Raw genomic sequence first — 57,025 nt, forward strand, 5'->3', positions numbered from 1 at the left:
GACCGTTACGAGTATCCCATACGGTGCACGGCCCTCGGGCCAATCGTCCACTTGGGCGACGCAAGCAGGAAATCGGTCACGCAGCGCATCCGGCCCGCGCGGTGCGGGCCACCACCCCGGCTCCAGGAGGTGACTACGTGGGCGAGAACTCACGACCGGGACGCACCGGGCTGTGGCTGCTCGGCGCGCGCGGTTCGGTGGCGACCACGGCGATCGTCGGACTGGCCGCGCTGCGGTCCGGTCTGGTGCGTCCGACCGGCTGCGTGACCGAGCTGCCCGCGTTCGGCTCGGCACCGCTGCCGGGCTGGGACGAGATCGTCGTCGGCGGCCACGACATCTCCGGCACCGACCTGCACAAGACCGCCGACGCCCTGGTGTCGGCGGGGGTGCTGCCCGCCGGCGTGGTCTCCGCGGTCGCGGCGCAGCTGACGGCGGTGGAGTCGGAACTGCGCCACGGCTACGACCCGGCCACCGGCGGCGGTGATCAGGCGGGCGAGGTCGCGCGGCTGGCCGGGGACATGGGCGCGTTCGCGCGGCGCCACGACCTGGAACGGGTCGTGGTCGTCAACGTCGCCTCCACCGAGTCGCCGTGGCCGCGCGGCGCCGACCTCGACGACGTCGCCGCGCTCGACGCCGCGCTGGCGGCGGGCGAGGTCCCGGCCAGCGTCGTCGCGGCCTGCGCCGCCGTCCGGGCGGGCTGCCCGTACGTGGAGTTCACCCCTTCGACCGGGATCGCGATCCCGGCGCTGCTGCGGATGGCCGAGCAGCGCGGCCTGCCCTACGCGGGAAGCGACGGCAAGACCGGTGAAACACTGCTGCGCACGGTGCTCGCACCGATGTTCACCGAACGCGCGCTCGTCGTGCGGTCGTGGGCGGGCACGAACCTGCTCGGCGGCGGGGACGGCGCGACGCTCGCCGATCCGCGCGCCGTCGCCAGCAAGCTCGACTCCAAGTCCCGCGGGCTGCACGCGCTGCTCGGCGGCGAGGTCGCCGCGCCGCTGCACATCGACAACGTGCCGGACCTCGGCCAGACCAAGGTCGCGTGGGACCACGTCCACGCCGAGGGCTTCCTCGGTGCGCCGGTGACCTTGCAGCTGACGTGGTCGGCCTACGACTCGGCGCTGGCCGCGCCGCTGGTGCTCGACCTGACCCGGCTCGTCGCGATGGCGCACCACGCCGGGCAGCGCGGGCCGCTGACCGCGCTGGCGTGCTTCTTCAAGGACCCGTTCGGCTCCGCGCAGCACCGTTTCGACCACCAGGTGCGCGGTTTGCACGAGTGGGTGCGCGTCACCACCGAGGCCGCAGGGGGTGGGGCATGATCCGGCTGGCAACGTTGATCTCGTTGACCCGCGCTCCGGCCGCGCTGACGGTGCTCGGGGACACCGCCGTCGGCGCTGCGGCCGCCGGGCGCCGCCTGGGCGGGCGCCGCGCGCTGCTGCCGGCGGCCTCGGTGGCGCTGTACTGGGCGGGCATGGCGCTCAACGACTGGGCGGACCGCGAGCTCGACGCCGTGGAGCGCCCGGAACGGCCCATCCCGTCCGGGCAGGTCGGAGCCGGGGCAGCGGCCGGGGTGGCGGCGCTGCTCGCGGGGTGCGGCGTGGCTGCCGGAGCCGCCGCAGGAACGGCGGAGGCAGGGCTGGTCGCGGGACTCGCCGCCGCGGTCGTCGGCTACGACGTGGTGTTCAAGGACGGCGCGGCCGGACCCGCCGCCATGGCCGCGTGCCGCGGCCTCGACGTGCTGCTCGGCGCGGGCGGTGCTCGCGCGGCCTGGCCCGCGGCGGCCGTGCTGGCGGCGCACACCTGCTCGGTCACCGCGCTCTCGCGCGGTGAGGTCCGCGGCGCCGACCCCCGCACGGCAGCGGCCGCGCTCGCCACCACGGCGCTGGCCGCGGTCGCCGCCGCGAGCGGCCGCTGCGCGTCGCACCGGCACCGCGTCGCGGCCGTCACCGCGGCCGGGCTGTACGCCGCGCAGGTCGGCGCGGCGCAGCTGCGGGCCTACCGCAGCCCGGACGCGCGCACCGTCCGCGCGGCGACCCGCGACGGCATCCACGGCATGGTGGCGCTGCAGCTCGCCCTGACCGCCCGCCACGACCTCGGTGCCGCGACGGTGCTCGCCGCGATCCCGCCGGCGGTCCGGAGCCTGGGGAGGACGGTGTCGGCGACGTGACCGCACTGCGATTCGGCTACGGCACCAACGGATTCACCAACCACCGGCTCGACGACGCCCTGCGGCTGATCGCCGACCTCGGCTACGACGGGGTCGCGCTCACGCTCGACCACCACCACCTGGACCCGTTCGCCGACGACCTCACCGAGCAGGTGCGCCGGGTGCGCGGCGTGCTGCAGCGGCTGGAGCTGTCGGTCGTGGTCGAGACCGGGGCGCGCTACCTGCTGGACCCGCACGTCAAGCACCATCCGACGCTGGTGTCCGACGACAGCGAGCGCCGGGTGGACTTCCTGCGGCGAGCGGTGCGCATCGCCGCCGACCTCGGATCGGACGTCGTGTCGTTCTGGTCCGGCATTCGACCGTCCGATGTGGACGAATCGACCGCGTTCCAGCGGGTCGTCGAGGGCACCTCCCAGGTCGTCGAGGAGGCCGCGCGGTGCGGCGTGCTGCTGGGGCTCGAACCGGAGCCCGGCATGGCCGTCGACACCGTCGACGCGGCGCTGGCCGTGCGCGCGCGGCTCGGCGACCCGGAACCGCTCGGCATCACCCTCGACGTCGGTCACTGCGTCGCGGTGGAGCGGGACACCGCCGCGGACTGCGTGCGGCGGCTGCGGAACCGGCTGGTGCACGTCCAACTCGACGACATGCGCCGGGGCGTGCACGAGCACCTGGAGTTCGGGGACGGCGAGCTCGACCTGGCCGGGACGCTGGACGCGCTGGCCGAGGTCGGGTTCACCGGCCTCGCCGCCGTCGAACTGCCCCGGCACGGCCACGCCGCCCCGCAAGTCGCCCGGCGCGCGATCGACACCCTGCGGTGCCCCTGGGTGGCCGAGGCGCTCGCCGCGGTGCGCCGGGAACCGGCGAGCATCGCGACGTCGTTCCCCGCGGTGGGCCGCCACGTCGGACGCGGTCCCGTCGAGGTGGACGACCCGGACGGGCTCGTGCACGGCACCGTCGACGACCAGGTGCGCGGCCGGCTGCTGCGCGCCCTGGCCGACGGCGTCGCTCCGGCGGGCCTCACCGAGGAGATGACGGCGCTGTACCGCTACGGCGACGACGCCGAACGCCGCGGCGTCCTGCGCGCCCTGCCCGGCCTCGACCGCCCCAGCCTGATCGCGGCCGGTCTGGAACTGGTGCGGGATGCCTTGCGCACCAACGACATCCGGCTGGTGGCCGCCGCGATGGGGCCGTTCGCCCGGCACCTCGACGACCACACCTGGCGCCACGGCGTGCTCAAGTGCCTGTTCACCGGGGTGCCGCTGACCGCCGTCGCCGGCCTGCGGCGCCGCGCCGACGACGAGCTCCGGCGCATGGTCGCCGACTTCGCCGCCGAACGCCGCGCCGCCGGGCGCGCCGTTCCCGACGACGCCCTCGCGCTCCTGGAGGCTTGATGCGCATCTTCGACCCGCACATCCACATGACCTCGCGCACCACCGACGACTACGAGGCGATGCACGCCGCAGGGGTCCGCGCGCTCGTCGAACCCGCGTTCTGGCTCGGCCAGCCGCGCACCGGTGTCGGCTCGTTCACCGACTACTTCGACTCGCTGATCGGCTGGGAGCGCTTCCGAGCCGCGCGGTTCGGCATCCGCCACCACGCGACGATCGCGCTCAACCCCAAGGAGGCCAACGATCCCCGCTGCCGCGCGGTGCTCGACGTGCTGCCGCGCTACCTCGCCAAGGACGGCGTCGTCGCGGTCGGCGAGGTCGGCTACGACTCGATGACGCCGGAGGAGGACGACGCGTTCGCCCACCAGCTCCAGCTGGCCGTCGACGCCGACCTGCCGGTGCTGGTGCACACCCCGCACCGCGACAAGCCCGCCGGCACCCGCCGCACCCTCGACGTGGTGCGGGAATCCGGGCTGCCGCCGCAACGGGTGCTCGTCGACCACCTCAACGAGGTCACCGTCGGCGCGGTCGCCGACAGCGGCTGCTGGATGGGCTTCTCCATCTACCCGGACACCAAGATGGACGAGGAGCGGATGGTCGCGCTGCTGCGCGAGCACGGCACGGAGCGGGTGCTGGTCAACTCCGCCGCCGACTGGGGCCGGTCCGACCCGTTGAAGACGCGCGCCACCGGCGAAGCGATGCTGCGCGCCGGGTTCACCGACGCCGACGTCGACCAGGTGCTGTGGCACAACCCGATCGCGTTCTACGGGCAGAGCGGGCGGCTCAACCTCGACCCGCTGCCCGGGTTCACCGCCGACGCGGCCACCTTCGCCGACAACTCCGTGCTGCGCGGCTCCCGGAATTAGGAGGTTTTTCACCACGACCTGCGTAGCGGGTCGGGTAGCGGAACCTCAGCGGCTTCCTCGCTGCGGGATCGATTTCTGATGTACGTCCGATACACGGCGAAATCGCTGTCCTCGCGAGGAAGCCGCTGAGAACCCGCCGGTGGTCGTCTTGCTCGAGGTGGTCACTGCTCAGCGGCTCCGCCGCTGACAGGACAACGACCAAAAGATCATTCTGAAAGGACCCGTTAGGAGCGAGGCCGATGTTGTCCTACTGCACCAACGTTCATCCTGCCGAAGACCTCGACGGGGTCCGCGCCCAGCTCGCCGAGCACGCGGCGCCCATCCGCAAGAAGCTCGACGTGGACGTGCTCGGCGTGGGCCTGTGGCTGGCGGCGGACGTCGCCGAGCAGCTGTCCGCGGACCCGGGCGCGGTGCGCGGGCTGAAGTCCGAACTGGACGGACTCGGGCTCGCCGCGGTCACGTTCAACGCCTTCCCGCACCGCGGATTCCACGACCCGGTGGTCAAGCACCGGGTGTACGAACCGCGCTGGACCGAGCCGCAACGCCTGCACCACACCCTGCGCTGCGCCGAGATCCTCGCCGCACTGCTGCCCGAAGGCGGCCGGGGCAGCATCTCCACGCTCCCGCTGGGATGGCGCACGCCGTGGACGACCCGCGACGAGGACGCGGCCCGGCGCAACCTCGACCGGGCCGCCGCCGGACTGCGGGAGCTGGAGGACCGGACCGGCCGCCGGGTGCGCCTCGCGGTCGAACCGGAACCCGGTTGCCGGCTGGACACCGTCGCGGACGCGCTGGCGTGGCTGCCCGGCTGCGACACCGACTACATCGGGCTGTGCCTGGACACCTGCCACTTGGCGGTGTCCTTCGCCGACCCGGCCGCGACGGTGCGGGCGATCACCGGCAGCGGCGTCGACGTCGTCAAAGTCCAGGCCTCCGCCGCGCTGCACGTCGACGATCCGGCCGCGGCGCGCGGCGAACTCGCCCGCTACGCCGAACCCCGCTACCTGCACCAGGTTCGCGAGCGCACCGCTGAAGGCGTCCGCTGCTGCGACGACCTGCCCCAGGCGTTCGACGAACTCCCCGGAACCGGGCCGTGGCGCGTGCACTTCCACGTCCCGGTGCACTGGGCGGCCGAAGGCCCGGTGCGCCCGACGACCGACGTGCTGCGCGACGCCCTCGCCGCGCTGGCGGATCCGCTGCCGGACGTCGAAGTGGAGACCTACACCTGGAACGTGCTGCCCGAACCACCGGAGGACCTCGCCGACGGCATCGCGGCGGAGCTGAGGTTCACCCGGCGACTCCTCGACGAACGGAGCACCCGGTGAAACCCGTCCTGCTGCTCGACGTCGTGGGCCTGACCCCGGCGCTGCTCGCGCACATGCCGAACCTGCGGTCCGTCGCCGACGAGGGGTGGCAGGCCGAACTGGGCACCGTGCTCCCGGCGGTCACCTGCAGCGCCCAGTCCACCTTCCTGACCGGGACGATGCCCGCCGAGCACGGCATCGTCGGCAACGGCTGGTACTTCCGCGAGCTCGGCGAGGTCTTCCTGTGGCGCCAGCACAACCGGCTCGTGCACGGCGACAAGGTCTGGGACACCGCGCGCCGCGATCACCCCGGCTACACCGCGGCGAACGTGTGCTGGTGGTACGCGATGGGAGCGAGCACGGACTGGACCGTGACGCCGCGGCCGATCTACCACGCCGACGGCCGCAAATCCCCCGACTGCTACACCCGCCCGCCGCAGCTGCACGACGATCTCACCGCCGAGCTCGGACCGTTCCCGCTGTTCCAGTACTGGGGCCCGACCGCGAGCATCGCCTCCAGCCGGTGGATCGCCGCCGCGGCGGGCCGCGTCCTGCGCGAGCACCGGCCCGACCTGCTGCTGTGCTACGTCCCGCACCTCGACTACGACCTGCAGCGCCACGGCCCGCGCGGCCCGCAGGCGCGCACGGCCGCGGCGGAGGTCGACGCGGCCCTGGCCGGGCTGCTCGCGCAGGCCCGCGATGCGTCGGTGACCGTCGTCGTGCTCAGCGAGTACGGCATCACCCCGGTGCACCGCCAGGTCCACGTCAACCGGGAACTGCGCCGGGAGGGCCTGCTCGAAGTCCACACCCAGGCGGGCATGGAGTACCTCGACCCGTGGGCCTCGCGGGCGTTCGCCGTCGCCGACCACCAGACCGCGCACGTCTACGTCCGCGACCCCTCGGACGTGCCGCGCGTCCGCGACCTGGTCGCGGGGCTGCCCGGCGTCGACGAGGTGCTCGACCGGACCCGGCAGGCCCGCTACGGCCTGGACCACCCGCGAGCGGGCGACCTCGTCGCGGTCGCCGAACCGGACTCCTGGTTCACCTACTACTACTGGCTCGACCAGGACCGAGCCCCCGATTTCGCCAGGGGAGTGGAGATCCACCGCAAACCCGGCTACGACCCGGCGGAGCTGTTCCTCGACCCCGACGACCGCTGGGTGAAGGCCAAGGCCGCGCTGAACCTCGCGAAGAAGAAGACGGGCCTGCGCTACGCCATGAACGTGGTGCCGCTGGACGGACGCGCCGTCCAGGGCTCCCACGGTCGCCTGCCGGACGATCCGGCCGACGGACCGGTCCTGCTGTGCTCCGACCCGCGCGTGCCTGCCGCTCTGGAACGCACCGGCCGCCTCGCGGCGACCGACGTCCACGACCTGGTGCTCCAGCTGCACGGAATCCGCTGACAACGATGCCGTTGAAAGGACCACTCATGCCGCTGCCCCGCAGAACCCTGCTGCACACCGCCGCGTTGCTCGCCGCCGCCGGAGCGACCGGCGCCGCGACGACCACCGCCGCCGCCACCGGCGCCGCCCACCGCGGCCGCATCCCGCACCACGCCATCAGCATCCAGCTCTACACGCTGCGCGCGCAGCTGGACGAGGACGTGGCGGCGACGCTGCGCCAGGTCGCCGACATCGGCTATCGCAGCGTGGAAACGGCGGGCACCCACGGGCTCACCACCGCCGAGTTCCGCACGATCCTCGACGACCTCGGACTGCGCGCCACCTCCGGGCACTCCGACCTCGAAGGTGACGTGGACGCGCTGATCGAGGACGCGCACACCCTGGGCCACCGCCACCTGGTCGTCCCGCACGCGGAGTTCGACACCGCCGACGGCTGGCGCGCCTTCGCCGACCGGCTCAACGAAGCGGGCCGCAAGTGCCGCGACGCCGGTCTGCGGTTCGGCTACCACAACCACGACCACGAGTTCGCCCCCATCGACGGCGTGCTCCCGTACGACATCCTGCGCCGGCGAACGGATCGGCGGCTCGTCCACTTCGAACTCGACCTGTACTGGGCGGTGCACGCGGGCCAGGACGTGCTCGCGCTGATCGACGCCGAACGCGACCGCATCCGCCAGCTCCACGTCAAGGACCGCACCCCGAGCGGCGACATGGCCGATCCCGGCACCGGGACGATGGACTTCCCGGAGATCTTCGACCACGCGAGGGCCCACGAGTTCATCGTCGAGCACGACAACCCCACCGACGCCTTCAACACCGCCCGAGTCGGCTACGACTACCTCCGCCATCTCCGCTGGTGACCCGCCCCGGCGCCCGCTGAGGGCGCCGCTCACTCACCCGAAGCCCACCGCCGGGCCACCTCGCCCTGACCGGTTCTCCTGCACTCGCAGGTAAGGGCCGGGGTGCCCGTCGTTCCCTGGTGGACCTCCCCGTGCGGGTGGGGGCGGTGGCGATGACATGATCGTCCTTCGTGGACTTGGACCGGTTGCTCGGACGGATCGTCGATGAGGTCGCCCCGCTGCGGGGAGCGGGGTCGGCCGCGGATTACATCCCGGCGCTCGCGCGGGTCGATCCGGGGCGCTTCGGCATCGCGATCGCCGATCTCGACGGCCGGGTGCGCGGGGCGGGGGAGTGGGAGGCGCCGTTCTCGGTGCAGAGCATCTCGAAGGTCTTCACCCTCGCGCTCGTGCTGGCCGGTGGCGACGACGAGTCGCTGTGGCGCCGCGTCGGGCGGGAGCCGTCGGGCAACGCGTTCAACTCGCTGGTCCAGCTGGAGCACGAGCGGGGCATCCCGCGGAACCCGTTCATCAACGCGGGCGCGTTGACGGTCACCGACGAGCTGGTCTCGCTGGCGGGGGACGCCACCGGCGAGCTGCTGGCGTTCCTGCGCGCCGAGAGCGGCAACCCGGACCTGCGGGTCGACGAGGAGGTGGCCGCTTCCGAGGCGGCTCACGGGGACCGCAACCTGGCGCTGACCCACTTCATGGCGTCCTACGGCAACATGCGCAACCCGGTGGCGACGGTGCTCGACCAGTACGTCCGGCAGTGCTCGATCGAGATGAGCTGCCGCGACCTGGTCCGGGCGGGGCTGTTCCTCGCCGCGCGCGGCGTGCGGCGGGACGGTTCGGAGCTGGTCACGCGCAGGCAGGCGAAGCGCATCAACGCGATCATGCTGACCTGCGGGACCTACGACGCCGCGGGGGATTTCGCCTACCGCGTCGGCATTCCCGGCAAGAGCGGGGTCGGTGGCGGCATCCTCGCGATCGTGCCGGGCCGGTGCGCGGTCGCGGTGTGGAGTCCGGGGCTCGACGAGCGCGGCAACTCGGTGGCCGGTGTCGCGGCGCTCGACCACTTCACCACCTTGACCGGGTGGTCGGTCTTCTGACCGGGGGCGACGGCGGTGCCGTGAGGCGGGTGGGGTGGCGGTCGCCTGCGGTGCGCGGTTGAAGCCCACCTGCGGCAGTCCCGCCGCGAACAGCACGGCCGGCAGCAGCTCGTTGTCGGTGAAAGCGCTGATGGCGCTCTCGGGAATCATGTGCAGCACGAGACCGGTGGCGCCGGGCATCTGCTCGCCCTCGGTCCGAGCGTCGACGCCCGAGATGCCGAGGGTGTTCGGGTCGACTTCTCAGCGTCGCCCGCGCCAGGAGTACACGATGGACTGATCGTTTCGCCGCGTCGAACGCGGAGTGCTTCCCGCACGGACTGTGTGCCGCTGGGATCGAAGGGGGAACGTCATTGGCCCGTGGGCGCCTTCGCACTGCCGACCGTGTCGAGGTGGCGGCGCAGGGCTTCGGCCGCATCGCGCGAACGAGCAAGGATACTGACCCCTAGAAGCCCCTGAATCCCGCTGCTGCCCGTCTTGGCGCTCATCGGGCTCCGCGCGACGGCTCACCGCCCGGCGGCACCACGGCGACCGGGCACGTGGCGTGGTGCAGCACCCCGCGCGACACCGAACCCAGCAGCATCTCGGTGAACCCGCCGTATCCGCGCCGCCCCACGACCAGCAGGCGCGCACCGGTGGCGGCTTCCGCCAAGGTGGTGATCGGATCCATCGAGCTGGTGAGCCGCCGGAGCGTGACGTCCGGGTGCCTCGGGGCGAATCCCGCGACCGATTCGGCGAGCACCAGTTCCGCGCGGTCGACCAGTTCCGCGCGGTCGGGCTGGCCGTAGGGCCCCGGGATGAAAGCGGCATCCGGCGACGCCTGCACCGCGAGCACGTCGCAGCGCAGCGCTTCCGCCGCTTCGCAGGCGAACTCCAGGGCGCGGTTCCCGCCGGCCGACCCGTCGACCCCGGCCACGACGGTCTCGTGCCGCACCTGCTCGGCCGCCCCGCGCACCACCAGCGTGGGGTTCGAGGAGCGCGTCGCCACCCCGAGCGCCACCGAACCGAGCACGGCGTCGTGGAACGCGCGGTGACCACGTGAACCGAGCACCAGCAGCGGCGCGCGGCCCGCCACTTCCAGGAGCCGCGGAACCGGTCGGCCGATCAGGACCTCGTCGCGCACCGGCACGCCGAGGCGCTGCCGGGTGCGGGCGGCGAGATCGACGAGCCAATCCGGGTGGGCGTCCGCCGGGAGCGGGTCGGCGACGACCGTGCTCAGCACCAGTTCATCGCCGCAGAGCTCCGCGTTCGCGCAGACCCACTCGACGGCCCGTTCCGATTCGGGCGTGCCGTCCACGGCGACCGCGCATCCGCGTCTCCCGATCGGCATCGCACCCACCCCCGCCTCCAGGCTGGCAAAGGCGCGCACGGGTGGCATCTCGGCGCCCCTTCGTCGGCAACGGTCGAACGGATGCCGATCCCGAAGCGGAGGCGGCGACCGTTGAGCCGGCACGCCATCGGAGGCCCTTCCCGATCTGGCGCGGAGTTCGTCGGCGAGGATCATGCGACGGGTGGGTTGAAGCGGTGGGCCGACGGCGCCACCCGTGGAGAGGAGTTACCCGGTGTTCAGCAGCGAGCTCGCCGAACTGGCCGGGGTCACCGTGCGCACCCTGCGCCATTACCACCAGATCGGCCTGCTGCCCGAGCCGCCGCGCTCGGCCGGGGGTTACCGCCACTACGACGTCGGCGATCTCGTCCGGCTGCTGCGCATCACGCGGATGACCGCGCTCGGAATCCCGCTGTCGGCGCTGCCCGGAGTGCTGGACGACGCGGTGGCCGCCGACGAGCTGCTCGGCGAGCTCGATCGCCGGGCAGCCGCCGACATCGAGCGGCTCACCGCCCGCCGGGCGGCCATCGCCGCGCTGCGCCGCGCCGGAGCACCGCCCGACCTCCCACCGGAGCTGTCGTCGTGGCGGTCCGACCCCGCCGCGGGAACTCCGGCGGACATGGCCCGCTTCGAGCACGAGCAGCTGGTGCTGGCAGGCCACCTGCTCGGTGCTGACGGTCCGGCCGGGCTAGCGGCCCTGCTGAGCGACGGGGTGGTGGTCCCCGCCGCGCTGACCGAACGCTTCTACGGCCTCGGTCCCGCCACTCCGGACGACGAGGTCACCGCGCTGGTCGACGAGCTGGTCGCGCACCTGGCCCCGGCCGTGGCGCGGCTGGCCGAGATGGCTCCGCTCGGCTCGCGGGCATCGGCGCTGCTGGCGGAGTTGAACGAACGGACCCTGCGCCCCGAGCAGAACCTCGTGCTGCGCGAGGTCGAGCGGCGACTCGCGACGGGCGAGGCGGGGAACGCCGGGCGGTCTTGAACGACGGCCTAGGACCTGCCGACCCGCCCGAACCATGGCGTGGCTCACCTCTCGCGGCCTTGAGTCCGACGCGACGTCAGGGACTGGGATCAGGAGGTCCGATACCCGATGTCCGGAGGCCCACCATGTCGTCCTCACCCGCGCTGATCCCCGTCGAGGAGTTCTTCACCGCACCGTCGCGCACCCGCGCCCGGATTTCACCGGACGGCACGAAAATCGCCTACCTGGCCCCGTGGCGGGATCGGCTCAACGTGTTCGTCCGCGCCTCGGCGGGAGGCTGGCCGGAGACCGAGTCGGCGGACGACCCGGCTTCGTGGCGCGCCACTTCCGAGGAACGCCGCAGCATCGAGTCGTTCTTCTGGACCGCCGATTCCCGGTTCTTGCTGTTCACCCAGGACCGCGACGGCGACGAGAACGCCCACCTGCACCGCGTCGACCTGGCGCACCCGGACGAGCCCGCGGTGGACCTGACTCCGATCGACGGGGCGCGGGTGCTGGGCACCCAGTTCTGCGCTGACCGGCCCGAATCGGTGTTCGTGCAGCTCAACGCCCGCCGCGCCGACCTGGGAGACCTGTACGAGCTGGAGTTGGACACCGGCCTGCTGGTCCTGATCGCGGAGAACCCGGGCGACGTCACGGGCTGGGTGCGCACTCCGACGGGACGAATCCTGACGTTCGGCTTGGCCGATGACGGCACCCATCTGCTGTCGGAGTGGAACGCCGGCGCGTCCACGCTGATCACCCGGTTCTCCGGTCTCGACCACCCCTTCGCTCCGCTCCCGTTCGCGCCGACCCCGGACGGCACGGGGTTGTGGATCGGGTCGCCCCGCGGTTCGGACCGCACCCGCCTGGTGAAGGTCGACCTGGCCGGCGGGGAGCAGATCGGCGTGGACGGCCACCCGGTGTTCGACCTGGACACGCCCCGCCCCGAAGCCGACCCGCGCTTCCCGTCCTCGCTGATCCTGCACCCGGTCACCGGGGAACTGCTCGGAGCCCGCTACCTCGGCGCACGCCAGGAGATCCACGCGCTCGAACCCCACTTCGCAGCAGTGCTGCCGAAGCTGGCGGAGCTCTCCGACGGCGACCTGGCCCACGTGTCCTGCGACGCCGAGGCCCGGCGCTGGGTAGTGGACTTCACCCACGACCGCGACCCCGGAGTCACCTGGTACTACGACCACGCCACCGGCACCGCCGAGCGCCTGTTCCGCCCCTACCCGCACCTCGATCCAGCCCACCTGGCTCCGGTCACCCCCGTCACCGTCACCTCCCGCGACGGCCTGGACCTGCCGTGCCACCTCACGCTGCCGATCGGGGTGGAACACCGCGACCTCCCGACCGTGGTGCTGCTGCACGGCGGCCCCTGGTACCGCGACAGCTGGGGCTACGACCCCGAGGTCCAGCTCCTGGCCAACCGCGGCTACGCCGTGCTGCAGGTCGACTTCCGCGGCTCCACCGGCTACGGCAAAGCCCACACCCAGGCCGCCATCGGGCAGTTCGCCGGCCGTATGCACGACGACGTCATCGACGCCCTGGACTGGGCCGTCGAGCAGGGCTGCACCGACCGCGACCGCGTCGCGATCTACGGTTGCTCCTACGGCGGCTACGCCGCACTGGTCGGAGCCGCGTTCACCCCGGACCGTTTCGCCGCCGCGATCAGCTACACCGGCATGTCCGACCTCACCGACCTGGTCCGGTCGGTCGTCCCGTTCGCCCGGCGCTCGGTCGTGAACAGCTACCTGCGCTACATCGGCGACCCCGACGATCCGGCGCAGGAAGCCGACATGCTCGCCCGGTCCCCGATCAGCCGGGTCGACGCCATCACCGCACCGGTCCTGCTCATCCACGGCGCCAACGACGTCCGCGTCCACCGCAGCAACGCCGACCGCATCGCCGCCGCCCTGCGCGCCCGCGACGCAGAGGTGGAGTACCTGCTCAACGACCGCGAAGGCCACTGGTTCGTCAACCCGGACAGCAACATCGAGCTCTACGCCACCCTGGAGCGCTTCCTAGCCCGCCACCTCGGCGCCCGCGTCCCCGACGAAGCCTGAACCGACACCGCCACCTCTTCGAACTCACCGGCGGCACGCACGTCCGAGCACTCCCGTCCGGCGGCCGCAGGCACGGCAAGGCGAGTCATTGGGTGTGGGGCCGCATTCGGTCAAGGTCTGGTGGCGAGGGCGCGGGCGTAGGTGAGTCCGGTGCCGCCCATGGCTTTCGTGCGGTTCCACATGGCCTGCGTCCGGGGCACGGGGAGCAGGACCTCGTAGTCGCGCCGGAGGATCGTGCGCAACGACTGGCGTGCGAGGCGGTGGTATCGCTGGACGAACCAGCGCGATGAAGGGTGCACCAGTCGCCACCAGTCTTCGGACTCGGTCAGCAGCCGGTCGACGCGGTCCGCCTGGCAGCGGGCGAGCAGCCGCAACGCACCCGTCGTGACCCCGCCGGACACGGCGGTCCGCAGGCTTTCGCGGGTCAAGCCGCACTGCGCCAGATCGTCTTCCGGCAGGTAGACGCGCCCGAGTTCCAGGTCCTCGCCGATGTCGTCGAGGAAGTGCAGCAGGTACAGGGCGTGGCTGAGCGAGATCGCGCGGTGCTCGGCTTCGGCCGTGGACGGTTCGAGCAGGAGGTTGATCCAAGCAGCCGGTTCCCCGCTGACCCACCGCATGTAGTGCTCGAGGTCGCGGTAGGCCTGGTAGGACGTCACGTGCAGGTCGCTGCGGAGCACTTCCAGGAAGTGCCCGAGGGAATCGGTCGTGATGCCCCAGGTCGACGCGAAGTGGGTGAACGCGGCCGCGATGCGACCGTCCGTGACGTTGAACATCTCGGCCGAAGCCAGGAAGAACGGGAGTTCGCCGATCAGGTACCGCATGGCCCGGTTGATCTGGTCCTCGGTCAGCGGCCCGTCGAATCCCCGTGCGGTGAGCACCTTCCTGCTCGCCAGCGCGCACGTTTCCCGAAGGTTCTCGTCGGCCGCCAGTGCTTCCTCACACTCCGCGAGCGTTCGCCGGTAGGTCCCGTGGGAAGCCAGCTCGGACATCCGGTGCAGGCCGTCGCCCTCTCTCGGCCCGCCGCAGTTCTCCCAGGCCCTGCGAACTCTGTTGCGCAGCACATTGGTCTCGCCCCGCGCCTTCGTCGCCGCGCGCTGCGGGGAGTAGCCGAGGGCGCGGTAGGTGTGTTCCAGCGCGGAGTCCGGAACGACGACATCGCCCCGGGCGAACTCCTCGCAGAGCCAGCCCAGCAGGTCGGTCAGCAGTGCGACCTGGAAGTAGCTGTTCCCGGGGCTGACCCCGAACAGCGCGTGCTGCCGCTGCTCCCAGATCGCACGGCATGCGTCCGTGAACGGTTCGACGATGAAGGGCGCCCGTCGAGAAGGCGGAATGTCGTTGTGGTCCCCCGGGACGATCATGTGCCGCGCTCCTGCTCCGTGCGTTCTCGGTTCTGCGGATCGTCAATGGGATTCGCAGCGCGGCAAGCGTGCGGCGGCCCCCAGTGCCGGTTCCGCCGCCCCCACGACTCCGATTCTCAAGCAGAGATTACCGATGGCCGTTTTTGCGGGCATCCGGGAATTGTGGCCCGTCGTCCTGGCGGGTGACTTTCTGCGCGGTCCAGGTTCGGAAAGCCGGAATTAGTTCTGCAATGGGGTCGGTTGTCACCTTTGCGGGCGCACCGCGGCACACCGTCATCGTTGAACTGCCGCGTCATACGTGGGAGGGATCGCCCCCACTGGTGTCCGGGAGGGGACTGAAGTCCCGCTGCGTAGCGGGTCCGTGCAGAGCGCCTTCCGATGCTGCGATCGCAACGTCCTCCCGTGCGGTGCTGGCGGACCCGTTTCGGCTACGTCACTTGGACGACCGCTGCACTGCCGGAGCGGATGAGCGGGCCGGGGGCCGGAATGCGCGGTCACATTCGTGGGCGCGGCGGCAGGTGGGTGCCGGCGCGGGGCACTTCGAGACGCGGTTCGTCAAGCCGCTGTTCCAGGACCCGGTTCGTGGTTCCGCCGGTTCCACCCGCTCCCGGAGGCCGACGTCATCGCCGGGCAGTGCCTCACTCGACACGAGCCCCGTTTCGCGCGGAAGGGCGATCATGGTGGAAAAGTCCGTCGAGTTCGTCCGATCAGCTGGATTCCGGGACCGCCGAGCGTGACACGGGGTCGACGATCAGGCGGCCGGGGCCTCCGCCATCGGGCCGGATTCGAATGCCAGGCGTCCAGCGATCGCCGCGTACCGCATGGCCCTGGCCATCTTGAGCGGCTCACCTGCTCGCACCAACGCGGTGTTGATCAGCGTCGCCGCGGCTCCGAGCTCCATCGCGAGTGCGACGTGCTTAGCGCTCCCCAGTCCGCCCTCGACGATCACCGGGATGTCCGAGTGCTCGATGACCTCCCGGATTCGCGTCGGGTCGACGATGCCTCGGCCGGAGGCCACCGGCGAGGCCATCACGCGCAGCGCGGCACACCCGAGATCCTGAAGTTCCCGCGCCGCTTCGAGCTCCGGCAGGATGAACGGCAAGAGTTCCACTCCCTGGGGGCGGAGTTCGTGAGCCGCTTAGATCGTCATCCGGTTGTCGGGCATGTTGTCCTCGCCCCGGACGTCCGGCTTCAGCACATCGATTCCTAGTGAATCCCGCAGAATTCCCGCGGTCTTGACCGCGCTGTCCTTCGAGCGGGAGAACGAGGTGGTGCCGATCCAGCTGAAGTTCTCCAGGGGGAGCGCGTCGTCGAGATCCGACAGGAGCAGGCTGGAACGGCGATTGTCCGGGTCCACGGTGGTGATGAAGACATCGGCACCGGTCGCGGTCAGCACGTCCCTGACGACGGGAACGGAGTCGTACTGCTCGATGCCGACGATGAGCCGGGATCTGAACTGGTGTTCTCCGATCTCGAGCCACGGCTCATCGAGGACGGGATTCGGATCGTACGTCGTCGTCAAGTGGATCAACCCTGTCGGTGAGGGCGGCGGACAGCCGCATCCGAATCGGAGCCGGAGCGGGACGATCGTGTCCAGGGGTGCATGCGGTGTCAACTGTTGCCGACCGGGATTATCCGACACCGCGATATGGAGTAACTTCGGCGGAAATGCGTCTGCGCAAGGGATTGTCCGGTCGGCGGGTCGAATTGTCCGAAGTCGACGGTCCATTCGGTGCGGGAGGTCGTGACCGAGGTGGACTGCGTGGCGGTCCTGGCGTTCCACCAGGAGGCCGTCGGCCTGGTCGCGATGTGCGCGGCGCCGGGCCTAGAGCTTCAAGGCGGACGCGAGTGCGCGCAGCGCCGGGCGTGGATCGGTCGTCGGGGTGTCGAGCAGGAGTTGGACGGCGACGTGGTCGGCGCCGGCGTTGAGGTGTGCGGTGGCCGACTCCGCCGCTTGCTCTGCGGAACCCATGCCGACCAGTGCGCGGGCCAATCGGTCCGACCCGCCGGGAACGAGGTCGGATTCGTCGAATCCTTGTCGCAGCCAGGAGTTGCGGTAGTTGGGCAACGACGAGGCGAGCCGGAGGTGCTCGTGCGCGCGTCGGAGTTGGTCTGCTTCGTCTCCGCCGATGGCCACCGCTTGCTCGCTCACGATCCAGCGGTCGGGTCCGAGGAGGGAACGGGTGTTGCGGGTCTGTTCGGGCGTGACTCGGTAGGGGTGTGCGCCGTCGGCGAGTTCACCGGACAGCTCGATCATCTTCGGTCCCAGAGCCGCCAGCAGGCGGAGGGCCCGACCGTCGGACTCTAGTTCAGCGGGCACCTCGTCCATGCGTTCCAGGTAGGTTCGCATCGTGGTCAGCGGCTTGCTGTAGGGGTTGCCGACCAGTTGCTCGACGAACGGGGCGTGGCTGACGCCCAGGCCGAGGACGAAGCGTCCGGGGTGCAGGGCGCTGAGCGTGCGGCCCGCGGTTTCAGCGGCCATGGGGAGCCGGACGTGGATGTTGGCGATTCCGGTGCCGACCACGAGCCGATCCGTGGCGGCGAGGAGGGCCGCGGATTCGACGAGGACGTCCTTCCCGCCGCCTTCGGGCATGAACAGCGAGCCGAATCCGAGTGCTTCGATGTCACGGGCGACGTTCTGCGCCTCGCGGATCGGCCAGGCCTCGCTGTTCCACCAGATGCCGGCTTTGGAAGGAAACTCGACGCCAACACGCTTCTCGGTCATCGTGCGACTCCTCCGCGGGTGAGTCGGATGGTCGTCCCCGGTGCGCTCGCGAGATCCGCCCTCGGCGGTTCTGGTTGCGCGGCGCAGGGCTACAGGATCGGTGCCACGGACCTTACGTGCGAGCGACGTTGCGTAGCGACCGGGAGTTCGGGTGCTGCCGTGCACGAGTTCGTACCGAGGCGTGGTCTTCCGGTGATGCCGATGGAACCGTTCGAGTTGGCCGATCCCACCTGCAGCGCCTCCTGCTGATTTGAACTCGGTTCGATTACTATGGCCGAGCCGCGCCCGCTGATGCCGCTGGCTGGGAGCGCGATATCGGAAGCACGACGCGTGCGTGAGGATGGGTGGGGGAGGTGGATCCGCTCGGCTAGGGCACAACTTCCTCGCTCGCGCGGTGATGAACCACGTCGGCCTCGGCGCGAACGTCGCGGAGGAGAACACGTCGTTCAACACGCACGTGGACTCCACCGGGCAGCTGCTGGCCGGGCGCAACGGGCCTTACACCCTCGAATTCGCCGAGCGGCCACCGCAGACCGCGTTCTGGAGCGCGACCCTCTACCGCGCCGAAACGGGACGGCTGCACGCGAACTCCGCGCATCGCCACGCCCTGGGCAGCGCGGCGCTCGGTGACGAGGGATCGGCGCGGCTGGTGATCAGCCACGCCGATCCCGGCACCGCGAACTGGCTTCCGTGTCCGGAAGGCGAGTTCTACCTGATCCTGCGCATCTATTCGCCGGGTCAGGAGGTCGTCGCGGGTCCTGGCTGCCCGCTCCGGTGCGTCGAGGAGCGGGCGCGTCGGACCACCTATGACCGGACCGGCCGGGGTTCCGGCTCGTCGGCGGCCGGTTCCCCCGTCATGTCCTCGCGCGAGGTCTCGTGCATCGTCGCGACGACGACCAGGCCCACCAGCGCGGCGAACACCGCGTAGAACGCCGGGGAGATCGTGAGTCCGGTGACCTTGACCAGTCCGGTCGCGATCAGCGATACGAGCCCCGTGCCGATGACACCGCCGATGTTGAACCCGAGCGAGATCCCGGTGTAGCGCACCCTGGTCGGGAAGAGTTCGCTGTACTGCGTGTAGACCACGCCCTGCTGGATGCTGAACGGGATGTTCAAGACCAGGGCGGCGACGATGGCCAGCAGGAGCGAACCTTGCTGCATCACCCAGAAGCAGGGGATCGAGAGCAGGACGAACCCGATCATCGCGCCCGCCAGGACACGACGTCGACCGAGGCGATCGCTCAGGGCGCCCGCCCACGGGATGGCCGCCAACGGCATGAGCACGATCAGGACGATCAGCCACAGCGACCCGGTCAGCGGGTAGTTCAGGACCGCCGAGAGGTGGACGAGCAAGTAGACCGATGCGATCCCACCGGTGGTCATGGTCGAGTACGCGATGCCGATGACCCGGAGGACGGAGGCCTTGTGCGTGCGAAGGACTTCGAGCACGGGCGCTTTGGGAGGAGCGGACTTCTTGGCCAGCTGCACGAACATCGGGGAGTCCTCGACCCGCATCCGGTAGACCACGGCGGCCGCCAGGAGCGGCGCGGCTATGAGGAACGGTACGCGCCAGCCCCAGGCGGCCATCTGTTGCGTGGACGTGAGGGCGCTCAGGATCGCGACGGTCCCCGCGGCACTCGCGATGCCGAGTGACACTCCGATCGAGGTCGCGGAACCGAACAGGCCGCGTCGCCGGGAGGGGGCCGATTCGGTGGACAGCGAGGCGGCCCCGCCGATCTCGCCTCCGGCCGCGAGCCCTTGGACGATGCGCAGGAGCGTCAGGAGGATGGGGGCCCAGATGCCGATCGAGGCGTAGGTCGGCAGGAGTCCGGTCAGCATCGTGGCCGCCCCCATCACCGCGACGGTGGCCATGAGCACGGCCTTGCGGCCGCGCCGGTCACCGATGCGGCCGAAGATCAACCCACCGATGGGCCGGGCCAGTGCCCCGGTGGCGACCACCCCCAGTGTCCCGAGCAGTCCGACGAGGCTGTCACCGGCGGGGAAGAAGAGCGGTGCCAGGACGACCGCGAGGTAGCCGTAGATGGCGAAGTCGTAGTACTCGATGGCCGTTCCGGCTGACGCTGCCACGCTGGCGCGGCGGGCCAGGCGCTCGCGATCGCGCATTGCTTGTGTCGACATCGGCGCTCCTTTGCGCTGTGCAACGACCGTCGCAGTCGTTCGGCCGCAGTGCCGATAAGGTAGACATGAATTGACGTCAGTTCAACTAGCTCCAGGAGCGTGGAGCGCGCGATGTCGAACGGACACCCGCGCCCGGTCGCTCGTGCGCTGCTCAGATCCGGACGAGGGTCTTGCCGATCGTGCGTCCGGCCAGCATGTCGACCATGGCGGTGGGCGCCGCCTCGAGGCCGTCGTAAACGCTCTCCCGGTGGACCAGACGTCCCTCGGCCAGCCAGCCGCCGAGGCGCCGCTGCATCTCGTCGAGCAGCGGAACGTGCGCGCTGCCGCGGAATCCGCGCAGGATGAGGTTCTTCGAGGTGGCGAGGAACAGGTTGCCCGGCCCGGCCGTCCCGCCCTCGTACTCGGAGATCGAGCCGCAGAGCGCGGCCCGGCCGTCGTTGTTCAACGCGTCGAGCGCGGCCTCGAGGTGCGCGCCGCCGACACCGTCGAAGTAGAAGTCCAGCCCCTCGGGCGCGGCCTGCGCCAGCGACTCCGCCAATGGTCGCGAACGCCGGTTGAACGCCGCGTCCACACCGATCTCGTCGAGCAGCCAGGCCACCTTCTCGTCGCTTCCGGCGCTGGCCACGACCCGGAGGCCGCTGTGCTTCGCGATCTGGCACACCATGTTGCCGACGGCGCCTGCGGCGGCCGAAACCCAGATCGTGCCGGAGCCGCCCAACGCGTCGATCACGTGCAATCCCGCATAAGCGGTCAAGCCCATCGGGCCGAGCGGGCCCAGGTACGCCTGGGCCGGAGCCCTGTCGACGTCGAGCAGGCGCAGGTTCGCGATGCCGTTCATCGCGACCTCGCCGGAATCGACCACGGCGTGGCTGCGCCAGCCGTATGAGTGCCACACGGTGCTGCCGACGGGGAAGCCTTCGGCCAGCGATTCTTCGACGACGCCGACGGTGAAGATGCCGTCCATCGCCTCGCCGACCGGGAACGCGGCGAAGTACCCCTGCGGTGCGTCGGCGCGCAAACGCAGCCGCAGTCCGGGATCCACCGAGGTCCACGTGTTGCGCACGAGCACTTGCCCCGGTTCGAGATCGGGCAGGACGGCGGTCGCGAGCTCGAAGTGGTGCCTGCCGACTTCGCCGACCGGCAGCTCGAGCACCTGCACTTGAACGCATTCCATGGGTTTCTCCCAAGATCGTTGATGTACCTGACTTGGCCGGCAGCGAAATGCTTCGCCGGGTGTGCCGACGCCGATGGACGGGTCCGGCTCGCTCGGCGCTACGGAAGGACCACGGCGCGGCCGAGGAACCTGCCGTGCCGCAGGTCGTCGAGCGCCTGGTCCGCGTCGTCGAGCGAGTAGGTCGTGATCTCGGCGCGGAGACCGCGGTCGCGCGCGAGCCCGACGACCTCGGCGAGTTCGTCGCGGGCTCCCCAGAACGGGACGTGAACACGAGCGCCGGGTGGCAGCGCGGTCCCTTTCGCGACCGGCAGCGTGCCGCCTGCGCTGCCGATGACGACGAGGTCGCCGGCCCGGCGCAGCGATCGCGCCGCCAGCGCCATCGTCGCGTCGCTGCCGACGAAGTCCAGCACCACGTCCGCGCCCCGGGCGGGAAGCGCGGCGCCGACGTCGTCCGGCGCGCAGGCGGTCGCGGCACCGCAGGCGCGTGCGAGATCGCGTGCTTCGGCGCGGACGTCGACGGCGATGACGTGCGCGTTCGACACGGCGGCGAGGATGCCGACCGCGAGGTGTCCCAGGCCGCCGACGCCGATCACGAGCGCGGTCGCGTCCGGTTCGGCGAGCGCGTCCCGGCAGCCGCTGACCGCGTGGAAGGACGTGAGTCCCGCGTCCGCCAGGGTCGCGGCGAGAGCGGGATCGAGGCCGTCGGCGGAAACGAGGCGCCCGGCTTCGACGACCATCTCGTCGGCGAGCCCGCCGTCGACCCCGAGTCCGATCCCCGCTGCTTTCGGATCGGGCTGGTCGCAGTAGTTCGGCCTGCCCGCCGCGCACCTCGCGCACTGCCCGCATCCCCACGGGCCGTGGACGATCACCTGGTCGCCGACGTGCACGCCGGTCACGCCCGTCCCGAGTTCGGCGACCCGGCCGCAGGTTTCGTGGCCGAGCGTGTACGGCGTCGGCCAGGCCGTGGCCGAGCGGACTCCGGTCGCGTCGAGGACGTGCAGGTCCGACTGGCAGAGACCGGTGGCCAGCACCTCCAGCCGGACCTGGCCGGCCCGCGGCGCGGGTGAGGCGACCTCGGTCAGTCCGCTGCGGCCGTCGCCGAACATCCGATACGCACGCATGCTGCTCCTCGTCGCGTCTGACCTAGGCCCTGAAGTGAAGTGAGTTCAGCATGGCCGCGATGTGGCCACCTTGGCAACGGCGGGCGTGGCGGTGCAGGTCGGCGACCTCCTTGCCGCGGTGCGGCCAAGGGGAGGGAGTGGCGCCCGAAGTGTTGACACGGGAGAGCCCGCGACCCATTATCGAATTGAAGTCAGTTCAAGGAGGAGCACATGGCAGTCGAGGACGACATCCAGTTCGAGAAGGACGGCAACGTCGCACGCGTCTGGCTGAACCGCCCGCACAAGCGCAACTGCATCACGGTGCCGATGCTCAACCGGCTCGACGAGATCATCACCGAGATCGACAACGACCCGGAACTGCGCGTTCTGGTCTTCCGAGGCCGGGAGAACACCTTCTCGTCCGGCTTCGACCTGGACAGCTTGCAGTCCGAGTTCATCGGGTCGAGCACCGCGATGGACGTCGCCGTGGTGTCGGCGAAGGTCTGCGACCGGCTCTACAACATGTCGACGCCGTCGGTGGCCGTCATCGAGGGCTACGCCACCGCGGGCGGGTTCGAGGTCATGATCTCCTGCGACTTCGCGATCGCCGACGACGACGCGAAGATCGGCGACTTCCACATTCGCCGTGCACTGTTCGGCGGTGCCGGTCCGATCTACCGCCTGCCGCGCATGCTGGGCATCCGCAAGACCAAGGAGCTCATGCTCACCGGCAAGTTGCTCAGCGGCAAGGAGGCCGACGACTTCGACCTCGTCAACGCCAGCGCACCGGCCGACAAGCTGGACGAGACCGTCGAGGAGTTCATCAGCCACCTCACGGACAAGAGCCCGTTCCAGATGAAGCTCACCAAGATGGCGGTGGATCGGGGCTTGGACGCCGACATCGCCTCGCTGATGGTGCTGGAGCACCTCGCGGTGGGAGTCACGCTCAACTCCCAGGACGCGGCCGAAGGCGTCTCGGCGTTCTTGGAGAAGCGCGACCCGAAGTGGACCGGTCGCTGAGTCCGGTGGTCGGTTCCGCGGTGATCGAGCAGTGGTGGCCTTGCTGGCAAAGGAGCTTGCGATGACGAAGCCGGCCGTCGTGGACGCCGATCCCGAGCTCGGTGCGCGGGTGCGTGCCGAGCTCGGCGGATCGGGCCCGTTGCGGACGCTGGAAGGTGGCCGCAGCGGATTGACCTACCGGGTCACGGACGCCGTCGGGAACGACCACGTCGTCAAGGCGGTGCCGCCGGGGCGGCGTGCGGTGGGGCGAAACGACGTCCTGCGGCAGTCGCACGTGCTGTCGGCGCTGGCCGCGGCCGGCGCCGGGCCGGGGTTGCCGCTTCCCGCGGTCACCGCTCGCAGCGAAGCGCAGCCCGCTTGGTTCGCCATGGAGTGCGCTGCGGGAACGGCAGCGGAACCGGTGCTCGAAGAGCATCCGCTGCCACCGGGGGTCGCCCGGGAGCGGATGGTCGCGGCGGCACGCGTCCTCGGAGAGCTCCACGCCGCGCCGCTCGCGGGTGTCGAAGCCGGTCTGCGCTCGGCCGGGGGCGAGGTACCGGAACCGCTCGGGCCCGCCGACGAGCTCGCGCGCTGGACGAAGACGATGCACGCCGTTCCCGAAGAACTCCGTTCCGGTTCGGAGGCGTTGCTTTCCGCGCTTCGGGCCGCGGTGCCCGTAGCCGTGGATCCGGTGCTGGTGCACGGCGACTTCCGCCTCGGCAACCTGCTCTGCGTGGGTGCCGAACCGACGGCGCTGGTCGATTGGGAGATCTGGAGCCTCGGCGATCCGCGGGTCGACCTCGGCTGGTTCGGCGTGTTCACCGACGGCGCGCTGTTCCCCGGTGTCGGTCGCGTCGTGGCGGAGCTGCCGTCCGAAGCGGAGCTGCTGGCGGTCTACGGGAACCCGGAACCACCGGACCACGCGTGGTTCCGCGCGCTCGGGCGGATGAAGATGGCCGCGATCATGGGGCACAACCTGAAGCGGCACCGCGAGGGCGTGCACCACGATCCGGTCCAGGAGCAACTACCGGCCACCATCGACGCGCTGATCGTTTCTGGGCGCTCCATCCTCGAAGGGGGGTCGCGATGACGGTGCCGACTCCCGGGGAGCTGTTCGGGCTGCAGGGCAAGACGGCGCTGGTCACCGGGGCGTCGTCAGGACTGGGTGCGCGGTTCGCGACCGTGCTGGCCACCGCGGGCGCGACCGTGTGGATCACGGCCCGGCGCAAGGAGAAGCTGGATGCGCTGGCGGCGGCCGATCCGGCGCTGCGCGTCCTGCCCGCCGACCTCTCCGACGAGGAAGCCAGGGAGGCGCTGCTCGCCGAGACCGGAGCGGTCGACGTGCTGGTGAACAACGCGGGCACGGAAAGCGGCGCGAAGCCGTTGGACGAGACTCCGTCCGGATTCGCGGGGGTGCTCGGCACCAACCTGGTCGCCCCGTTCCACCTGGCCCAGCTCGCGGCTCGCGCGGCCGACGGCGCTCCGCTGTCGGTGGTCAACGTCAGTTCGATCCTCGGACTGGTCTCCGCGGCACCGCTGGGCGGTGCGAGCTACGCAGCTGCCAAGGCCGGTCTGATCGGCCTCACCCGGGAACTGGCCGGGCACTGGGGTGGACGCGGGGTGCGCGTGAACGCGCTGGCGCCGGGGTGGTTCCGCACGGAGATGAACGACGAACTGTTCGCCGACGACCGGTCGGTGCGGTGGATCGAACGCAACACGATGCTCCGCCGGGCCGGTGAAGGGGCAGAACTGGACGGTGCGCTGCTGTTCCTCGCATCAGCGGCGTCGAGCTACTGCACCGGTCAGGTGCTGGCGGTCGACGGAGGGTGGACGTCCCGATGACGAGCATCGACGAATTCGCCGCCGAAGCGCGCGAGTGGCTTGAGCGGAACTCGACTCCACGTCAGGACGTCGACGCGTCCCGCACGTCGGTGTCGGTGTTCCACGATCTGCCCGCGGACGAGGAACGCGCGCTGCTCGCCCGCGTGTGCACCTGGCAGCGCAAGCGGTTCGACGCCGGATACGGCGCGCTGACCTGGCCCGAATCCGACGGCGGCGCGGGGCTCACCCCCGCGCACGAGGAGGCGTTCGCCGAGCTGGAGCGCGACTTCGACACACCGGGTCAGCACGAGCTGGCGTCGGTCAGCGCGCACTTGATCGCTCCGACGATCGACCTGTTCGGCACCCCGGAGCAACGCCGGCACCTCGTCCGGCCGCTGCTGCGCGGTGACGAACTCGCCTGCCAGCTGTTCTCCGAACCGTCCGCGGGATCCGACCTCGCCGGGCTCGCCACCCGGGCCGAGCGGCGAGGGGACGAGTGGGTGGTCAACGGGCAGAAGGTGTGGAGCTCCGGTGCCCAGTTCGCGGGCTGGGGCGAGCTCATCGCGCGCACCGACCCGGACGCCCCGAAGCACCGCGGCCTCACGGCGTTCCTGCTGCCGATGGACACCCCGGGGGTCGACGTGCGGCCGCTGCGGCAGATGTCGGGCGGGGCGTCGTTCTGCGAGGTGTTCCTCGACGACGTGCGCATCCCCGACGAGTGGCGTCTCGGTGAGGTCGGTGCGGGGTGGAAGGTCACCCTCGCCACCTTGGGGTTCGAGCGCAGCCACTCCGGTGCGAACACCGAACTCGGTGGCGGGTACCGGCATCTGGTGGCGACCGCGCGCAGGCTCGGCAGGCTCGACGATCCCGACGTGCGGCGCGGCCTGGCCGAGGTGTGGATGCAGGAGAAGCTCGGTGAGCTGGCGTCCACCCGGGACCGCGAAGCGCGCCTGGACGGTGCCGAACCGTCGGCGATCGGCTCGCTGCGCAAGCTGGCGTGGGCGCAGAAGCTCAAGCAGGTCAGCGAAGTCGCGGCCACCGTGCTGGGAAACCGGCTGATCGCCGACACCGGTGACGACGTCTACCAGTGGACCGAGCACGTGCTCGGTGCGCCCGGGTACCGCATCGCGGGCGGATCGGACGAGATCCAGCGCAACATCATCGCCGAACGCATCCTCGGCCTGCCCACCGAGCCGCGCGGGGACAAGAACGTTCCGTGGCGGGACATCCCGCGGTAGCGGCGGCACGGCAAGAGGGACACGAGACGGGAGTGGCCATGCAGGCAGACAGCACCGGTCCGGTGCGCACCGTGGCGGAAGCCGTCGCCGAAGCGCGGCCCCAGCAGAGCCCGCTGCGGGGGAGGACCGCGCTGGTGACCGGCGGTTCGCGCGGGCTCGGCCGGGAGATCGCGATAGCCTTCGCGGCCGCCGGCGCGGACGTGGCCGTGGTGTCCCGGAAGAAGGACGCCTGCGAGCAGCTCGCGGGTGAGCTCGCCGAGGCCACCGGGCGCCGGGTGAGCGCGCACGGGGCTCACGTCGGTGAGTGGGATCGGCTTCCCGCCTTGCTCGACGAGGTGGAGGAATCCCTCGGGCCGGTCGACATCGTGGTGAACAACGCGGGGATCGCCCCGGTCTACCCGAGCCTGTCCGAGGTCTCGGAGCAGTTGTTCGACAAGGTCGTCGGGGTCAACCTCAAGGGGCCGTTCCGCCTGATGGCGCTCGCGGGCGAGCGGATGGCGTCCCGGGACGGCGGCTCGATCCTCAACATCTCCTCGATCGCCTCGGGTCGACCGACCCGCGGGGACCTGCCGTACGCGGCGGCGAAGTCGGCGTTGAACACGCTCACCGCGGGATTCGCCCAGGAGTACGGGCCGCTGGTGCGGGTGAACACGATCCTCGCCGGGCCGTTCTTCACCGACATCAGCACGGCGTGGGACATGGACGCGTTCGAGGCGATGGCCGAGGACTGGCCGTCGAAGCGCGGCGGTGATCCCGCGGAGATCGTCGGCGCGGCGCTGTACCTGTGCGGGCCGACGTCGAGCTACACGACCGGGTCGCTGCTGGCCGTCGACGGAGGAAGGCTGGCCGCGCCATGACAGGAGTCGCGATGAGAATGGTGGACGACTCGCTCGTCACCGACACGCCGGACGGTCCGGCGCTGCTGGGCAGCCGGTGCTCCGACTGCGCCGCCTGCACGTTCCCGCGCCAGGCGGGGTGCCCGCGGTGCACCGGAGCGTCCATGGTGGACACCCCGCTGGCGCGGCGCGGCTCGCTGTGGACGTTCACGATCCAGGGCTTCCGGCCGAAGGATCCGTACACGGGGCCGGAGGAGTTCGAACCGTTCGCAGTGGGGTACGTCGAACTTCCGGGGCAGCTCCTGGTCGAGACCCGCCTGACGGAATCGGACCCGGAGGCACTGCAGATCGGGATGCCGATGCACTTGGAGCTGGTGCCGTTCCGGACGGCCGACGACGGCGCGCCGGTGCACACCTTCGCGTTCGCCCCGGACCGGGAGGTGCGGGCATGACGGACGGTGTGGCGATCGTCGGGATCGGGATGCACCGGTTCGGGCGGACGAAGGGCGTCTCCGGCCGGGCTCAGGCGGTGCACGCCGCGCGGGAGGCGTTGCGGGACGCGGGACTGTCCTTCTCGGACATGCAGTTCGGGTTCGGCGGGTCGCACTCGGCCGGAGACGCCGACACGCTGGTCTCCGAGCTGGGGCTGACCGGGCTGCCGTTCATCAACGTGGCCAACGGTTGCGCGACCGGCGGGTCGGCGCTGATCTCGGCCGACGCGGCCATCCGCTCCGGGCAGCACGAGCTCGGCATCGTGATCGGTTTCGACAAGCATCCCCGGGGCGCGTTCAACGTGGATCCGGCCGAGCACGGCATCGGCTCGTGGTACGGCGAGACCGGGATGATGGTCACCACCCAGTTCTTCGGCATGAAGATCCAGCGGTACCTGCACGACCACGACATCGGTTCGGACGTCCTCGCGCTGATCGCGGAGAAGGCGTTCCGCAACGGAGCGCTGAACCCGAACGCGTGGCGACGCGATCGGCTCACCGCCGCCGAGATCGCCGCGGCAACGATGATCTCGCACCCGTTGACGCAATACATGTACTGCTCCCCGGGTGAGGGCGCGGTGGCCTTGGTGCTGTGCCGCGCGGACCAGGCGCGCCGGTACAGCGACGAACCCGTCTTCCTGAAAGGCGCGGCGTTCCGCAGCAGGCGCTACGGCTCGTTCGAGGTGTACGCGCCCTGGATCGCCGCCGAGCGCGCCGAGTCGCCCACGGTGCAGGCATCGCAGGCGGCGTTCGAAGCCGCGGGCATCGCACCGTCCGAAGTGGACGTCGCACAGATCCAGGACACCGAGTCAGGAGCGGAACTGATGCACATGGCCGAGACCGGTCTGTGCGAGCACGGTGAACAGGAGCACCTGATCAAGGCCGGGGACAACGAGATCGAGGGACGGCTGCCCATCAACACCGACGGCGGTTGCATCGCCAACGGTGAGCCGGTCGGCGCTTCCGGGCTGCGGCAGATCTACGAGAACGCGCTCCAGCTGCGCGGTGACGCCGGTGCCCACCAGGTGCCGTCTCGACCGCACGTGGGGTTCACGCACGTCTACGGTGCGCCCGGAATCAGCGCGTGCACGGTTCTGACCCGCTGAGAGGACGAGGGAATGGCTTGGGATTTCGAAACCGACCCCGAGGTGCAGCGGGAGCTGGACTGGGTCGAGGAGTTCGTCCGCGACGAGGTCGAACCGGTGGACCAGGTGATCGAGCACGCTTGGAACACCCGTGACCCGCGCCGCAACGCGCTGATCAAGCCGCTGCAGGAACGGGTGCGGGAGCGCGAGCTGTGGGCCTGCCACCTCGGCCCGGAGCTGGGCGGCAAGGGGTACGGGCAGCTGCGGCTGGCGCTGCTGAACGAGAAGTTGGGGCGCACGCATTCCGGACCGGTCGTGTTCGGATGCCAGGCGCCGGATTCGGGCAACGCCGAGATCCTCGCCCACTACGGCAGCGACTTCCAGAAGAAGACCTACCTGGAGCCCTTGATCGAGGGCGACATCGTGTCCTCGTTCTCGATGACGGAGCCGCACGGCGGGTCCGACCCGACGGGCTTCCGCACCACCGCGGTGCTCGACGGCGACAGCTGGGTCATCAACGGGGAGAAGTGGTTCTCCTCGCACGCGTTGTTCGCCGAGTTCCTCATCGTGATGGCGGTGACCGAGCCGGACGCCGCACCGCACGAACGGATGTCGATGTTCGTGGTGCCCGCGGACGCGCCGGGGGTCGAGCGGGTGCGGGACGTGTCGGTGTGGGGGCACGAGGAACCCGTGGGAACCCACCAGTACCTGCGCTACACCGATGTCCGGGTGCCGGCGGAGAACCTGCTGGGGCGGCGCGGCGAGGGCTTCGCGGTCGCGCAGACCCGGCTCGGGGGCGGCCGCATCCACCACGCGATGCGCACCGTCGGCCTGGTCCAGCGCGCGTTCGAGCTGATGAAGCGCCGCGCGGTCTCGCGCACCACGAAGGGCGCGCGGTTGGCGGACAAGCAGCTGGTGCAGGAGATGATCGCCGACTCCTGGATCCAGATCGAGCAGTTCCGGCTGCTGGTGCTGCGCACGGCGTGGAAGATCGACAAGCACGACGACTACCGCGCGGTGCGCGCCGACATCGCCGCGGTGAAGGCCGCGATGCCGAAGGTGCTTCTGGACGTCTCGTCCCGAGCCATCCAGATCCACGGCTCGCTGGGCATCTCCAAGGAGCTGCCGTTCGGCAAGTGGGTGATGGAGTCGTTCCACATGGGACTCGCCGACGGTGCCACCGAGGTCCACAAGACCAACCTCGCCAAGGCGCTCGTGCGCAGCACCACGCCGGATGACGGGCTCTTCCCGCCCTACATCGGACCCGAACTCACCCGGGAGGCGCTCGGCCGGTACTCCGAGCTGCTCGCCGAGGCGGACGAGGTCGACCCGGGCGGTGCGGCATGACGGCCCGAAGGCTGACGCACGACGCGGATATCGAGCAGTTCCGCGGTGCCGTGCGGGAATTCCTGCGCGAGCACGCCGACACCGCGGCGGTGTTCGGGGAGATGCGCGAGGAGCGTGCTGGGGACCCGGCGGTGTGGAACCGGTTCGCCGGCGAGCTCGGCGTGGTCGGGCTGGACGTGCCGGAGAGCTACGGCGGCGCGGACGCCGGATTCCGCCCGGTCGCGGTCGTGGCCGAGGAACTGGGCCGATCCCTGGTCCGGTTGCCGTGGTTCACCACCGCTGTGCTCGGCGTCGGCGTGCTCCTGCACGCCGAGGGAGCGCAGGCCGAGGAATGCAGGAGGCGACTGCTGCCGGCGCTGGCCGCCGGTGCGCGCACCGCGACGCTGGCCTGGGCCGAAACCCCGGGGGGCTTGGACGCGCCCAGCCTCGACGCGTCGGCCGTGCGCGACGGCGACACCTGGCGCCTCACCGGACGCAAGATCCTCGTCGTCGAGGGCGCCACGGCGGACCTGCTGTTCGTCGCGGCCCGGACGGAAGACGGGCGGGCCCTGTTCGTCGTCGACGGGGACGCGCCGGGTGTGGTCCGCACCGCCGACCGCGCGATGGATCCGAACCGGCAATTGGCCACCGTCATCTTCGACGGGGCACCGGCACGACTGGTCAGCGATCCGGGCACCGGGGAGCGGGTGCTCGCGCGGGTGCGCGACCGCGCGGTGACGGCGCTGGCCTGCGAGCAGACCGGCGGGGCGGCGGCATCGCTGGACATGGCGGTCGAGCACGTCAAGAACCGCGTCCAGTTCGGACGTCCGATCGGGATGCTGCAGGCGATCAAGCACCGCTGCGCCGACATGGCCGTGGAGCTCGAGGCCGCCCGGTCGGCATCGCTGTGGGCCACCGGAGCGATCGCGGAGGACTCGCCGGACGTCGGCATCGCCGCAGCCGCAGCGGCGCTGACCTGCAGCCGGTCCTACGAGTACGTCGCCGCCGAGACCATCCAGGTGCACGGCGGCATCGGGTTCACCTGGGAACACCCGGCGCACCTGCACTTCCGCCGGGCGGCGACGAGCGCGGTGCTCTTCGGCGATCGGCACACCCACCAGGAGCGCCTGCTGTCCGGTCTGCACGTCGACGCCGGGTGACCAGGCGCGGGACGACCGCCGCCGCTGAGGGGCAACGGTGATCATCAACGAAACCGCTTCACTGAAGCAGATGCTCTTCGGTGAACGAGCGAGTTCCGCGGCTCCTGCCGGAATGGCGTTGGAGTGCAACGACTTCGCGCTCTGCGGCCTCTCGCGGTGGTGTTCTCCCCGTCGCGACCTGGCAGGTGGTCTCCACGTGCATGAGCCCGGCGCTCGGTAGCGGCCCGGTGGCCTGGTGATCGCTCGGTTCATCCGGAAGAACTCGCACGACGCTCTACGAGGAGGTGCGGTGAGCGATGTTCGATCTGCTGGTGCTCGGCGGTGGTATCGCCGGTATGACCGCCGCGGCCACGACGGTCCGCGGTGGCGGGTCGGCGATGGTGGTGGAGAAGGGTCCGTTGCTCGGCGGATCGGGCCAGTACGCGGGATACATCTGGACCGCGCCCGACCACGACGTGATGGACCGGGTGAACCCCGGTGGCGACCTCGGGCTGAAAAGGGCGCTGGTGGACGACTTCGACGACGCCGTCCAGTGGATCGGCTCGCTGGGGGTGAGCTGCGGCAAGCGCGTACCGGTGATCGGCTACGGGCGCGGGCACCGGTTCGACACGGCGCACTACGTCGACGGCTGCCGGCACGTGGTCCGGGAGAACGGTGTGATCGTGACGGAGGCGTCGGCCCGGAGGTTGCTGCTCGACGACGGCGTGGTGCGCGGCGCGGAGATCGGCCTGGCCGATGGTTCGGCGCGGACCGTGGAGGCGACGGCGACGTTGCTGGCCACCGGCGGTTTCCAGGCGGACCCCGAGCTGCGCGCGCGGTACCTGCACGAGCAGGCGCGGGACGTCGAGCTGCGGTCGAACCCGTTCAGCAGTGGGGACGGACTGCGGCTGGCGATCGAGGCCGGTGCGGCGATCGGATCGGAGGGCGCAGGGTTCTACGGCCACCTGATCCCGTCCGGCATCGCGCTGGAGCCCGAGCTGTTCGTGGACATCACGCTCTACTACAGCGAACACGCGGCCCTGTTCAACTTGGCGGGCGAGCGGTTCGTGGACGAGACGGCGGCGGATCACCTCACGGCGATGGCATTGCTCGACCAACCCGAGGCGCGGGGTCTGCTGGTGACCGACGCCCGCGGCTACCGGGAGTGGATCACCGGTGCCTACGTCGAGGGAGCCGACAGCCTGGACAAGTTCGCACTGGCCCGGTCCAGGGGCGCGCGGTGCGTGGTCGCCGACAGCGCGTCCGATTTCGCCGAGATGCCCGCTGAGTGGGGTTACGACGGCCCCAAGATCGCCGAGGAGCTGGGGCGCCTCGCCCGAGGCGAGTCGGCAGGGCCTGGCCGGGAGTCCGATCCTCGGGCGCTGGACGAACCGCCGTACTACGTCGTGGAGGCGCGGCCGGCCGTGACGTTCCCGTTCACCGGTGTCCGGATCGACCCGCGGGCGCGGGTCCTGTCGTCGAGCGGTGCACCGATCCCGGGCCTGTTCGCGGCAGGTGCCGACATCGGTGGCCTGTACGAGCGCGCCTACGCCGGGGGACTGGCACCGGCGATCGTGTTCGGGCGGCGCGCCGCGGCCGGATCCCTCGTGAACTGACATCGGTTGGCATCTATGCTGGATCCTCACCGACGGAGGGAAAGGTGTGGGCGTCGAGACGTTGCGGGAGGCCGACGACGGCCCCAGGTCGAAGCGGGCGGCGATTCTGGGCGCTGCCGTGGAACATTTCGGCGAGGTCGGCTTCGAAGCCACCAAGTGGTCGGAGATCGCCAAGCACGTCGGCATCGGCCAGACCGCGCTGTACCACTACTTCGAGTCGAAAGCGCATTGCCTGCTCACGGTGATGCGCATCGGCCTGCACAACTCGGACGAGGCGTTCCGCGCGGCGACCGCGGACGCGCCGAGCGCGCACGAGGCGCTGCGCCGGGCGGTGCGCAGCGCCTACGAGATCTCGGATCTGGAAGTGCGGCAGAACCGGATCCTGCAGGCCAACATCGCGTTGCTGGTCAGCGAGCGCAGCTCGGAGCGGGAGGAGGCCGAGCGGCTGGCGTGCCGGGAACTGGTCGCCAGGATCGAGCGGAACTGGACGGAGCTGCTCCGCCAGGGAATGGATTCCGGTGAGTTCGCGCGCCGTGATCCGCAGCTGTTGGCGCGCACGCTCCTGGGCACGATCGTCGCCGTGTGGCGCTGGTACCGACCCGGTGGCGAGACCGGCCTCGAAGCGATCTGCGAGCTGGTGACCCACTGCTGCGTGCGCATCGTGACACCGTGACCCCGCGCCGCGTGCGCGGTGCGGCGGTGCGCGGGTGGTGCGCCGCCCGCGTTCGCCGCTGACTTCTGATCCCTCGTTCTCGCGGCCCTGACCGGTCGCCGCGTCACCTTTCCATCGAACCGGTACCCGCTGTGAGCAGCGGTATCCGTGCGCTCCCCGCGCGTCGACTCCGACGTCCGCGCGGGGAGCTTCGTCCTGTTTCGACACCTTCTCCGCGGCTGGGCGATTTTGAGTCTTGCGGCGGGTTTGGGGGAGGGCTAGCGTCAGACGAAGCGAACTGAATTCAGCTTTGGTTTCGAGCGGACCTAGTGATCCACCTGGTGGCCGACCTCGTTCCGGCTGGTGTGCCACCTCGTCAACGGCGACAAGGAGGAGCCGCACGTGCTCATCTCAGACTACTTCGCGCGGCTGGACGGCCCGGATCCGTTGAGCGGGCTGGAGCTGGTGGAGTCCGATATCGAGTTCCTGCTCGCGCTGCCGGGCAACGAGGTCTCCGGCCGCGGCCTGGAGGACCTCGCCTCCTACATCTCGGGCCGCCCGGCGGTCGGGCGCAAGCACCGCGTTCTCAGGTCCAGCCGGGACGGCGAGCTGGAGATGGTCTACGGCGTGGTCGTCGAAGGACCGGAGGAGAAGCCCACCGGTTCGTTCGCCTCTGCAGGTGTCGTCTCGCCCGGCGGGAAACTGGCCCGCTACCAGTCCTTCTTCCACCCGACGTTCTCGATGTTCCCCGAGGAGGCGGCATGACGGCCGTGGCAGGTGCGCCCACGCTGACCCGGTGGTTCGCGCTGATCGACTCCGACCGTCCCGAAGACATCCTCGACCTGATCGCGTCGGACTTCAGGTTCTCGATCGTGTTCGGCACGGGCGCGGGGCAGGCGACGGACTTCGCGGGCGACCGCGCGGCGCTCGAGGGCTATCTGCGGCAGCGCGAGAAGGGGGTGCTCACGCACCACGTGGTGTCCGCGAGCGCCGACGGCCACGACGAACTCGTGCTCGGTGAGACCAGGCGCGGGGACGTGTTCGAGTCGACCTTCGTCGCGGCGGCCCGGCTCGGGGCCGACGGCGCGGTACGGAATTTGATGATCGGTCGCTCGCCCATGTTGGAGCTGCACGAGTCCGACTGAGCGGGTGCCAGGTGTGGAAGGACGACGTGGAATGTTCAATCTGGCGCTGCTGGCCTCCCGTCCCCCGGAGTGGACCCATGAGCAGTTCATCGAGTGGTGGCGGGGCGAACACGCTGAGGTGACCTACCCGCTGCCGGGTCTGCGGGCGTGGCGGCACACCGCCATCACCAGCGCGTTGGAGCCGCGATCGGAGGGCTGGGACGGGTTGTCCGTGCTGGGCTTCGACTCCGAAGAGGCGGCACGCGCGGCCTTGGCCAGCGAGGAATGGGACGCGGCGATCCGCCACGTCGGGCGCATGCGGGGCAAGCGCCTCGCGGTGCTCGGCGAAGAGCGGGAAATGTTCCTGGGCTGAGTCCCTGAGCCAACGGAGGCGAATGCAATGCGGGAACTGGTGGCCGAACTCGAGTCCAGAGCGGCTGCGACGGACGCGGGCGGCGATGCGGTCGTCGCGGCCGACGACGACGGCGAGCATTCGCTGCGCGAGTTGCTGCACGCCGCCGAGGAACTGTCCACCGCGGTGCGCGATGTGGCCGGACCGCAGGCGACGATCTTGGTGCAGGCGGACAACTCCTGGCGAACCGTGGTCGCCGCCCTCGTCGCGGGCAAGCTGGACGGCACGCTCGGCCTGCTCAGCCACCACGCCACTCGCGCCGAGTACGACGCCGCGTGCGAGGACATCGACCCGGCCGTGGTGATCGCCTCGCCGGAACGCCTCGGCGAGTGGTTACCGGATTCCGAGGGGCCGCAAGTCCTCGACGGGTGGGGCAGCCGGACGCGGCCGGCGAGGCCGGGCCCGCGTTGGAACGGTGGCGTGGTGATCGGCCTGACCAGCGGGTCGACCGGCCGCCCCAAGGGCGTGGTGCAGTCGGAGGCCGCGCTGCGCTACGCCGGGCGCAGCACCATCGACGCGGTCGGCCTCGCCCCTGGTGACTCCGTCGCGGCGCTGGTGCCGCTGTCGTCGGCGGCGGCGTTCTGCTTCGGCCTGTACCTGCCGCTCATGCTCGGCGGCCGCATCGTGTTCCTGGACCGGTGGCATCCGCCGACCGCGCTGCGACTGCTGGCCGAGCACGACGTCCGATGGACGATGTGCGTGCCGACGATGGTCCTGCAGCTGGCGAGCGCGGTGGAGGGCGATCGGCCGCTGCGCGGCGTGCGGGCCATGACGGTCGGCGGCGGGCCGATGGAAGCGGCGGCGCTGGCGCGCGCGGAGGGACGTCTCGGCACCCGGATCCTGCGGGTGTTCGGCATGTCCGAGTGCCTGGGGCACACGTCGCCGCGCATGGACGACCCGGACGAGACGCGCCTGGGCACCGACGGCCGTCCGTTCCCCGGCACGGAGCTGCGCGTGGTCGACCTGGACGGCGCGCCCGTCGCGGCGGGCGAGGTCGGGCGGGCGCAGGTGCGCGGACCATCGCTGTTCCTCGGGTACGCGCGCAGCGGAACCGTCGCGGCACCCGAGGTGACCCCGGACGGTTTCTTCCCGACCGGCGACCTGATGTCGGTGCGCGCCGACGGCGTGGTGTCGGTGCGGGGCAGGGAGAAGAGCGTGATCATCCGCGGTGGCCGGAACATCGACATCGTCGAGGTCGAGACGGCCCTCGCCTCGCACCCCGCCGTCGAGCAGCTGTGCGTCGTGCCGGTGCCGGACGAGCTCCTGGGCGAGCGGGTCGCGGTGCTGATCGTGACGCAGGACGCCGGGTTCGACCTCGACGCCGCGACGGCGCACCTGGACCGGCGCGGGCTGATGAAGGCCAAGTGGCCCGAGTACCTGTTCCGCGTGGACGAGCTGCCGCTGAACCGGGTCGGCAAGCTGTCCCGCGCGGATGCCGCGCGCACGGCCCGCGAGCTCAGCGAGCGCAGCGCGGTCTGACGGCAACGAGAAGCGGGGCCGTCCTTCGAGGTGAAGGACGGCCCCGCTGACCTTCCGGGATTACCGGGCGGCCCAGCCGCCGTCGACGTACAGCTCCGAACCGGTCGTGTAACCGGCGTCGTCGCTGGCCAGGTGGGCGACCGCGGCGGCGACCTCCTCCGGTCGTCCCAACCTGCCCATCGGGGTGTTGGCGAGCATGGCCCGGTGCCGTTCGCCGCCGTCGAAGCGCTCGTGCAGCTGGGCGGTGCCGATGAACCCGGGCACCACCGCGTTGACGCGGACACCGCGCTCGGCCCAGTGCAGCGCGGCGTTCGCGGTCATCGAGCGCACGGCGCCCTTCGCGGCGGCGTAGCCGAAGCTGTTGGCCAAGCCGCCGCCCGTGCCGAGGATCGACGCGATGTTGACGATCGACCCGCCGCCGCTGCGCTCGATCAGCGGGCCGCAATGCTTCATGCCGAGCCAGGTGCCCCGCTGGTCGATGTCGATCACCCGTTCCCAGCGCTCGACCGTCTCGTCCTCGACGGTGGCCAGGCTGCCGATGCCGGCGTTGTTGACCAGCACGTCCAGACCGCCGTGCTCGGCTTCCACCGCCGCCGTGACCTCGTGCCAGCGCTCTTGCTCGGCGACGTCCAGCGCGTGGACCGTCGCCTCGGTGCCCAGCTCGGCGGCGAGCCGTTCGCACGCGGAGACGTCGACGTCCGTGATGATCACCCGTGCGCCCTCGGCCGCGAGTCGGCGGACGATGGGTACGCCGAGTCCACCGGTGGCGCCGGTGACGAGTGCCGTGCTGCCGTCGAGTCGCCTGGTCACATACCCTCCTAGGGAACTGAACTGGAGTCAGTTTAGCCCGTGAGCCGCCCGGCTCCTAGTTGCTCGCACCTATGCAACTGAATTCAGTTCTGTTAATTTGAGGCTCGCTTGAGCGGCCGTCGAGTGCGGAGCGCACGCCGGCAGTGCGCCGATAGGCCCTACCCGGTTCGGCTGTCCCGCTTCGTTCAACTCCGTCGCACCTGGAGGAACCATGCCCGAGGCCTACGTCGTCGAAGCTCTTCGCACGCCGGTCGGACGTCGCGGCGGCGGGCTCAGCGCCGTCCACCCGAACGATCTCGGCGCACGCGTTCTCGCCGCGTTGCTGGAGAGGACCGGTGTCGATCCGGCGTCCGTCGACGACGTGATCTTGGGGTGCGTCGACCAGATGGGTGCGCAGGCCGGGAACGTCGCCCGCAACGCGTGGCTGAGCGCCGGGCTGCCGGAGACGGTCCCCGCGACCACGATCGACCGTCAGTGCGGGTCGTCCCAGCAGGCGATCCACTTCGCCGCGCAGGCCGTGATGTCCGGGACGCAGGACCTCGTCGTCGCCGGTGGTGTCGAGGTGATGTCGCTGGTGCCGATCGCCGGTCCCGCGGTCGTCGGCCAACGAGAGGGGATGGGGTTCCCCTACGGCGGTGACGGTTGGACGCGCCGGTACGGAGATCAGGAGATCTCCCAATTCCGCGGCGCGGAACTCATCGCGCAGGAGTGGGGCATCTCCCGCGGCGACATGGAGCGGTTGGCCTTCGACAGCCACCAGCGCGCCATCGCTGCCACCGAGGACGGTCTTTTCGCCGAAGAGGTCGTGCGGGTGGGTGATGTCGTCGCGGACGAAGGGCCGCGTCCGGACGGTTCGCTGGAGAAGATGGCGGGCCTGAAGCCCCTCCGCGAGGGCGGCCGGCTCACACCCGCCGTGTCGAGCCAGATCTCCGACGGCGCGTCCGCGATGCTGATCGCCTCCGAGAAGGCCGTCGAGGTTCACGGACTCACACCGCTGGCGAGGATTCACACCATGGCGGTCGTGGGGTCCGACCCGGTGTTCATGCTCACCGGCCCGATCCCCGCGACGAAGGCGGTCCTGGCCAAGGCCGGCCTCACGATCGACGAGATCGACCTGTTCGAGGTGAACGAGGCGTTCGCTTCGGTGGTCCTGGCCTGGTTGAAGGAAACCGGGGCTCCTTGGGAGAGGACGAACGTGCTCGGCGGGGCCATCGCGCTGGGCCATCCGCTCGGTGCGACCGGGGGACGGCTCATGACCACCCTGATCCACCACCTCCGCCGGACCGGCGGCCGGTACGGGCTCCAGACCATGTGCGAAGGCGGCGGCATGGCGAACGCGACAGTCGTCGAACGCATCTGACGACACGAGAGGGAGGTCCGAGATGACCGAGGAGCCGTGCGGCGATCGTCGACGGGGGCCGGATGGGGCCATGAGCGGGAACAGCGCGGAGAGATCACCCGTCACCGTCGAGGTGCGGGATTCGATCGCCCACGTGGTCATGCGGCGCGGAGACCGCGGCAACCCCATCGATCTCGTGATGGCGTGCGCACTTCTGGACGCCGCGCGGACCTGCCGCCGCGCGAACGCCCGGGTCGTCCTGCTGCGCGGCGAAGGGCACTCGTTCTGCGTCGGGGGAGACCTCCGCGATTTCGAGGCGGTGGACGTCGAGAAGCGACGGGATCACCTGATCTCCGTCACCGACGCCCTGCACGACGCGCTGCGCGTCTTCGCGTCGATGGAGGCACCGCTCATCGCCGCCGTGCACGGCTCGGTGGCCGGTGCCGGAGTCGGCCTGGCCGCCGCCGCGGACGTGACGATCGCCGCCGCGGACGCGGTGTTCAGGCTCGCCTACACCGGGATCGGCTATTCGCCGGATGCCGGGGTGACCTGGTGGCTACCGCGACTGGTCGGCCCGAAACGAGCCATGGAACTGCTGCTGACCAACCCGCGGATCTCCGCGGACGAGGCGGTCGCCATGGGGCTGATCACCCGCGTCACCGATGGCGAGACGCTGGTCGACGAGGCGCAGCGGCTCGCCGGTCAACTGGCCCGCGGTGCGACGGGAGCGTTCGGCGCCACGAAGCACCTCGTCGCCCAAGGGCTCTCCAGCGGACTCGACACCCAACTGGATCGTGAATCCCGTTCCCTCGCAGCAGCGGCGGTATCACCCGAGGGCGTCGAAGGCTTGGCGGCGTTCCGCGCCAAACGCCCACCCCGCTTCCTCCCACCGCCGGAGGACTGAGCCGCGAAACCCTCCGGCCCGATCGGTCACGACTCCGACGCGGCCTGGAGAACGGCCATCTCGCGGCAGCACCGAACCAAGCTCCAACGCGGCGAAGGGAAGCGCGTGACGAAACTGGACAGGGGGTCGTGGGCCGACAGCGGAGTGGAAACGATCCGGCCGGACGTGCACCGGATTCCACTGCCGCTGCCCAACGACGGTCTCCGGGCCGTCAACATCTACGCCCTCGAAGACGGCGACGACGTCGTCCTGATCGACGGGGGCTGGGCGATCCCGGAGTCGCGCCAGGTGCTCGAAGCCGGGTTGGCCGCGCTCGGCCACGACCTCGGCGACGTCAGCCGCATCCTGGTCACGCACGTGCACCGGGACCACTACACGCAGGCCGTCGAGCTGCGCAGGCTGGTCGGCTCGCGGGTGTACTTGGGAGCCGGGGAACGTCCAGGACTGGACATGCTGGACGAGATCCGCACGGAGGTTCCGGTCACCTCCTTGGACACGCTGCGCCGGGCAGGTGCCGGCGAGCTCGCCGAGCGCGTGCTGCGGGACATGGACCGCGGCGAGTTCGATGCGAGCGTCTGGGAGAAGCCGGATCAATGGCTGGGGCCGGGCGTGGTCCGATTCGAGCGGCACGCGCTGCGCGTGATCCCGACGCCCGGCCATACCCGAGGACATGTCGTGTATCTCGATGAGAGCCGCGGCCTGCTGTACTCCGGTGATCACGTGCTTCCGCACATCACCCCGTCGATCGGCTTCGAGCTGACCACGTCCGGACGGCCGCTCGCGGACTACCTGGACTCGCTGCACCTCGTCACCGCGTTCGCCGACGCGGAGCTGCTGCCGGCGCACGGGCCCGCCGGCGGCAGTGCGCACGCGAGAGTCGCCGAACTCCTCGACCACCACGACGCGCGGCTCGACGACACCATCGACGCGCTCGGCCGCCGCACGAGCGACGCGTCGGCGGTGGCGCGGGATCTGATGTGGACCAGGCACGCGGTCCCGTTCGCCGAGCTCAACGCCTTCAACCAGATGCTCGCGGTGAACGAGACGGCCGCGCACCTCGACGTGCTGGTCGAACGCGGACGACTCGCGGTCGAGCTGGTGGAGGGAGTGCAGCGGTACGTGCGGACCGACGACGACGGCACCGGTGACTCGCGCTGAACGAACCCGGGACCGTACTCACAGGGAGGTGGGAATGCAGCTGCTCGCAGGGAAATCCGTGCTGGTGACCGGCGCGGCCCGCGGTCTCGGTGCCGCCATCGCCGACGCGTGCGTGCGGCACGGCGCGCGCGTACTGCTCACCGACGTGCTGAGCGAAGAACTGGCGCAGACCGCTGCCGGGCTGGGGAAGTCCGCGGCGTGCCACCCGCTCGACGTGGGCGATCCCGCCGCATGGGCGGAAGTCGCCGGTGTCGTGCGCCGCGATTTCGGACGGCTCGACGTCCTCGTCAACAACGCCGGACTCATCGTCGGGAAGACGCTCGCCCAGTCCAGCCACGCCGATCTCGAACGCGGCTTCCGGGTCAACGTGATGGGAACGTTCCTCGGCCTGCAGACGTTCGCCGAGCTCCACCGGGACAGCGGGGCCCGAAGCGGGTCCGTGGTCAACGTCGCTTCCACGCGCGGCTTGATCGGCGGTGCGGGTGCCACGACGTACTCCGCGACGAAGTTCGGCGTGCGCGGGCTCACCAAGTCGGCCGCGGTGGAGCTCGGACCACTGGGAATCCGGGTCAACGCCCTCTGCCCAGGGCCGATCGACAGCGGCATGAGCGTCGGTGACCCGCAGTTCGCGCAGGCGGATTGGGGCGCGTACGCGGCGAAGCTGCCGTTGGGGCGGCTCGGGCGTCCGTCGGACATCGGTGAAGCGGCGGCGTGGCTGGGTTCGGACCTGAGCGCGTTCGTCACCGGTGTGGACCTCCCGGTCGACGGAGGCCTGACGGCGACCTCGTACGGCATCGAACTGAAGGGGAGCGAGCCGTGACTCCACAGCGGATTCTCATCACCGGTGCGGGCAGCGGCATCGGACGCGCAACGGCGGAGCGCTTCGCCCGGGACGGCGCGTCCGTCGTGGTCTGCGACGTGCGTGGCGAAGCCGCAGCGGCGGTCGCCGACGCGCTAGGGGAGGCGTGCGTCGGCGTGGAGTGCGACGTGAGCGACGAGGACAGCGTCGCCCACGCGATGATGGTGGCCGCAGAGCGGTTCGGCGGGCTTGATTCGGTCGTCGCCGCGGCCGGCATCGTGATCGGCGGTCCCGCCCACGAGATGTCGTCGGAGTCCTGGCACGACCTCGTCAACGTCAACCTCACCGGAACGTTCTTCACGGCCAAGCACGGCTTGCGGCACCTGCTCGCTGCCGGTGGCGGCTCCCTCGTCACCGTCGGGTCGGTCGGATCGCTCGTCGCCGCTGGGCGCAGCGCCGCCTACGACGCGACGAAGGGCGGCGTCGTGCAGCTGACGCGCGGCATCGCGGCGGAGTACGCCGACCGCGGAATCCGGGCCAACTGCGTGTGCCCCGGTCACGTCTCGACGAACCTGACGACCAACAGCGAGGACGTCTACGGTGCCTCAGTCGTACCGGCGGGCCCGCAGCGGTGGACGACTCCGCCGCTGCACCGCGCCGGATCGCCGGAGGAGATCGCGAACGTCATCGCTTTCCTGTGCTCCCCAGGCGCATCGTTCATGACCGGCGCCGCCGTGCCCGTCGACGGCGGCTACACGGCGGTCTGACCGGAGATCACCTGCACGCCCGAGGCCGGTGACCTCAACGGGTCCCACGCGGATGTGGAAGAGGAGCCTCTGGGCATGAAGGGCTGATCAGCTGCTGACCTTGTCCAATCCCGTCCGGAGCCGGGCGAGGGTGCCCTCGACGTCGCCGAGCTTGTCGAGCCCGAACAGGCCGATGCGGAAGGTGGAGAATTCGGCCGGCTCGTCGCAGTGCAGTGGTACTCCGGCCGCGATCTGGATACCGGCTTCCTTGAAGGCGGCACCGCTGCGCAGCTGCGGGTCTTCGGTGTGGACGACCACCACGCTGGGGGCTGCGAACTCGTCGGTGGCGACCGAGGGGAGCCCGTGTTCAGCGAGGAGCTTGCGAACGCGGCTGCCGAGGTCGACCTGCGCGGCGCGGAGGTCCTCGAGTCCGCGATCGCGGGTCGCGAGCATGAGCTCCAGGTTGTGCGCGAGGGTGTCGGTCGGCATGGTCGCGTGGTACGGGGTCTGGCCCTGCGTGTACGCGTCCGCGATCGACAGCCACTTCTTCAAGTCAGCGGAGAAGCTCGTTGACGTGCCGGCCTCGACCGCCGCCCGCCCGGCCTCGCTGAGCATGACGTAGCTGGCGCAGGGGGAGCCGCTCCAGCCCTTCTGCGGGGCGCTCAGCAGAACGTCGACGCCGAGGTCGGCCATGTCGACCCAGAGCGCTCCGGAGGCGATGCAGTCCAGGACCAGCAGCCCACCGACCTCGTGGGTGGTCTCGGCGAGGCGGCGGAGGTAGTCGTCCGGCAGCAACATGCCCGCGGCGGTCTCGACGTGCGGCGCGAAGACCACCTCGGGCCGCTGCTCGCGGATGGCGGAGACGACCTCGTCGATCGGTGCCGGCCGCCACGGGGCCTGATGCGACTCATCGATCGGTCGTGCCCGGCATACCGCGTGTTCCTGCGCGATCGACCCCATGTCGAGGATCTGCGACCAGCGGTAGGAGAAGAGCCCGTTGCGCACCACGAGGCAGCGGCGGCCGGTCGCGAGCTGGCGGGCGACGGCCTCCATGCCGTAGGTGCCACCTCCCGGCACCAGCGCAACGCTGTGCGCTCGGTAGGTCGTGCGCAGGACGTCGACGATGCCCTGCATCACGCCCACGAAGCGCTGGGACATGTGATTGAGCGAGTGGTCGGTGAACACCACCGAGTACTCGAGCAGTCCACCGGGATCGATGTCGTCATGAGGCAGTGCCATGCCCGTAGCCTGGCACATGCGGGGGAGTCGGCTGCGGACAGCATCGTGGGCCGAATCCTTCCCCCGCGGCATGCGACCTCGTGCCGCACCTCGTCATCGCGGGCGGCGCAGTCCGTCCAGCACGAGGGTGATCACATCGTCGGCCTCAGCTCGCCAACCGGGCCGGTCATGGGCCGCACCGATGCCGTGCAGCGCCATCATCACGGCACCGGCATCCACGTCGTCGCGAACGGTGCCGTCCCGCACCGCGGCGGCCACGAGGTCGGTGACCGCCTGCTCCAGCGCCCTGCTGCCCTCGGCGAGGGTGCCGGAGCGATCGGCCCAGAGCGTGGCCAGCGTCCGGGCCAGGCCCTCGTGGGCGGCTATGTGGTCGACCATGCCGCGTAGGAAAGCCGCCAAAGCCTCCGCCGCGGGCAGCGTGGCCTGCAGCTGGCGGGCGAGGTCGCACAGCGTGGCGACCTCGCCGTGGTAGACCGCCTCGGCCAGCGCCTCCCGAGTGGGGAAATGGCGGTACAGCGTGCCGGTGCCCACCCCGGCCATCCGAGCGAAGTCATCGAAGCGCAGGTCGAAGAAGCCTCCGGCGTCGAAGACCTCCCGGGCCGTCGCGAGCAGGGCCTCGCGCTTGCGTTGGGCGTCGGCCCGCAGTGGCTTGTCGGCGGTCATGCGTACCTCCCGTTGACAAGTGGAGACGGTCTCCATATTTTGAAAATGGAGATTGTCTCCGAATCGACCGTACCCCACGAGGTGCAGTGTGAAGATCTTGATGTTCGGCCGCGGCGTGATCGCCACCATCTACGGCTGGGCCCTGGAACGGGCTGGTCATAGCGTCGAGTTCTACGTCCGGCCGGGCCGCGCGGCGTCGTACGGAGGCGCGGTGAACCTCGACCTGATCGATATGCGACGCCGGGTGTGGGGGCAGCGCGTCGCGGAGCGGTGGCCGGTGCGCTACCGCGAAGCGCTGGAGCCGGACCACGACTTCGACCTGATCGTGCTCAGCGTGCCGCACCACCGCCTCCCGGAGGCGACGGCCTTCCTGTCCCCGCGCGTCGGCCGGGCCACGGTGCTGATCTTCGGCAATCTCTGGACCGAGCCGCTCGCCGCGATCGGTGCACTCCCGCCCGACCAGATCGCCTGGGGCTTTCCTCAGGCCGGTGGCGGTTTCGGCGTGGACGACGTGCTCCACGGGGCTCTGCTGCGGTCGGTCGTCTTCGGCACCCTCGGCCGGCCCCCGACAGGCCGGGAACAGGTCGTGCGTCAGGCGTTTCGCGAGGCCGGGCTCCGGAGCAAAGAGCGGCCCGACTTCCACGGCTGGCTGTGGGTCCATTTCGTGTCGGATGCCGGCATGTTCTCGCAGGGCCTGCGGCGGGGTTCCCTGTCCGAACTGGCCGGGGCGAGGGGCGACCTGCGCGAGGCACTGCTGGCCGGCCGCGAACTGCTGCCGCTCCTCCAGGCGCGCGACCTCGACCTGCGACGGCACCGGGGCGCTCTGCTGCCGTTCCGGGCGCCCACCTGGCTCACCGCCCCCGCGCTCGCCTGGCTGACCGCTCATGTCCCGCCCGCGCGCGTGAGCCTCACGATGCACGACGACCCCGATGCCGAGGAGCCGCGCGAGGTCTGCCGAGACGTCCTGGCCGAAGCACGACGGCTGGGCATCTCCGTACCGCGGTTGGAAGCAGCGGAACCGCACTTCGCCCGCGAGGAGACGGGTTCCTGATTTTGCCGATGTTGTCGGCGGTCCGTCGCGGTCATGCGCTCACCTCCGCCGTGGCGGCGCCGAACCACGCGGTCAGGGCCTGGCGGAGGGATCGGGTGTCGGGCCGGGCGGCGTTCGATGCCCAGGCCGTGTAGCCGTCCGGGCGCAGGAGCATCGCGGTGGTCGAGGTGTCGGCGCGACCGGTGACGATCTGCACCCGGTCCCGCCAGCCGGAAAGCGCATCGCCGAGCGAGCCGGTCGTGTCCACCAGGAGGGGGCTGGCGCCCGCGGTCAGCTCCGCCAGCCGGACGGAACCGTCGATGGTGTCGAGCCGCAGGTCCGGCGCCCACCGGCCGACCAGCGGGTGCTCGTCGCCGGTGCCCATCTCGTAGCGGACGTCCGCTCCGGACATCATGTCCGCGATGTGCTGGACGTTGCGCGGTTCCTGGAGGATTTCGCCGAACAGGTCCCGCAGCGCGGTGATCTCGTCGCCGGGGGAGAGCAGTGCGGACTGGGCGCGGGTGTGCATGACGACCCGCCGGGCCACCGTTCGCCGTTCGGTTTCGTAGCTGTCGAGCAGGCCGGTCGGCGCCCAGCCCCGCAGTTCGGCTGCGAGCTTCCAGCCGAGGTTGACGGCGTCCTGCAGCCCGAGGTTCAGCCCGGGACCGCCGATCGCCGAGTGCACGTGGGCCGCGTCGCCGACCAGCAGCACCCGGCGGTCCCGGAACCGGTCGGCCAGCCGGGTGTTGCTGCTGGTCAACCGGCGCAGCTGGTGCGGGCCGTCACCTTCGGGCGGGCCGAGCGCCAGGTCGGTGCCGAGCACCCGGCTCGCGCTCTCACGCAGGTCGTTCACCGTCATCGCCTGGTCGGCCGGTTCCGCGTTCCATTCCATTGTGGACACCAATGGTGCCTTCCCGGGGAACGGGGCGTAGGCGAGCACGCCGCGCTCGGTGCGGTGGTGGATGAACGGTGGCACCAGGCCGTACCCGGGCACGTTCAGTCCCAGGGTCGCCGGGTCCACCAGTGACGGCGGAACGGTGACGTGTGCCAGGCGGGAGACGACGCCGTCGGTGGTGGCGCCGGGGAATCCGATGCCGGAGAGCTTGCGCGTCGGGCTGTGCCCAGCATCCGCGCCGACCAGGTAGCGGACGCGCAATCGGTGCGGTCCGTCCGGCCCGATGACGTCGATGGTGACGGAATCGGTGTCCTGGGCCAGCCCGACGAGCTCGTGCCCGCGACGGATCTCCGCGCCGAGTTCGACCGCGCGTTCCTCCAGCACCTGCTCGATCCGGCGTTGCGGCACGCCCAGCGCGTACATCGGGTTGTCGTCGAGGGCCTCCAGATCGAGCCGCATCACCCCGAACGCGAACGCGGGGATCGGTTGCGGCGGAACGGTATTCCCGTTGAGGCGCTGGTACAGACCCCGGCGATCGAGCATCCGCACCACCTGGCCGACCAGTCCGTTGGCGCGGTGTTGCGACGTCCGCTCCGGCAGACGTTCGAGCACCAGGGGCTTGATCCCGGCCAAGCTCAGCTCGCAGGCCAGCATCAGCCCGTTCGGTCCGGCGCCTGCGATGACGACATCGGTGGTCACGGATTTTTCCTTGCTGTCGTGGGGGAAACGGCGCGCCGGCCGGCCCGGCGGCACTGTGGCGTCCAGTGGTGGTCGGGATTACGGCACGGGCAACCCTGCGGCGAGTTGCCGGAGCGCGTCGCGCAGCACCGGTGCCATCGGGGTGGGTTCGGCGGCTCTCAGCCTGTGCTCGGTGGCTACCGCGATCGCAGCCCCCACCACCCCCGCCGCCAGCCGCGGATGCAGGTCGCGGGCCGGGTCGGCGCCGGTGCGCTCGGCGACGGCCGCGGCGAGCTCGGCCTCGGCCGCGGCGTTGGCCTTCATGAAATCGCCTTGCAGCGCCGGTTCCGAGACCATCAGGCGCACGCCGTCGATCCACTGCTGCTCCGGTTCGTGCTCGCCAGTGCCCTGGCCCGGCGCGAACCGCGCCAAAGCGGCGTTGGTGATGGCCGTCCACAACGGCTCGGACGCGGGCCGAGCCCGCAGCTCCACCGCGATCTGGCGCGCCCGCTCCAGGTGCCGCGCGGCGATCGCTTCACCCTTGCCGCCGAAGTAGTTGTTGAAGGTGCGGGTGGAGACGCCGACCTCGGCGGCGATGTCCTCCACTCGCACGTTGTCGAGCCCGCGCTCCACCGCGAGCCGGATGGCCGCCCAGCTCAGAGCGAGCCGGGCTTCCTGCTTCTTGCGCTCGCGCAAGCCGATCCGCGCTGCGTCCATGCCGACGACCGCACCGACAACTTGCGCATTGCGCAAAAATGCGCGACCGGAAAGTTTCAGTCGGCTCGGCCACCAGTGCCGGTTTACCCAGGGGTACGGGCCGGCCGACGAGGTCGAGCATCCGGCGGGCCGGGGTCCGCGGCCTCAGGGCGTGGCGACGCCAACGATCCCTCCGCCGATCACGCAGAAGTCGTACATCGGTTCAGCTCTCCAGGATGGGGTGGTCTAGCAGCGACCTCGTTCCCGCCCGGTCGCAGATCGCCGCGATCTTCGCGATGAGGGTGTCGGGCAACGGGATTCCGTCCGCACGTCGCCGCTCGCGGCTGGCCCTCTCGGGGTCCCCCGCGACCTGGACCGGGGTCCCCTCTTCGGCAGGGGCGGTGGCGCGCAGCATGTCGAGAAGCTCGTCGACGTCGGCGAGGAATTCCCCGCCAGGGCGGAAGAAATCGGCGTCGAGGGCGAGGAAGAAGTGCCCGATGTCCCCGACCGCCCCGGGCCGACGGGTGGCGGCGAGGTCGGCCCCGGACAGGGCGGCGGAGAGGATCTGCACCATCACCGCGAGCCCGTACCCCTTGTGGCCTCCGTGGGTGCCCGTCCCGCCGAGCGGTGTCAGGCCACCGTTCTCGCGTTCGTGGATGTAGGTCATCGCCTCGGCGGGGTCGGTCACGGGGCCGCCGGATTCGTCGACGACCCACCCCTCGGGCATCGTCGTGCCCTGCAGGTCGTACACCTTCACCTTGTTCGAGGCGACCGTGCTCGTCGACATGTCCAGCAGGAACGGCGGGTTGGTGCGGGCGGGCGCGGCGAAGGCGATGGGGTTGGTGGTCAGCCTCGGCACCGCCCCGCCGGTGGGCACCACGCCGGCGACCTTCGCCGAGGTGGTGACCAGCCCCACCAGTCCCGCTTCGGCGGCGAGGCCGGCGTAGTAGCCGGCCGCACCGAAATGACGCGAGTTGTGCACCGACACGATCCCGACACCGGCGACGCGAGCCTTGTCGATGGCGAGGTTCATCGCCCTGACCCCGGCCACGTGGCCGAGGCCTCCTCCGGCGTCCAGCAGCGCCATCGCGGCGTTCTCACGCTCCACACCCGGGCGGGCTTGCAGATCGAGATGCCCCTCGTCCCACAACCTCTCGTACATCATCAGCATCGAGATCCCGTGGGAGTCGATTCCCGAGAGGTCGGCGTACACCATCGCCTCCGCGGTGGTCGCGACGTGCTCGGCGGGCATTCCCCACGCCGTCAGAACACCGGCGATCTGCGCGCGGACGGTCCTTTCGCTGAACCGCTTCACTCGCTGTTCTTCCACCCGCGCACGTAGGCCAGCGCCATGGTGAGCACGCCGAAGCCCGCCGAAATCGCGAACAGGGTCGGCTGCAGTGCGTTCGCAGCACCCTCGACCAGGCCGGCGTTCACGGTGAGCAGCCCGACGATCTGGACCAGCACCACCACCGCACCCAGCGCGAGCATGGTGATCAGCGTGAGTTTGAAGCCGGCCGACAGCACGGCATCGGCCCGTCGGCGCAGCGGGCGCCGCTCGGTTTCCTCGGTCACAGGGGGCATCGGTGGGCCTCCGATCGGTTGTCGCGAGTAGTGCGGGATCCGGCCATCAGTGCGGCACCGGTAGGACACCGAGGGCGATGGCGGTCCCGATGAACAGGAACGGGACGACGTAGAAGACGATCAGCGGAACGAAGGTGCGTGCCGGGTTGACCTGCGCGAGGCTGGTCGAGATGTAGATCGCGGCGGCACCGGGCGGCGAGGCGCCCTCGGTCGAGGAGAAGACCAGGATCGAGCACGCGGCCAGCACCGGGTGCACCCCGGCGGTGACGAGCACGGCGAAAGCCACGCCGCCGACCGTGGCGACGGTGGCGGTGGAGTTCAGCGGGCCGGCCACCAAGATGATGATGACTCCGACGATCAGGGCGGCGACGATCGGAGGCGCGCCGAGCCCGTTGAGCACAGCGCCGAGTTGGTCGGACAGCCCCAGTTCGCTGAGCACGGCGCCCCCGGCGAAGGCGAACACCATGGTGGCGCCGACGTCCTTGAACCGCGGCGCCGACTCGTCCATCAGCTCCGACCAGCCGCGCCAGGTCTTGGGCAGGTTCTGCCGACCGATCACTCCGGCGACCACACCCAGCATCACCGGGATCCACACGAGGATGTCGATCGATTCGACCGCGGCCGCACCGAGCGCCGAGGTGAGAGCATCTCCGCCTGCGCCGAAGGTCAGCACGATCGGCACGGCGATCGCTACGAAGACGAACAGGGACGTCCAGCCGCGCCGGAAGCTGGATCCGAGCCCGAGGATCTCCGATGCCGGAACGCGCGGGATCTTGTACCGGCGCACGAAGTAGGCGATGCACAGCAGGCGCCAAGACACGCACCAGCCCGCGGTGACGAACATCGCGACGAACAGCTGCTCGACCGAGACGAACGGCGCCACCGCCGCGGAGCCGATCAGCACGAAGAACGAGGCGCTCGGCGGGATCACAGCACCGTTGCCCGCGTTGCCCGCCACCACGGTGGCGGCGATGTGCGGCGACCAGTTCGACCGGTTCATCCACGGGATGGCGACCGAACCGATTGTGGCGGCGTTCGCCGAGCCCGAGTGCGCCACGCTGCCGAACGCCGCCGATCCGACGGTCGCGACGTAACCGGCGCCGCCTTTGACCCGCCCCAGCAGGGAGTTGAGGATGTCGATCTGCCGATCGATCACCCCGGTGCGGGTGAGGATCGACCCGATGAAGGTGAAAGCCAGCCCCGCGAAGACGATGTTCTGGCTTCCGGCCTCAGCTAATCCGACCCCCACCAGCTTTGGGAAGTCCACGGTGCCGAAGGCGCACAGGACGACGAACCCGAGGATCATCGCCTCCCCGATGCTGCGTTTCAGCACCGCGTTCCAGACCACGATCACCGCGATGTAGGCGATCAGGGCCCATACGGCCAGTCCCATCGTTCCTCCTCGTCGCCACACCGCTGTGGTGCACCCCGTCGCGCTGACAAGAGCCAGTTCTCCATAGGGTGGGAATCCGTATCGGTGTGCGAGAGTTACATGGAGCCGTGTCGCACGGCAAGACTCGCGGTGAAGTTTTGTTCCGCAGGGCGCAAGTGAGTTCCATGCAGTGAGTACATGGGCGCAAGGCGGCGTTGACACACTTCCATTTCGTGGCAATACTGCGCACTCAGCGGTAAGGATTACCACGGAACGGGATGTCGACAGAGGGAGTCAGCATGCGGGCGGCGGTACTGGGGCTGGGCGAAGCGGGCACGCTCTACTCGGCAGGGATGGTCGAGCTGGGTTGGACCGTCACGGGGTACGACCCGGCGGTCGACGCCGCGCCGACCGGAGTTCAGCTGGCCGAAACTCCGGGCGAGGCCGTGCGCGATGCCGAGGTGGTCATGAGCCTCGTCGGCGGCGCGCGCGCCCAGGAAGCCGCTGAGTCGGTGGCCGACCACCTCGCGCCGGATGCGATCTTCGCGGACATGAACGCCGGAGACCCCGTCGTGATGAACGCCGTCGCGCAGGTCATCGGCGCGGAGCGGTTCGCCGACGTGTCGGTCATCGGTCCGGTCCCCAACCACGGAGCGCAGACCAGCGTCATCATCAGCGGCGCGGCTTCCGCCGGCGCCACCGCCGTGTTCACCTCGCTCGGCGCTCCGGCGAACGACATCGGGGGGAGTCCCGGCGACGCGTCAGCGCGCAAGCTGCTGCGCAGCACGTTCATGAAGGGCCTCGCCGCGCTGATCGTCGAGTCCTGCACCGCCGGCCGGGCCGCAGGAGCCGAAGACTGGGTCCGAGCCCAGATCGCCGTCGAGCTCGCAGGCGGGGAGGCGACCCTGGACCGCCTCTACAGCGGCACCCACAAGCACGCCGCCCGTCGCGCCGGGGAGGTCACCGCCGCAGCGGCGCTGCTCGACTCGCTCGGTTTGCGGCCCGTGATGAGCAGGGCCACTGCCGAGCTCCACGCGACCTGCGCCGACGCCGCCCTGTTGCCCGCCGGCGATCTGCTCGCGGCGTACCAGGGCCTCGCCGTCGCCAACATCGGCGACGGTCGCGAGCGGATGGGCGTGCTCGACGGCGGTATTCGCTCGCTGTGGAAGGGTGCGCGGCTGGTCGGACGCGCTCGCACGGTCTGGGTGCGCAGCGGTGACAACAAGGCCATCCACGACGCGGTCCAAGTCTCCCGGCCGGGTGAGGTCATCGTGGTCAACGGAGACGGAGACGTCACCCGCGCGCTCATCGGCGAGCTCATCGCCGAACGCTTCAAGGCCCGCGGCGTCCTGGGCATGATCATCGATGGGGCGGCGCGGGACGTCGTCGAGCTCGAACGCATCGGGTTCGGGGTCTGGGCCCGCGGCGTGTCGCCCGCCGGGCCTTACAAGAACGGCCCCGGCCAGGTCGACGTGCCCGTCGCGGTCGGCGGCGTCGTCGTGCACTCCGGAGATGTGGTGGTCGCCGACGACGACGGCGTCATCACCATCCCCGCCGCCCAGGCGGCCTCCAGCCTGCTCGCCGGCCGGGCCGTGGAAGCCGACGAAGCGCGGCGCCGGGCCGCGATTCTCGCCGGCGCGTGAGGTGCAGTCCGGAGCCCCGGTCCTGCCCACGCCACCCGAGATTGTTCACCACCGTGTGGAAAGATGAGGGGGAAGGCGTCGAACAGAAGGGTGGTCGAGGTGGCTCCGGAAACGCCGAAGAACCCGGCGAGCAGCATGCGGTCCCTCGAGCGCGCCATCGACGTCCTGGAGGTGCTCGAAAGCAGCCGCCACACCCTGCGGCTCAGTGACATCGCCCGCCGCGCCGACCTCCCGGTCGCGACCACGCAACGCATCCTCAACGTCCTCGAAGCTCGTGGGCGGGTCGAACGCGACGCGACCGGGTATCGCCCCGGAGTCGGACTGATCTTCGGTGCGCACGCCTACCTCACCACCAGTCCGTTGCTGAACGCGGCGAGGCCCGTGCTGCAGGACCTCGCCGCCGAGACGGGCCTCACGGCATCCCTGTTCAAGCGGATGGGTCGGCACCGGGTCGTGCTCGCTCGCGTCGACGGTGCCCGCCCGCTGCGCTACGAACTGCCCATCGGAGAACAGCTCCCGCTCCACCTCGGCGCCGGCAAGGTCCTCGCGTCCGCCATGGACCCCGAGGAGGTCGAACGGCTCCTCGACCGGCTCGACGACCACACCCGCGCCGACGGAACGCCCATCGACCGAGACGCATTCCTCAACGACCTCAAGAGCATTCGCGACACGGGCTTCGGGCACGCGGTGGGCGAACGCGAACCCGGAATGGCGTCGGTCGCGGCGGGCCTGGCCAACGACACACCCACCACAGCCGCGATCCAGGTCGCAGGCACCCAAGAAGAGATCCCCCCCGAACGCATCGAACAGCTCGGCGTCGAGGTGCAACGGGCGGCCTTCGCCATCACCCGCCGCCTCAGCTGACCGAACACCGCTCACGCAAGATCTGGCGTGACCAGCGATTCGTCAACCCGCGCCGAAGCTGCATCACACGACCTTCCTGACGCTCAAGCTCGACGAGATGGTCGCCTGGTACGAGAAGGTCGCCGGGCTCACCCCAGTCCACTACAGCGACGGCGCGGCGTGGCTCACCAACGACGAGGCCAACCACCGGGTCGCTTTCATCGCGCATCCGGCCATCAAGAAGCCGGTGGACAAGTCGACCAGCGCCGGTCTGCACCACACCGCGTTCGAGTACACCGACTTCGACCAGTGGCTCGACAACTACCTGCGGCTCAAGGATGAGGGCATCCTGCCGTTCATGAGCCTCGACCACGGCATCACGATGTCGATGTACTACGCCGACCCGGAGGGCAACGGCGTGGAGATCCAGGTCGACGCCTTCGGCGACTGGGCGGTGTCCAAGGAGTGGATGTGGGCCTCGCGCGAGTTCGCCGAGAACCCCATCGGCTCCTTCTTCGACCCGGACAAGCTCGTCGAGGCACGCGAGCAAGGCCTCACGAAGGACGAGATCCACGCCGGCGCGCACGCCGGCAACTACGCGCCGGAAAACCCGCCCGCCGACATCCTGCTTCCCGAGGTCTACTGACCGGCCTGCTCGACGCCTTCGCTTATCGAGCGGACGGCCCGCACCCAGGACGCGAAACGGCTCGGGACGAGGTTCCCCGCGAGGCGACCGTCGCTCGTTCATGTCGCGGTCGCGCTCGACCGCCGTTCACGGGCACACCTACCGGATTCGCGTGCCCCAGCAAATCGTCGCCGACACCGCCGGCGGAGCCCCCGGGCGAAGAGGTGGACAGCACCGGGCGGCCGACGTGAATACCACTGTCGCCTGGCGTCATGTGGCGTGTATCTGGACGGCCGGTAACAACATGCTCGTCCGGCACCGTACCCGGAGCAGTCAGTACCGAGAGAATCTCTAGCCGAGTACACGACACCAATAGTAGTGATACCAGCTGTTGATGGCCGGTTGTCACCTTTTCAGGGCGGTCGTTCCAGCATTGAGAGGTGGGGGAGATGACAGAAAAGGATTGGGAAGCGGATTCGGCATCGCCGCTCGCGCGCAGGTTGGGGAAACTCGCACGCGAGCTCGGAGTGAGCGGTAACGACGACGGTTGCCCGGACATCTGGGAGCTGGTCGGTGGCGACGTCGCGGTGATTGGCCGCGATCTCACTGAGGAGTGTGCCGGTCGGCTTCCAAGCGGGACGACAGTGGCCTCCGGCGAGCGGCTCGTGGTTCTCCCCCATGCGACTTTGCTCGCAGCGAAAGAGGATATCCCCGATGTATGATTTGCTGAACTCGGTACCCGGTGAACAGTTGCACCTGGCGGAGTATCAACCGGATTTGCAGGGTCATTTCTGGCGAATAGGCGAAGCTGGTTTGCTCGGCTCTCAGACCGAGCCCAGCAACCGAACCGGCCCGAAGGACGCACTGAAGAAGAAGCTCACCGACGCCACTACGCCGCTGCACAGCCTGCAAGCCGCCATCGAAGCGGGAGCCGATCCGGTGGCGCTCGTCGACGCGATCAACACGGCACAAGCCGAGCGAGCCGCCGCACAGGCAGAGCTGGACGGCACACCCGAAGCACGGAACCTGAAAGGCGGAGAGGTCTACGCCATGATCGATTCGCTCGGCGACGTGGGGACTGCCCTGGCGGATGGCAGGCCGGAGACCCTGAACAAGATCTACGACAGCCTGCAACTCCGCCTCAAATACGAACCACACGCGCGAGTCGTAGAAGCTACGATCTCACCACGTGTGGTTAGCATGCGTGTCCGAGGGGCGAGTTGCGCACTAACCACACGCCTCAGCCTCGTTGTGGCTGAGTAGTGGCTCGATCACTCAAGCTTCATCGCGGGCGGACGACGAACGCACAGTCTCGTCAACAGGCAGCAGCCGGGTGACTCGTCTCATGCAAGTTGGGAGCCGTGGCCCGAGTGTGCGCCTGCCACGCGCGACACGCGTCGTCGTCAGCGAGAACCCTCGGTGCTTGATCTGCTCGACATGGGTGGATTGAGGGAGCGAGCCAGCGGGAAACGCCGATACCACCCGAAAAGAGTATTGGCGAAACACTCAGCCTTCTGCATGGCTGCTCCGATTCGATATCTACGTCCATTCGAGAGACAGATGCCTCACCTGGCGCTATCGTGGGATCGCCGTGGAGTCTCTAGGAGGGGCGTAAATGCCAGCGCATCGCGACGTGCCGTGGGAGATAGTCGAGCATACCTCCGCCAAGCATGACATCTACCGTCGTTACCTGCGACGGTGGTTCCCCATCTTGCTTGGCGGAAGTAACTCATACCCATCTGCAACGTACGCCGAGGGTTTTTCCGGTCCTGGAGTTTATAAGGGTGGTGAGCCCGGGTCGCCCATCATTGCGCTAGAGTCATTTCTTGGTCAGCTACCTCCCGAAAAGGGAACCGGAAGATTTCTCTTTGTTGATTCCGATGCGCGATGCGTGGATTTGCTAAAAAGGAAGACGGCACCTGTGTTGGCGTCTTCGGCAAGAGCGCAAGAGTCCATTCCAATTAAGTTTATTGAAGGAACTTGTGAGGAAAAACTCGAGGTTGGCTTGACCGAAATGGGAGCATGGGGACATCCTATTTTGGCGGTTCTTGATTCATGGGGAAATGCTCCTGTATCGTATAGCTTGCTGAAGCGTCTGGCAAATAACCCATCTAGCGAGGTAATAGTTACGTTTCAGCCTCAACATTTCGTGCGATTTGTCTCTGATCTCGGCGACTCTGCTGACGAAGTGTTCGGTCAAGACCGAAGGTGGCGAGAAGTCGCGAACTTTTCGGATGGGGAGGCGAAGCGGAGACACCTGCTTGATTGCTACAGGCGCTCACTGAGCGATGCCGGATTCGAATATTTGCTCGACTTTGAGCTGATCGACAGGCGGGGGCATTCTCTTTATCTCGTTTTTGGAACGAGTCATCGGCGCGGCGTCGAGAAGATGAAGGATTCACTATGGGAGGTAGATCGGTCCCACGGTGTCGGGTTCCGCGACCCCCGAGATGAATTAGCTGAAGCTCTTTTTGACTTGAAAGAACCTCAGCTCGGGCCGTTCGGGCGATTGTTGCTTCCCGAGATCGGCCGTTTCGGCTCTAAGGGCTGCCAAGTAAAAGATTTGATCAATTTCACGACGTTCCACACGGTATTCCGTCAGCAGCAGATCATTAGAACCGTTGACATGTTGCGCAGCAACCAAAGGGTCGAGGTGAATACCGAAGGACGCGTATTCTATGACACCTACGTTAGGATCAAAGGGGGTTGATCATTAACAAGCCCTACTGGCGAAAAGATGCAGGCATGGCGTTGTGCACTCGACCATCAAGCTCTCGTCCGCCAGACTTGGGCATCCGTCCGCCCCATTGTTTATGGAAGAAAGGAACAGAAGATTCTTCGCATTTATCTCGGATTTGCCGTACCCATTCTGGGTTGCAATGCCTCGCACGGGGACCTGATTCGCCTCCCGTAATTACCCAGTCTATATTATCAAGAGTCAATCCGGCGAGCGGACCAAGCAAGGGTTCCGCAGATATAAAACGCACAGCTGCCCCAACCTGGCGAAGGTCCTCGATCCGGGGTAGTTGCTGCTCGTCCTCAACTGAGACGCCTACCCACAAATTCGTTGGCCATTGAAGGGATTGTGAAATCCTGCGCATGCGAGCGGCGCGTTTAGTCAGTAATTGATATGTATGCTGAGGTGTGTCATTAATAACTTTGAACACTTCGCGCACGAAACTAATTGATACCTTTGCATGGAAAAGATCTGACATCGAGTTTACGAATACGAGACGCGGGCGAGACCATCGATAAGGAACATTCAACGAATCAAGGTGAGTTGCGACACCGAACCCTGGGCCGGAAGTTCGCGGATCGCCGTCCGTTTGGTACTTCTCTGTTCCCATTGCTTTCAGGCGTTTTGCGAGCGCCAATGCGTAACAATTGTCGCACCCCCGAGATACACGATCGCATCCCGTGGTCGGATTCCATGTCGCTTCGGTCCACTCGATCGAGGTGCTGTCGGACATGGCTCTCCTTCTGCAAAGGTGATGCCATCGTATCGTGAGCTATCCCCGCGGCCTAGGCCGCCCCTCGCGTGCCCGAAAATCCGGATGATTAGACCATATGTCTACCGTAGCTTCAGCTTGTCCAAAGCCCGCGGGTTGGTTTTGGCGCTGCCCCGCTGCACCGAGTAGACAATTCCGTTGTAGACGAGGTCCCAGAGGTTACGGTTAGTCTGAATTTCCCGAAGGTTGATCGAGAGTTCGTTTCCGTTCTTGTCTTTGAGTTCCAGGTCCCATGCTAGGCCGCCGCTGGTGCCGACTACTTTGACCTCGGTCAGTACGTAGGTGTCGACGTGGCCGTTCTTGATTGCGAACCAGTCGGATCCAGCGGAGATTCCGACGCTTCTGCCGATG

54 protein-coding genes and 2 pseudogenes (1 of these 56 cut by a window edge) are annotated in these 57,025 nt (G+C 69.8%); 38 read left to right on the forward strand and 18 right to left on the reverse strand.

The features are described from left to right. Positions 1–137: 137 nt before the first annotated feature. The 8 genes from ACWD38_RS18780 to ACWD38_RS18815 all read left to right on the forward strand — a co-directional run bounded on the left by ACWD38_RS18780 (position 138) and on the right by ACWD38_RS18815 (position 9,073). On the forward strand, positions 138–1,319 hold the full coding sequence (locus ACWD38_RS18780; protein WP_450124550.1) for an inositol-3-phosphate synthase: 1,182 nt from the start codon (positions 138–140) through the stop codon (positions 1,317–1,319). Between the two features lie 5 nt (positions 1,320–1,324). Then, a complete protein-coding gene (locus ACWD38_RS18785; protein ID WP_425503605.1) occupies positions 1,325–2,167 on the forward strand; it encodes an SCO3242 family prenyltransferase in 843 nt (280 codons plus the stop codon). Then, positions 2,164–3,558, forward strand: a complete 1,395-nt coding sequence (locus ACWD38_RS18790; protein WP_184479735.1) for an EboA domain-containing protein — start codon at positions 2,164–2,166, stop codon at positions 3,556–3,558. The genes ACWD38_RS18785 and ACWD38_RS18790 overlap by 4 nt, the downstream gene beginning before the upstream one ends. Next, positions 3,558–4,421, forward strand: coding sequence for a TatD family hydrolase (locus ACWD38_RS18795; RefSeq protein WP_184479734.1), 864 nt, complete (start codon positions 3,558–3,560; stop codon positions 4,419–4,421). The genes ACWD38_RS18790 and ACWD38_RS18795 overlap by 1 nt, the downstream gene beginning before the upstream one ends. Before the next feature lie 239 nt (positions 4,422–4,660). Beyond that, complete coding sequence (gene eboE / locus ACWD38_RS18800) at positions 4,661–5,746, forward strand: metabolite traffic protein EboE (RefSeq protein ID WP_450124551.1); 1,086 nt, start codon at positions 4,661–4,663, stop codon at positions 5,744–5,746. Then, positions 5,743–7,128: an alkaline phosphatase family protein gene (locus tag ACWD38_RS18805; protein ID WP_450124552.1), complete on the forward strand. Its 1,386-nt coding sequence runs from the start codon at positions 5,743–5,745 to the stop codon at positions 7,126–7,128. The genes eboE and ACWD38_RS18805 overlap by 4 nt, the downstream gene beginning before the upstream one ends. Positions 7,129–7,154: 26 nt before the next feature. Continuing rightward, positions 7,155–7,988: a sugar phosphate isomerase/epimerase family protein gene (locus ACWD38_RS18810; protein ID WP_450124553.1), complete on the forward strand. Its 834-nt coding sequence runs from the start codon at positions 7,155–7,157 to the stop codon at positions 7,986–7,988. 170 nt (positions 7,989–8,158) lie between these two features. Further along, the gene (locus ACWD38_RS18815) at positions 8,159–9,073 is read left to right on the forward strand and encodes a glutaminase (protein ID WP_450124554.1); all 915 of its coding nucleotides are present in this window, start codon (positions 8,159–8,161) and stop codon (positions 9,071–9,073) included. A gap of 347 nt (positions 9,074–9,420) precedes the next feature. On the opposite strand, the gene ACWD38_RS18820 is transcribed toward ACWD38_RS18815, so the two are convergent. Both ACWD38_RS18820 and ACWD38_RS18825 read right to left on the reverse strand, forming a co-directional pair. Further along, on the reverse strand, positions 9,421–9,558 hold the full coding sequence (locus tag ACWD38_RS18820) for a hypothetical protein (protein ID WP_450124555.1): 138 nt from the start codon (positions 9,556–9,558) through the stop codon (positions 9,421–9,423). Beyond that, the gene (locus ACWD38_RS18825) at positions 9,555–10,400 is read right to left on the reverse strand and encodes a universal stress protein (RefSeq protein ID WP_450124556.1); all 846 of its coding nucleotides are present in this window, start codon (positions 10,398–10,400) and stop codon (positions 9,555–9,557) included. The genes ACWD38_RS18820 and ACWD38_RS18825 overlap by 4 nt, the downstream gene beginning before the upstream one ends. Before the next feature lie 232 nt (positions 10,401–10,632). On the opposite strand from ACWD38_RS18825, the gene ACWD38_RS18830 reads away from it, so the two are divergent. After that, positions 10,633–11,379, forward strand: a complete 747-nt coding sequence (locus ACWD38_RS18830; protein ID WP_450124557.1) for a MerR family transcriptional regulator — start codon at positions 10,633–10,635, stop codon at positions 11,377–11,379. Positions 11,380–11,504: 125 nt separating this feature from the next. Beyond that, on the forward strand, positions 11,505–13,427 hold the full coding sequence (locus ACWD38_RS18835) for an alpha/beta fold hydrolase (RefSeq protein ID WP_450124558.1): 1,923 nt from the start codon (positions 11,505–11,507) through the stop codon (positions 13,425–13,427). 110 nt (positions 13,428–13,537) lie between these two features. On the opposite strand, the gene ACWD38_RS18840 is transcribed toward ACWD38_RS18835, so the two are convergent. The 3 genes and pseudogenes from ACWD38_RS18840 to ACWD38_RS18850 all read right to left on the reverse strand — a co-directional run bounded on the left by ACWD38_RS18840 (position 13,538) and on the right by ACWD38_RS18850 (position 17,675). Further along, the gene (locus ACWD38_RS18840) at positions 13,538–14,785 is read right to left on the reverse strand and encodes a tRNA-dependent cyclodipeptide synthase (protein WP_450124559.1); all 1,248 of its coding nucleotides are present in this window, start codon (positions 14,783–14,785) and stop codon (positions 13,538–13,540) included. 751 nt (positions 14,786–15,536) lie between these two features. Continuing rightward, positions 15,537–16,514 (reverse strand): annotated as a pseudogene (locus tag ACWD38_RS18845) (hypothetical protein). 96 nt (positions 16,515–16,610) lie between these two features. Then, the gene (locus tag ACWD38_RS18850; RefSeq protein WP_450124560.1) at positions 16,611–17,675 is read right to left on the reverse strand and encodes an LLM class F420-dependent oxidoreductase; all 1,065 of its coding nucleotides are present in this window, start codon (positions 17,673–17,675) and stop codon (positions 16,611–16,613) included. Positions 17,676–17,907: 232 nt separating this feature from the next. Here ACWD38_RS18850 and ACWD38_RS18855 point away from each other — a divergent pair. Next, positions 17,908–18,237: pseudogene (locus ACWD38_RS18855) on the forward strand (DUF1214 domain-containing protein); the annotation flags it as partial. Between the two features lie 77 nt (positions 18,238–18,314). Here ACWD38_RS18855 and ACWD38_RS18860 read toward each other — a convergent pair. From ACWD38_RS18860 to ACWD38_RS18870, 3 genes are all read right to left on the reverse strand, one after another. Further along, on the reverse strand, positions 18,315–19,649 hold the full coding sequence (locus ACWD38_RS18860; RefSeq protein ID WP_184479722.1) for an MFS transporter: 1,335 nt from the start codon (positions 19,647–19,649) through the stop codon (positions 18,315–18,317). Positions 19,650–19,800: 151 nt separating this feature from the next. Then, complete coding sequence (locus ACWD38_RS18865) at positions 19,801–20,823, reverse strand: NADP-dependent oxidoreductase (protein WP_450124561.1); 1,023 nt, start codon at positions 20,821–20,823, stop codon at positions 19,801–19,803. 98 nt (positions 20,824–20,921) lie between these two features. After that, positions 20,922–21,944 carry an alcohol dehydrogenase catalytic domain-containing protein gene (locus ACWD38_RS18870; RefSeq protein ID WP_450124562.1) on the reverse strand — a complete coding sequence of 341 codons (1,023 nt, stop codon included), beginning with the start codon at positions 21,942–21,944 and terminating at the stop codon, positions 20,922–20,924. A 210-nt stretch (positions 21,945–22,154) separates the two neighbouring features. On the opposite strand from ACWD38_RS18870, the gene ACWD38_RS18875 reads away from it, so the two are divergent. The 15 genes from ACWD38_RS18875 to ACWD38_RS18945 all read left to right on the forward strand — a co-directional run bounded on the left by ACWD38_RS18875 (position 22,155) and on the right by ACWD38_RS18945 (position 36,141). Continuing rightward, positions 22,155–22,943 (forward strand): enoyl-CoA hydratase/isomerase family protein, encoded by a 789-nt coding sequence (locus tag ACWD38_RS18875; RefSeq protein WP_184479720.1) that lies wholly within the window; start codon positions 22,155–22,157, stop codon positions 22,941–22,943. A 61-nt stretch (positions 22,944–23,004) separates the two neighbouring features. After that, the gene (locus ACWD38_RS18880; protein ID WP_450124563.1) at positions 23,005–24,012 is read left to right on the forward strand and encodes a phosphotransferase family protein; all 1,008 of its coding nucleotides are present in this window, start codon (positions 23,005–23,007) and stop codon (positions 24,010–24,012) included. Further along, positions 24,009–24,764, forward strand: a complete 756-nt coding sequence (locus ACWD38_RS18885; RefSeq protein WP_450124564.1) for an SDR family NAD(P)-dependent oxidoreductase — start codon at positions 24,009–24,011, stop codon at positions 24,762–24,764. Before ACWD38_RS18880 ends, ACWD38_RS18885 begins: the two co-directional genes overlap by 4 nt. After that, positions 24,761–25,981, forward strand: a complete 1,221-nt coding sequence (locus tag ACWD38_RS18890) for an acyl-CoA dehydrogenase family protein (protein ID WP_450124565.1) — start codon at positions 24,761–24,763, stop codon at positions 25,979–25,981. Before ACWD38_RS18885 ends, ACWD38_RS18890 begins: the two co-directional genes overlap by 4 nt. A gap of 38 nt (positions 25,982–26,019) precedes the next feature. Further along, positions 26,020–26,838: an SDR family NAD(P)-dependent oxidoreductase gene (locus tag ACWD38_RS18895; RefSeq protein WP_450124566.1), complete on the forward strand. Its 819-nt coding sequence runs from the start codon at positions 26,020–26,022 to the stop codon at positions 26,836–26,838. An 11-nt stretch (positions 26,839–26,849) separates the two neighbouring features. After that, positions 26,850–27,269: a Zn-ribbon domain-containing OB-fold protein gene (locus ACWD38_RS18900; protein WP_450124567.1), complete on the forward strand. Its 420-nt coding sequence runs from the start codon at positions 26,850–26,852 to the stop codon at positions 27,267–27,269. After that, positions 27,266–28,414: a thiolase family protein gene (locus ACWD38_RS18905; RefSeq protein ID WP_184479714.1), complete on the forward strand. Its 1,149-nt coding sequence runs from the start codon at positions 27,266–27,268 to the stop codon at positions 28,412–28,414. Before ACWD38_RS18900 ends, ACWD38_RS18905 begins: the two co-directional genes overlap by 4 nt. A 12-nt stretch (positions 28,415–28,426) precedes the next feature. Next, the gene (locus ACWD38_RS18910; protein ID WP_184479713.1) at positions 28,427–29,740 is read left to right on the forward strand and encodes an acyl-CoA dehydrogenase family protein; all 1,314 of its coding nucleotides are present in this window, start codon (positions 28,427–28,429) and stop codon (positions 29,738–29,740) included. Beyond that, on the forward strand, positions 29,737–30,879 hold the full coding sequence (locus ACWD38_RS18915) for an acyl-CoA dehydrogenase family protein (RefSeq protein WP_450124568.1): 1,143 nt from the start codon (positions 29,737–29,739) through the stop codon (positions 30,877–30,879). Before ACWD38_RS18910 ends, ACWD38_RS18915 begins: the two co-directional genes overlap by 4 nt. A 296-nt stretch (positions 30,880–31,175) precedes the next feature. Then, a complete protein-coding gene (locus ACWD38_RS18920; protein WP_450124569.1) occupies positions 31,176–32,474 on the forward strand; it encodes an FAD-dependent oxidoreductase in 1,299 nt (432 codons plus the stop codon). Between the two features lie 46 nt (positions 32,475–32,520). Next, positions 32,521–33,147, forward strand: a complete 627-nt coding sequence (locus tag ACWD38_RS18925) for a TetR family transcriptional regulator (protein ID WP_184479710.1) — start codon at positions 32,521–32,523, stop codon at positions 33,145–33,147. 381 nt (positions 33,148–33,528) lie between these two features. Then, positions 33,529–33,891 carry a nuclear transport factor 2 family protein gene (locus ACWD38_RS18930; protein WP_184479709.1) on the forward strand — a complete coding sequence of 121 codons (363 nt, stop codon included), beginning with the start codon at positions 33,529–33,531 and terminating at the stop codon, positions 33,889–33,891. After that, entirely contained in the window at positions 33,888–34,271 is a 384-nt protein-coding gene (locus ACWD38_RS18935) for a hypothetical protein (protein WP_184479708.1), read from the forward strand. The genes ACWD38_RS18930 and ACWD38_RS18935 overlap by 4 nt, the downstream gene beginning before the upstream one ends. Positions 34,272–34,302: 31 nt before the next feature. After that, the gene (locus ACWD38_RS18940) at positions 34,303–34,623 is read left to right on the forward strand and encodes an EthD family reductase (protein ID WP_184479707.1); all 321 of its coding nucleotides are present in this window, start codon (positions 34,303–34,305) and stop codon (positions 34,621–34,623) included. Positions 34,624–34,650: 27 nt separating this feature from the next. Beyond that, the gene (locus tag ACWD38_RS18945) at positions 34,651–36,141 is read left to right on the forward strand and encodes a class I adenylate-forming enzyme family protein (protein ID WP_450124570.1); all 1,491 of its coding nucleotides are present in this window, start codon (positions 34,651–34,653) and stop codon (positions 36,139–36,141) included. A gap of 60 nt (positions 36,142–36,201) precedes the next feature. Here the strand turns inward: ACWD38_RS18945 and ACWD38_RS18950 are convergent, their stop codons facing one another. Then, the gene (locus ACWD38_RS18950) at positions 36,202–36,951 is read right to left on the reverse strand and encodes an SDR family NAD(P)-dependent oxidoreductase (RefSeq protein ID WP_450124571.1); all 750 of its coding nucleotides are present in this window, start codon (positions 36,949–36,951) and stop codon (positions 36,202–36,204) included. A gap of 211 nt (positions 36,952–37,162) precedes the next feature. Here ACWD38_RS18950 and ACWD38_RS18955 point away from each other — a divergent pair, with 211 nt between their 5' ends. The 5 genes from ACWD38_RS18955 (at position 37,163) to ACWD38_RS18975 (ending at position 41,918) form a co-directional block, all read left to right on the forward strand. Continuing rightward, positions 37,163–38,311, forward strand: a complete 1,149-nt coding sequence (locus ACWD38_RS18955; protein ID WP_184479704.1) for an acetyl-CoA C-acetyltransferase — start codon at positions 37,163–37,165, stop codon at positions 38,309–38,311. A 70-nt stretch (positions 38,312–38,381) separates the two neighbouring features. Further along, a complete protein-coding gene (locus ACWD38_RS18960) occupies positions 38,382–39,194 on the forward strand; it encodes an enoyl-CoA hydratase/isomerase family protein (RefSeq protein WP_450124572.1) in 813 nt (270 codons plus the stop codon). A 105-nt stretch (positions 39,195–39,299) separates the two neighbouring features. Further along, positions 39,300–40,352, forward strand: coding sequence for an MBL fold metallo-hydrolase (locus ACWD38_RS18965; RefSeq protein WP_450124573.1), 1,053 nt, complete (start codon positions 39,300–39,302; stop codon positions 40,350–40,352). A gap of 34 nt (positions 40,353–40,386) precedes the next feature. Further along, positions 40,387–41,172, forward strand: coding sequence for an SDR family NAD(P)-dependent oxidoreductase (locus tag ACWD38_RS18970; RefSeq protein WP_450124574.1), 786 nt, complete (start codon positions 40,387–40,389; stop codon positions 41,170–41,172). Then, entirely contained in the window at positions 41,169–41,918 is a 750-nt protein-coding gene (locus tag ACWD38_RS18975; RefSeq protein ID WP_184479700.1) for an SDR family oxidoreductase, read from the forward strand. The genes ACWD38_RS18970 and ACWD38_RS18975 overlap by 4 nt, the downstream gene beginning before the upstream one ends. Positions 41,919–42,005: 87 nt before the next feature. Here ACWD38_RS18975 and ACWD38_RS18980 read toward each other — a convergent pair whose 3' ends face one another. Continuing rightward, positions 42,006–43,136 (reverse strand): hypothetical protein, encoded by a 1,131-nt coding sequence (locus tag ACWD38_RS18980; protein ID WP_450124575.1) that lies wholly within the window; start codon positions 43,134–43,136, stop codon positions 42,006–42,008. A 93-nt stretch (positions 43,137–43,229) separates the two neighbouring features. Then, positions 43,230–43,799, reverse strand: coding sequence for a TetR/AcrR family transcriptional regulator (locus tag ACWD38_RS18985; protein WP_450124576.1), 570 nt, complete (start codon positions 43,797–43,799; stop codon positions 43,230–43,232). Positions 43,800–43,887: 88 nt separating this feature from the next. Here ACWD38_RS18985 and ACWD38_RS18990 point away from each other — a divergent pair, with 88 nt between their 5' ends. Next, entirely contained in the window at positions 43,888–44,850 is a 963-nt protein-coding gene (locus ACWD38_RS18990) for a ketopantoate reductase family protein (RefSeq protein WP_450124577.1), read from the forward strand. Between the two features lie 31 nt (positions 44,851–44,881). Here ACWD38_RS18990 and ACWD38_RS18995 read toward each other — a convergent pair whose 3' ends face one another. The 5 genes from ACWD38_RS18995 to ACWD38_RS19015 form a co-directional block, all read right to left on the reverse strand. Continuing rightward, on the reverse strand, positions 44,882–46,423 hold the full coding sequence (locus tag ACWD38_RS18995) for an FAD-dependent monooxygenase (RefSeq protein ID WP_450124578.1): 1,542 nt from the start codon (positions 46,421–46,423) through the stop codon (positions 44,882–44,884). A 78-nt stretch (positions 46,424–46,501) separates the two neighbouring features. Then, a complete protein-coding gene (locus ACWD38_RS19000) occupies positions 46,502–47,119 on the reverse strand; it encodes an acyl-CoA-like ligand-binding transcription factor (protein ID WP_450124579.1) in 618 nt (205 codons plus the stop codon). A 202-nt stretch (positions 47,120–47,321) separates the two neighbouring features. Then, positions 47,322–48,413, reverse strand: coding sequence for an Ldh family oxidoreductase (locus tag ACWD38_RS19005; protein WP_450124580.1), 1,092 nt, complete (start codon positions 48,411–48,413; stop codon positions 47,322–47,324). Next, on the reverse strand, positions 48,410–48,673 hold the full coding sequence (locus tag ACWD38_RS19010; RefSeq protein ID WP_450124581.1) for a hypothetical protein: 264 nt from the start codon (positions 48,671–48,673) through the stop codon (positions 48,410–48,412). Before ACWD38_RS19010 ends, ACWD38_RS19005 begins: the two co-directional genes overlap by 4 nt. A gap of 55 nt (positions 48,674–48,728) precedes the next feature. After that, positions 48,729–50,075, reverse strand: a complete 1,347-nt coding sequence (locus ACWD38_RS19015) for a TRAP transporter large permease subunit (protein WP_184479693.1) — start codon at positions 50,073–50,075, stop codon at positions 48,729–48,731. Positions 50,076–50,353: 278 nt separating this feature from the next. Between ACWD38_RS19015 and ACWD38_RS19020 the strand changes: the two genes are divergently transcribed. The 6 genes from ACWD38_RS19020 to tcmP all read left to right on the forward strand — a co-directional run bounded on the left by ACWD38_RS19020 (position 50,354) and on the right by tcmP (position 55,875). After that, on the forward strand, positions 50,354–51,697 hold the full coding sequence (locus tag ACWD38_RS19020) for an RraA family protein (RefSeq protein WP_450124582.1): 1,344 nt from the start codon (positions 50,354–50,356) through the stop codon (positions 51,695–51,697). A 99-nt stretch (positions 51,698–51,796) separates the two neighbouring features. After that, positions 51,797–52,561 (forward strand): IclR family transcriptional regulator domain-containing protein, encoded by a 765-nt coding sequence (locus ACWD38_RS19025; protein WP_184479691.1) that lies wholly within the window; start codon positions 51,797–51,799, stop codon positions 52,559–52,561. Between the two features lie 58 nt (positions 52,562–52,619). Continuing rightward, complete coding sequence (locus ACWD38_RS19030) at positions 52,620–53,186, forward strand: VOC family protein (RefSeq protein WP_281398611.1); 567 nt, start codon at positions 52,620–52,622, stop codon at positions 53,184–53,186. 428 nt (positions 53,187–53,614) lie between these two features. Next, entirely contained in the window at positions 53,615–53,887 is a 273-nt protein-coding gene (locus ACWD38_RS19035; RefSeq protein WP_450124583.1) for a hypothetical protein, read from the forward strand. Beyond that, positions 53,880–54,428: a hypothetical protein gene (locus tag ACWD38_RS19040; RefSeq protein ID WP_450124584.1), complete on the forward strand. Its 549-nt coding sequence runs from the start codon at positions 53,880–53,882 to the stop codon at positions 54,426–54,428. The genes ACWD38_RS19035 and ACWD38_RS19040 overlap by 8 nt, the downstream gene beginning before the upstream one ends. Before the next feature lie 352 nt (positions 54,429–54,780). Beyond that, positions 54,781–55,875, forward strand: a complete 1,095-nt coding sequence (tcmP, locus tag ACWD38_RS19045) for a three-Cys-motif partner protein TcmP (RefSeq protein WP_450124585.1) — start codon at positions 54,781–54,783, stop codon at positions 55,873–55,875. A gap of 13 nt (positions 55,876–55,888) precedes the next feature. On the opposite strand, the gene ACWD38_RS19050 is transcribed toward tcmP, so the two are convergent. After that, positions 55,889–56,635 carry a DUF5131 family protein gene (locus ACWD38_RS19050; RefSeq protein WP_450124586.1) on the reverse strand — a complete coding sequence of 249 codons (747 nt, stop codon included), beginning with the start codon at positions 56,633–56,635 and terminating at the stop codon, positions 55,889–55,891. A gap of 101 nt (positions 56,636–56,736) precedes the next feature. Further along, positions 56,737–57,025 carry the 3' portion of a hypothetical protein gene (locus ACWD38_RS19055; protein ID WP_450124587.1) on the reverse strand. Its footprint extends 110 nt past the window's final position, so 289 of the gene's 399 nt are visible here — the last part of the coding sequence; the start codon falls outside the window, past its right edge; it ends in the stop codon at positions 56,737–56,739.

The sequence above is a fragment of the Saccharopolyspora sp. NPDC002578 genome, assembly GCF_053592695.1.

Bases quoted from the DNA above. Each gene is read 5' to 3' on its own strand.
- ACWD38_RS18795 (WP_184479734.1), top strand. From the start codon at position 3,558: ATGCGCATCTTCGACCCGCACATCCACATGACCTCGCGCACCACCGAC.
- eboE (WP_450124551.1), top strand. From the start codon at position 4,661: ATGTTGTCCTACTGCACCAACGTTCATCCTGCCGAAGACCTCGACGGG.
- ACWD38_RS18810 (WP_450124553.1), top strand. From the start codon at position 7,155: ATGCCGCTGCCCCGCAGAACCCTGCTGCACACCGCCGCGTTGCTCGCC.
- ACWD38_RS18820 (WP_450124555.1), bottom strand. From the start codon at position 9,558: ATGAGCGCCAAGACGGGCAGCAGCGGGATTCAGGGGCTTCTAGGGGTC.
- ACWD38_RS18825 (WP_450124556.1), bottom strand. From the start codon at position 10,400: ATGCCGATCGGGAGACGCGGATGCGCGGTCGCCGTGGACGGCACGCCC.
- ACWD38_RS18835 (WP_450124558.1), top strand. From the start codon at position 11,505: ATGTCGTCCTCACCCGCGCTGATCCCCGTCGAGGAGTTCTTCACCGCA.
- ACWD38_RS18840 (WP_450124559.1), bottom strand. From the start codon at position 14,785: ATGATCGTCCCGGGGGACCACAACGACATTCCGCCTTCTCGACGGGCG.
- ACWD38_RS18860 (WP_184479722.1), bottom strand. From the start codon at position 19,649: ATGTCGACACAAGCAATGCGCGATCGCGAGCGCCTGGCCCGCCGCGCC.
- ACWD38_RS18865 (WP_450124561.1), bottom strand. From the start codon at position 20,823: ATGGAATGCGTTCAAGTGCAGGTGCTCGAGCTGCCGGTCGGCGAAGTC.
- ACWD38_RS18870 (WP_450124562.1), bottom strand. From the start codon at position 21,944: ATGCGTGCGTATCGGATGTTCGGCGACGGCCGCAGCGGACTGACCGAG.
- ACWD38_RS18875 (WP_184479720.1), top strand. From the start codon at position 22,155: ATGGCAGTCGAGGACGACATCCAGTTCGAGAAGGACGGCAACGTCGCA.
- ACWD38_RS18880 (WP_450124563.1), top strand. From the start codon at position 23,005: ATGACGAAGCCGGCCGTCGTGGACGCCGATCCCGAGCTCGGTGCGCGG.
- ACWD38_RS18885 (WP_450124564.1), top strand. From the start codon at position 24,009: ATGACGGTGCCGACTCCCGGGGAGCTGTTCGGGCTGCAGGGCAAGACG.
- ACWD38_RS18890 (WP_450124565.1), top strand. From the start codon at position 24,761: ATGACGAGCATCGACGAATTCGCCGCCGAAGCGCGCGAGTGGCTTGAG.
- ACWD38_RS18895 (WP_450124566.1), top strand. From the start codon at position 26,020: ATGCAGGCAGACAGCACCGGTCCGGTGCGCACCGTGGCGGAAGCCGTC.
- ACWD38_RS18900 (WP_450124567.1), top strand. From the start codon at position 26,850: ATGAGAATGGTGGACGACTCGCTCGTCACCGACACGCCGGACGGTCCG.
- ACWD38_RS18905 (WP_184479714.1), top strand. From the start codon at position 27,266: ATGACGGACGGTGTGGCGATCGTCGGGATCGGGATGCACCGGTTCGGG.
- ACWD38_RS18910 (WP_184479713.1), top strand. From the start codon at position 28,427: ATGGCTTGGGATTTCGAAACCGACCCCGAGGTGCAGCGGGAGCTGGAC.
- ACWD38_RS18915 (WP_450124568.1), top strand. From the start codon at position 29,737: ATGACGGCCCGAAGGCTGACGCACGACGCGGATATCGAGCAGTTCCGC.
- ACWD38_RS18920 (WP_450124569.1), top strand. From the start codon at position 31,176: ATGTTCGATCTGCTGGTGCTCGGCGGTGGTATCGCCGGTATGACCGCC.
- ACWD38_RS18935 (WP_184479708.1), top strand. From the start codon at position 33,888: ATGACGGCCGTGGCAGGTGCGCCCACGCTGACCCGGTGGTTCGCGCTG.
- ACWD38_RS18940 (WP_184479707.1), top strand. From the start codon at position 34,303: ATGTTCAATCTGGCGCTGCTGGCCTCCCGTCCCCCGGAGTGGACCCAT.
- ACWD38_RS18945 (WP_450124570.1), top strand. From the start codon at position 34,651: ATGCGGGAACTGGTGGCCGAACTCGAGTCCAGAGCGGCTGCGACGGAC.
- ACWD38_RS18955 (WP_184479704.1), top strand. From the start codon at position 37,163: ATGCCCGAGGCCTACGTCGTCGAAGCTCTTCGCACGCCGGTCGGACGT.
- ACWD38_RS18960 (WP_450124572.1), top strand. From the start codon at position 38,382: ATGAGCGGGAACAGCGCGGAGAGATCACCCGTCACCGTCGAGGTGCGG.
- ACWD38_RS18970 (WP_450124574.1), top strand. From the start codon at position 40,387: ATGCAGCTGCTCGCAGGGAAATCCGTGCTGGTGACCGGCGCGGCCCGC.
- ACWD38_RS18980 (WP_450124575.1), bottom strand. From the start codon at position 43,136: ATGGCACTGCCTCATGACGACATCGATCCCGGTGGACTGCTCGAGTAC.
- ACWD38_RS18985 (WP_450124576.1), bottom strand. From the start codon at position 43,799: ATGACCGCCGACAAGCCACTGCGGGCCGACGCCCAACGCAAGCGCGAG.
- ACWD38_RS19000 (WP_450124579.1), bottom strand. From the start codon at position 47,119: ATGGACGCAGCGCGGATCGGCTTGCGCGAGCGCAAGAAGCAGGAAGCC.
- ACWD38_RS19015 (WP_184479693.1), bottom strand. From the start codon at position 50,075: ATGGGACTGGCCGTATGGGCCCTGATCGCCTACATCGCGGTGATCGTG.
- ACWD38_RS19020 (WP_450124582.1), top strand. From the start codon at position 50,354: ATGCGGGCGGCGGTACTGGGGCTGGGCGAAGCGGGCACGCTCTACTCG.
- ACWD38_RS19035 (WP_450124583.1), top strand. From the start codon at position 53,615: ATGACAGAAAAGGATTGGGAAGCGGATTCGGCATCGCCGCTCGCGCGC.
- ACWD38_RS19040 (WP_450124584.1), top strand. From the start codon at position 53,880: ATGTATGATTTGCTGAACTCGGTACCCGGTGAACAGTTGCACCTGGCG.
- tcmP (WP_450124585.1), top strand. From the start codon at position 54,781: ATGCCAGCGCATCGCGACGTGCCGTGGGAGATAGTCGAGCATACCTCC.
- ACWD38_RS19050 (WP_450124586.1), bottom strand. From the start codon at position 56,635: ATGTCCGACAGCACCTCGATCGAGTGGACCGAAGCGACATGGAATCCG.